This is a genomic window from Leclercia sp. 119287 (assembly GCF_009734485.1).
In the GTDB taxonomy this organism is placed as follows: domain Bacteria; phylum Pseudomonadota; class Gammaproteobacteria; order Enterobacterales; family Enterobacteriaceae; genus Enterobacter; species Enterobacter adecarboxylatus_C.
In genome coordinates this window covers 3,723,683-3,780,546 of sequence record NZ_CP046445.1, presented here as the reverse complement: position 1 = coordinate 3,780,546, position 56,864 = coordinate 3,723,683, and the positions used below count along the sequence as shown (strand labels likewise).

Here is a 56,864-nt window from a genome sequence, read left to right as displayed (position 1 = left end):
TAATCAGGTTGATCCGAATTCCACGCGACAGTTCGCACGCTGCGGCGCGGACAAAGCCCTCCAGCGCGGCATTGACCGTGGTGGCATTCACCCCCTGGGCAATCGGCTCGTGGGCCACAATGCCGCTGATCAGGGTTATCGACCCGCCTTCATTCAGATAGTGCTGCCCGGTCAGCGCCAGCCGCACCTGGCCCAGCAATTTATCCTGTAGCCCCTGGTTGAACTGGCTGTCGGTCATGGTCGCGAGCGGGCCAAAGTGCAGCCCGCCGCTGGCGGAGACAATGGCATCCACCGGGCCGATCTTCTCGAACAGCGCCTGCACGCTGGCCTGCGAGGTGATATCCACCTGATGATCGCCTTTTGTGCGGCCCACGCGAATGACTTCATGACGACGACTCAACTCTTCTGTGACTGCCTGACCGACCGTACCGCTGGCACCAATAATGACGATTTTCATAGCCGACTCCTCGGTGTGTGAGCCTTGATTGTTTAACAAACCGCAGAGCGGATAAACTGGGCTAAAGTTAGATCATTATTAACCAGAGGTTTGTAATATGGATAAGCTTCGCGGCATGGAAACCTTTATCGCGGTGGTGGAGAGCGGCAGCTTTACCGGTGCCGCCGCCCGGCTGGAGATGTCGGCGGTGATGGTCGGGAAGTATATCGCCTGGCTGGAGGCGCAGCTCGGCACCCGGCTGCTGGAGCGCAATACCCGCCGCCAGAGCCTGACCGACGCCGGGCGGGTCTGGTTTGAGGAGGCAAAGCGGGTTATCGAGCAGGTCGCCATCGCCGAACGTTCGGTGGAGCGTCTGCGTACCGCGCCCGCGGGCACGCTGCGGGTGACCGCGCCCACCTCATTCGGCGGGTGCGTGATTGCCCCGCTGACCGCCACCTTTTTGCAGCGTTTCCCGGAGGTGCGCGTCGAGCTGGATCTTACTAACCGGATGGTCGATCTGGTGGAGGAGGGGGTGAATCTGGCTATCCGCATTGGCGATATCCACACCGGGGATCTGGTAGCGAAATACCTCTGTCCTTACCGGATGGTGATCTGCGCCGCGCCGGACTATTTAGCCCGTCACGGCACGCCACAAACGCCGGACGATCTGGTGGAGCATCTTTGTCTCTCCCACACCGTCTGGACCGCGCGCAACGAGTGGCGGCTGCCGGGTGTCGAGGGGGAAGTGCGCTGGAAGCGCGATGCGATCTTGCGCTGTAACGACGGGTATGGGCTGCGGATGGCGGCGATTGCCGGGGCGGGATTGCTGTTACAACCGGAGGTGCTGGTGGCGGACGAGCTGGCGAATGGTCGGCTGATACGTGTTTTGGAAAGTTACACGCCACAACCCCGACCGGTGCATCTTTTATGGCGTCAGGATCTGCGGCCGCTGCCGAAGTTAACCCAGTTTATCGCCCATATTATGCAGGCCGGGGAAGAGTGCGGTCTGTAATGCCCGGCGGCGCAGCGCTTGCCGGGCCTACAAAACCCATGGACCGTAGGCCGGGTAAGGCGTAGCCGCCACCCGGCATCAGGGCGCGCCAATCAGAAGCTGTAACCCACACCCAGGTTCCAGCCGTTGATCCCGTAGTCATCGCCCAGGTCGGCAGTGGTACCTTCGTAACCGACGTGGATCGCCAGATCAGGCGTTGCGTTGAATTGTACGCCCGCGCCGTAGGCGAAAGAGGTCGATTTGTCATCGATGCCGTTGCGCTCGGTATAGTTGTCGCCGCCGTTCACCCAGGTGGTGTGGCCGTCTGCTTTCACGCGAGCAACACCGCCCAGCGCATACAGGGAAACGAATTCATTAAGGCGATACGCCGGGCCTGCCATCAGGGAGTAATATTTCACTTCGATGTGATTTTTAATGGAATCGGAAGCGAGATAATAATGCTCGTCCTGATCGCCGCTCATATAGGTAAATGAACCCACCAGGCTTACCGGGGAATCCCACTCGTAGCGATACTGAACGTTCACGCCGCGGATATTTTTAAAGTCTTCAACATTACTCTGCGCATAACCCACCGAAACGGTGTGATTATCCGCCAGAGCAGCGCCGCTTGCCAGACTCGCCGCAACGCATACCGCCAGGGTAATTTTTTTCATTTTCCGTAATCCTTGTTGTCATTTTTTATGTGTAATGCCATATATCCCCAACCATCAGGCTGGAGATATTCCACTGCAAATTAAGGCGATAAAATTGTTGGTTGTTTTGGCAGGCGATGAAATAGGGAATAATCTTAAAGGCCAGAATAGTCCTGGAATTTGCCTCCCCTATATTGGTAGGGTGTTGCGCTTAGTCGTCATATTTTATTGTCTACTAATCGCCGTATTTAAAATCAATCGCGATTCTGAGCGTTTCAACATCGACCGTTATTTCACAGGCGTGCCAGAACGCGGGCTGTTGTGATGAGATGTTATCAACAAAAAAATTCCTCATCTCAACCAGAAGGTCCAGCAAATCAGCATTGGCCTGTGCGCCTGCAGTAAACCAGTTTGTCTCACCTGAGGTGCTGTCCACATAATCAAACTCACATTTGCAGTGGTTATCTTCGGGCGACAGCTCAGCGCGAGCAATGATTTTTGCGGCGCTATCGGGCGCTGCGGCTACTAAGACCGAGCCAATATCATTATAAATAGCCTGGGATTCGCGCATATTTTCTCGCCCTTACTTCGTCATAGTTGAACACTTAATTACATTTTCCCGTGGGGGCTTTGAGCGGCCCGCACTCATCGAAGCCCAGCACCACATATCCTTTATCCTGCATGCAGGCTTCCACTTTTTCTACCCGGGCAAATATTGCTTTGTGGTCTTCCCCGGATAGCTACTGCCTCTGCCCCATGCTGGACTGTCTACATCGATATTTTTATCGACGCCGCAGGCATAAAGATCGGCTTTACGCTGTACCCGATCGGTATGGCCCATTGTTGCGGGCTTCTGGAACGTCCAGGAGTAGGGAAAGGCGGTGTGGTTGGTAGAGTCCATATCGGCCACCACGCAGCCACTCAGTAAAAAACGATGCCAGGAATAAGACGTCTCATTTGCAATTCCCTGTATTAATCCCTGTCAATTAACCTTAGCCGGATGTTGCTACCATCGGGAACATCTCTTATTTGCAGTGCAATATTGGCTCTTGCTTTCATTGCTACTGCCGATTTTTCTAAGTAAAGGTTATCAGGCTCATACTCGCCACCCGCAACAAACGGAATTTTGGGAACCAGGCGATAACCCGCAGGTATTGAACCATACTTTTTCTGCCATGCGTTTGCCAGTGGGTAGCCCGTTAATACCTCATAGTCTTCAAGTATTTGTTTACACCATTCATTGATATCAGGCGCAAGGTAATCAAAAGAGCCTGTCTCTGGATCGAACGTGTATATGCCATCTTGTTTTATACAAAATTGACCGCCAAAAACATCTTCAGCAAAGAAAATGGCGTTATGAGCAAGATCATCGTAACAATCAATCCATAACCTATTGTCATTCCAGTCAATTACGCCGATCTCTTCCCCATCTGTCTCTAAAGGGAAAACATGCAAGGCTGACTCAAAACCATAAAAGCCGTTTCTGTTGTTTAATAAAGTCGTTAAATCATCAATCAGCGGGTAATTATGAAAGCCTGAGGTTAGTTTATGCCCCTTGCATGATGAAATATCACCACTGCAAACGGATAAGAGTTTTTCCAAATACATAGTCATTTTAGTTCTCATATTTAAAGTCAATGTTAATCCTGAGTGTTTCAACGTTTACCGTTACCTCACAGCCCCGCCAGAAGGGCTTTTCGAGTGATTGAACGTTATCAACAAAAAAATTCCTCAGTTCGACCAAAAGATCTAAAAGTCTTGCACTGGCATCTGCTGTATCAGTGACCCAATGCTGGTGACCCTGTTTATCGACATAGTCATAAGTAAACTCACCGCAGTATCAGGCGCGATCGAGAGCAATCCTGAACCAATGTCATTATAAATATCCTGGGATTGACGCATCATTCCTCCTGAAAGATAAATTAACTCAAATGAGGCAATATTTATGCCCGTAATCTCTATACACCAATCCGGGCTAAAGTTTGATAAAAACCGTTACAAATAATGGTTTTTTAATTTTTAATCAACGTTGCGTGACACAGGTGATTATGCTCCGTGTACTGAAGATGTACTGAGTGGTTGCCGTAATCATACTTTGACCAGCCATTGATCCACCCAAGGAGCATGTCGACTTTGCCTTCGCCAGACAAAGTGGGTTTTCCAGACAATTTTGTAATAAATGCCCTGTCCATCCCTCCTTTAATTCCGGGGATAAAATTGCCTGTAAAGGGTGAATATCCATCTTCATTGCCAAAGTAAAAATGAATATGATTTAAGCAGTCTTTCCGAAACCCCATCTCGATACCAGACTGATAAAATTTATAGTGCTTCGTTTTTCCATCGGGATCGTTATATTCGCCAGCATCAGCTGATATAACCGGGGATTCACCGATAGCATGACACAGGTTGATAACTTCAACAGAATTTTCCCTTTTACCAAGAACATCTATAAAATGAGCCCATTCCACTGTCATTTTGTAACTCCTGTCTGGCGTGTACTTCTCAACAATAATATAACCTGGTTGTTAAAGAACAAATTCATAGAAACCACCTACGAAAGCGGGATTTTTATTCAGGAAAGAAGGTTAAACAGGTCGCGTCTGAGCTGAGCGAGTTCATTGTTTTCATCCATCAAAACCTTTCCGTTTCTGTACAATACGAGATCGTTCAGAGATCCCATGCCGCCATAGAAACTTAGAAAAATGTATTTTATTTCATCACAGTCGACGCGTTTTTCAGGTAATGTCCAGGGTATGAGGGCAATACCAGGACCCTGGCTTTTTTGGAGCACCGCTTCTACAGGTGCTCCAAAAATCATCTTTTATGGCTACAGGGTTTTCCAGATAAATATTTACCTTGACTTACCTTAGTTGCCATCGATCCAGACATCTTTCACCCAGGCGGCTAAATCAGGCCATTGCTCTTCACTAGCACCATCGCCAGTCCAATATTGGACACGACCTTGTTGGTCTAAACAATAATAACTACCGTTATCTTCACATATGGGTAGCCACGATTCAGGCACGCCAAGTTCTTTCGCATCATTTATAGCCGTTAACAATTCGCCATAGAATTTTTTGTCTTCTGTGACAGATAATAGTTCGATTGTTCCATAATAGATATTGCCAACTTCCTTAAGAAGTTTCTTGTAGTCAGGTGAAAAAGAAAAGCCTGTTTCTCCTTCATATTTAGAAATAAGATCATCATCCGGTAAAGGAATATTACTTCTCTCGTTCCCGGACACTACCTTTAACTCTTCAATAACGTCATTCAGGCTATTAGCCATACCGTCACCTGTTAAAATTGTTTGCTCGCTGCGCCCCGGTCCCCAATTTTTCCATCTTGTTATAGAACCAGTAACCCATCATTATTTCCCTTTACCCAGGGATATTTGCTCCCTTTATGGAAGACGGCAGTATAGCAGGATAAAGACTACTACCAATATTTAAGCCCGTAATCGCTTTACATCGATCCGGGCTAAAATTTGAAAAAAATATTATAAATCAGGACGTTCTAATTTTTAATCAACGTTTCGTGACACAGGTGATTATGCTCTGTGTACTGAAGATGTACTGAGTGGTTGCCGTAATCATACTTTGACCAGCCATTGATCCATCCAGGGAGCATGTCGACTTTGCCTTCGCCAGCATCAGCTGATATAACCGGGGTTTCACCGATAGCCTGACACAGGTTGATAACTTCAACAGAATTTACCTTTTTACCAAGAACATCTATAAAATGAGCCCATTTCACTGTCATTTTATCACTCCTGTCAGGCGTGTACTTCTCAACAATAATATAACCTGGTTGTTAAAGAATAAATTCATAGAAACTACTTACGAAAGCGGGATTTTTGTTCAGGAAAGAAGGTTAAACAGGTCGCGTCTGAGCTGAGCGAGTTCATCATTTTCATCCATCAAAACCTTTCCGTTTCTGTACAGTACGAGATCGTTCAGAGAGCCCATGCCACCATAGAAATTTAGAAAAATGTGTTTGGTATCATCAGGATCAAGCTCATATTTTTTAGCCAGTTTAAAAATACTAGCTGACCATTCGGCATAACCACCTAATTCTAATAAAGTAGCCATACGTTGCATTTTATCTACGATTAGAGTCGTTTTCTCGATAGTCACTTTACCGTCTTAATCCCCGTATTTTCAGAGCTTTTAAGTTCATAACATAGATACTGCAGATTTTTCCCCCACAATAAAGTCAATTCTGCGTATCGGAAAGTGTTTTAACAAAGTCATTATAGGCTTCATGAAGATGATAAAAATAAGCATCGGGCTCATTTTTAACAACCTCGAATCGTGCTAACAATTTAGTGAATAGCCCTTCGGGAAGGGGATAAGGTGTGGCTTCGTTTTTATCACAACAAAAATAAAAAAACGACTTTTCAAGTTCCGGGATAGAAAGTCTTTCCGCCTGGCTATAAAGATACTGATACGCGAAATTCCATTCACTAGACAGTAGTAAGAAATCAAGTGCGGCTGATTTTAGTTCATCATTGACCTGGGACTGCTGCAAAAAACTCTGGCAATACTTTAGCGCTGTGGGTTGATCATCCACGAGCAGCATGCCCAGATATTCCAGAGCATCATCATTCGGATCGTTAAATGAATTGGATTCGACATAGCCATTTGATTGGTAACAATCTAATCCTGCCCGTAGTTGGTCAAGTGATTTGTTTGTCATTAAAATTAAAGCCTCCTGTCTTCACTATATATAATCGTTTCGTTCCATCTGGCAATATTTTTTTCAGGGAGCGGCAAAACTTTTCATCATCCCGGTTGCGCCATCGGGACAGATGGAAGTCTCGCCAGTGAATTCAAGGGAAATAACCATATCAGCGATAACCCGAATCAGACAATCTATGTAAATATCAGATCCTTTCTTCGACTACTTTTAATGAAAAACAAAGGTTTTTATATAAATTTAGTGGTTTGTGAAATGAATGGACAATTTAATCGCCCATTCATTGAAGGTAAATTAATCATTATAGGAGAAGTTAATATTTATTTTCCCTTCAGGTATGTCAATGATTATCTCACAGTTTGTCCATGCAGGCTTACCATTAGTCATATTATTTTGCAGGTGAAAATCCCGCATTCTCACTAACAGCAATCTCAGATCGTAACTGGCTAACTTGTCAGGAACAAACCAGTCTTCATGATCGTCTTGATCAATATAATCATATTCATATTCGCAGGATTCGCCATCCAGCGCTAATTTAGCGCGAGTGATAATCTTCTTAGCATTAGCTGGCCCTGCATCAGACAGTAACTGGCCAATTTTATTATGCAGATCGTCTAGTTCTTTCATTTTATCCCTCCAGGTGAGTTGCTGATATCTTTGATAACAGGACGACCTCCATCAATAGAGTAAATTACGTTAAAGCTGTCAGGGCGGTTATTCGTTCCTGTGTATACCGGCTCGATTTTAACTTGTACTTTTTTACCATTTCTCAGTTCATTAGCCCATAGATTTTCCATCTTTTTCCATTCACGTTTGTTAAGGCTGCCATCCATAGGAACTAGATTGAGCTTCTCACCTGGGCCATTAAAGATACTGGCAATTAAATGACCACCCTCATCACCTTCGAGGCCACATTTACCAGCCTTACATTGTTGATAAGTATTACGATCGCTTTTAGACAAGGAGAGTGTGCTTTCAACGCTCACTGTCCTACCTTGCGCATCTGTTTTAAAGGTATGAGCATCACCAAACTTGTAAACTTCATTTGGTTTTGGATTATTTAGCTCTTTGCTCCAGTTACCTTTACTGCCCGCAACGTAGGTAATCTCATCACTGGCCTGGTTAATCAGCTTAGACGCCGCTTCCAGATCGCCTGCTTTAAGCGCCTTTTCCGCACCCTTAATGGCTTTGCCCGCAACATCCCCTGCGCCAGGAATGATGCCAATCGTTGCAGCCAGATAATCAAGCGCACTGTGCGCTTCCGCAAAGCTCTTGATATCACCCACGACCGGGACAAAATCTACGCCAAACAACGCCATATCCTTCAGCGCTTCCCGACGCTCGGTATACATTTTAACCGCGCAGGCTTCGGCGCTCATCCCGGCACAGTTTTCGCGCTTATAGCGTTCATTTTCGGCCTTCACCTGCTCTTCGGCCACCTGCGCGGTGGTTTTACCCTCCTGCAGTGCCGCGACGATGTCGCCAACGGAGTTATTCTCAACCGTTGTTTTACCCGCCTGAGCCCCGGCAACTGTGGAAGCTGAGCTGTCGCCCACCAGCCCACCGGATAAGCCTGCCGCCAGCGTCGCCAGCGCAGAAACCGTCTGCTTCTGCGTTTCATCCAGCTTATCGGCAGATTTGCCGTACATCTCGAGGGCGATCATCCCCACCAGCTCGCCCGTGGCGGCGCCGGCGGCACCCGCCAGCGCGTTTTGCCCCTGGGCGGCGGCCAGCGCGGCGTTGACCACCGCGTGGGCGGCAACTTTGCCCTCGTTGCTCAACCCGCTGCGGTGCCCAATGACATACGCCAGGTACGGTGCAGCACCGCCCGCGAGGGCCGCGCTGAGATCGCTCCCGGCCAGCCCCTGAACCGCCGCCGTCGCCGCCTGAATCGCCCGCTGATACTCCCCGCCGGTGCCAAAGCCGGAGGCATTCATCGCATCGTTGTACGCCGTCTGGTAGATCTGGCCGTTAATGTCTTCCAGCGTCGCGGTTTTGCCCGGGTTGGCTTTCTCCCACGCCGCTTTCGCCTCCTGCAGGTCCTGCGCGTTGACGTTTTTAAGCTTCTCTTTCGCCGCGTTGGTGGCGCGGATGCTGCCCTCGGTGCGGGCAATATCCGCCACCTGATTGCCGATCTCGCCGATCAGCTGCGCCTGCTGGAGTCGCTCCTGCTCTTTTTCCTTATCGAAGATAGGGGAGAGCGTCTGGTTGGCATGCTCCACGTCGCGGCTGAGCTGGTTAATATCCTGCACCTGACGAGTCGGGTCGCGGACGATCAGCGTACCGTCCGATACCGCTGCGTGCGTGGTGCTGCTGTCATGTCCGTCGCGGTTGGCGCCCACCAGCAGGCCGTTAGCCATGTTGCCGGCAAACTGGCTGCCGATGCTGCCCCCGGTGCTCATGCCCACGCTCTGGTGTTCCACTTCGAAATCGGCGCGGTTTTCAATATCGCTGAAGCCAATGGTGCCGGTATCGAGACGGTTTTTATCGGCGGTCGCCGTCGAGCCAATCACCGCTCCGTTGAGCTGGGTATGCTCGCCCACGGTCACGTCGTAGCCGCCTTTGCCCGCGAAGATCCCGGTCTGCTCCACCACCGAGTCGTAGTTGCTGTGCATCTTGTCGCGGCTGAGGTTGATGCTGGCCGAGCCGGTCATGGTGCCGATGCTGAAGCTCCCGCCCGCGCTGGCGTTCTGCTGTTTTGAGTCGTAGCGATCGCTGTCCTGCTCGGAGGTGAGCGTCAGGTTGCGGCCAATGTCCGCTTTCACGGTTTCGCCGCTCACCTGCGCCCCGGTCAGGGTGGCGTCACGTCCGGTCAGGAGATTCACCTGGCGGCCCGCATCCACGGTGGTCTCGCTGTGGGTGGTGCCGTTGCCGCTCTCGTTGCCTTTGCCGCGGTTGACGCTGGCGGAGATGTTGATGCCCGCGCCGCCGGAGCCGTATCCGATGCCAACCCCGACGCTGCCGCCTTTGCTCTCGTTTTTACCGTCCAGCAGCTGGGTGTTTTGCGCCGAGCGCAGGTACAGATCGCGGTTGGCGGCAAGCGTAATATCGTTGCCCGCCTTCAGCTGGCTGCCTTCCACGGTCAGATCCCCATCCGCGCCGCGCGCGCCGCTGCCGGTGGCGATCACGCTGAGATCGCGCCCGGCGTTGAGGGTGCTGCCCTGAGCGGTGTTCTGCTCGCTGTACTGGGTCGATTTCGACGACTGGCTGCCGTAAGAGAGGCTAATGCCCACCGTGTTGGTGTTTGATTCGTCTGCGCCCAGCGCCTGGTCCATCCGTGCGGCCTGGGCGGCCTGCACGCCGGAGAGCGCCGCCTTCACGCCCTGCAATGCCTGCAGGCGGCCGCTGCCGGAGGATTTCGCCTGCTGCGAGGCCTCGACGGCGCTGTTCAACGCGCTGCCAACGGTACCGGAGAGCGCCAGCGTCAGCCCGGAGGTTTTCTGCTCCACCTCGTGAGTCTGCTGGCTGCGGTTGTTCACCGCCGTGATGTCAACGTCTTTACCCGTGAGCGCTATGTCCTGACCGGCCACCAGATCCGAGCCGCTCACCGTCAGGCGATCCCCCGCCCGAAGAGTCAGGTCGCCGTTGACGCTGCCGACGGTGCTGCCCGCCTGGGTGGCGTCCGCGCCGGTGTCGGTGGTTTTGATACTCTGGGTGCCGACGCTAAAGCCGATCCCGCCCGAGCTTAACAGCCCCGATTTTTTCTCCTGCTTCTGGTGCAGCTCGTTATTGCGCTCGGCCTGGGTCTCCACGGTCAGGTTGTTGCCTGCCAGCAGGGAGACATCATTGCTGCCCGCCACGTTGCTGCCGCGCACGGTGAGATCGTTTCCGGCGGTGAGGTTAACGGTGTTGCCGTTCAGCTCGCTGCTCTGCACCGTCTGACGGTCAATCTGGTCGCGGGTGGTGGTGGTGGTTTTCGACAGCCAGCCGTTACCGCCCACCACTTTATGCCGTTCGTCCAGATCCTGAGTGTTTTCGCCTGCCGTCAGGGTCAGGTTATTCCCGGCGCTGACGTTCAGCGCCTCGCCGGCGGAGAGGGCGGCGGCGCGGGCGTTGAGATCGTTCCCGGCCGCCAGGGTGACGTCGCCTTTGCCGGTCACTTCGCTGCCGACGCTGGTTGTCTGCCCCTGTTTCAGGCTGTTGTCGGCGTCCCACACCAGGTTATCGCGGCTGGCGGTTTCCACCGTGTTCAGGGTCATATCCCGCCCGGCCACCAGCTGCGCTTTGCCGTTCTCGCCGCTGGCGATCACCTGCGCCCCGGTCAGGGTCATATCCCGCCCGGACTGCAGGGCCAACTTACCGTCGTCGCCCTGCACGTAAATGCCGGAGACGCTGTCGATGGTGGTGCGGGTGAAGCTGTTCTCGCCGTTAACGCTGTCGGCGCTGGTGGTGGTGCTGATGAGATTGATGTCGCGTCCGGCGCTGGCCAGCACGCTGCCATCGCCCACGATGGCACCGCCAAGGTTGTTGATATCGGTGCGGGCGTTCAGGTTGACGTCCGCCCCCTGAAGGGTGCCGGTCTGGTTGGTGATGTTGTCGGCATCCAGCTGCAGGACTTTACGCCCGGCAATCGTCCCGCGGTTAAACAGGTCGCCGTTAAGCTTGATGGAGACATTGTTCCCGGCAATCAGCGCCCCGGAGCCGTCGATATCCCCCTGTTTTACTTTGGCGTAGACCTGCGGCACCAGCACGTTCTCCATCGAGCCGTCCGGCATCTTCACCCGGGTGTTAACCAGCCAGACGATATCCCCGGTCAGGAGCGCCATCTGCTCTGGCGTCAGCGCCACGCCGATCTTCAGGTCGTACTGCTTGCCGAAGGTGATGCCGCGATCCATCAGCGCCTTGTACTGCTCTTCGTCGTTGTTGTAGCCGTCCAGATAGCGCTGGCCGGTAGTGCCAATCACCTGCTCGCGGATCAGGCGCTGCTCGTAATAGCCATCCCCCAGCCGTTTCTGGGTGTTGTCGCCATTGGCGGTAAAGGCGTCCTGCATATAGTCGCTGCCGAGCCACTGGCGCTCGTTGGTAAAGCGCGGGTCGGTCTCCACCAGGTACGGCACGTCCGCCGATGGGTTCACCTTGAACAGGCTGTTGTCCGGCAGGGTGGTATTCGGGCCGATAATGCGGATCGCGCCGTCGGCCGGGGTCACTTCAAACTGCTGTCCGGCCGGCGGGGTCACCGGCTCGCCCGGCGAAACGGTCTGCTGTGGCGCGGGTTTCACCCCCGCGGCCTGTCCAATGGTGACGTCCGTTCCCTGCAACACCAGCGGGGTGATGCTGAGGTTGCTCCCCTCAACGCTGCCGTTGCCGATCAGCTGGCCCGGTTTCAGGGCGATATCCTGAATGGTGGTTGGCGGGGTATATGCCGTGCGATCGCGCCCCTGTTCATCATCGCCTTTGTGGCGAATACGGTAGTAGTGGGTGACGGTGCCCTCATCGGTGGTGTAACGCTTGCCGGGCACGTCCTCGTTCTTCACGCTGCCCATCTGGTCAATCGCCAGGGTGCCGCCTGCGATAACCTGGCTCTTGTCGTTAAACAGTTTGTCGCCCGTCATCAGCAGGTTGCCGCCGGCGAGGATCTTCGCCGGGTCGCTCTCTTTAATGCGTGTTTCGTCAATCGTGCGGGTGTAGTCGTACTGGTTGAAATTGTCGTTATTGGCGCCGGTATCTTCTGGCGTATTCAGGTTACGCAGCCCGTCTGAGGAGTTGCCATCCACCCAGACGCCTTTCTCAGTCGAGCTCCAGCGGTTGGTGGAACCGGAGTGCTGATAGTCGGTGAGATCTTCTTGCGACACCCGCACCACCTCGGTGGAGAAGTGGTCGTTGATGTTGTTGATCTGCCCGGCGGCAATCGCCATATCTCCGGCGGACTCAATGGTCGAGCTGTGGTTGTTAAGGGTTCCTGCGCGACCGGTGACGGCGCCCTTGTCGTCCAGCGCCCCGCCAATGGTCATGCTGCCGGCGCTGTAGATCAGGCCGTGGTCGGCGTTATTCAGGGTCTGCACGCCGAGGTTCACGCGCTCGCGCCCGGCCAGCGTCGCCGCGGTGCCGTTTTCGGCGAGGTTGTTGAAGGTATCCACATTTACCCCCACCGCATCGCCGTAGATCCGCCCGGTGCCGGTGTTGGTGAGGGTGTTGGCGTTGATGCGGGTGGCGATCCCGTCGATCAGTCCGGTATTGTGCACCGTGCCGGTGGCCGTCAGGGTGGTGCTGCCGGCGTTGATTTCGCCGCTGGCAAGGTTGGTCAGGTTGGCGGTCTGCACGTCGAGGGCGCTGCCCGCCATCAGCTGGCCGCTGTTGGTCAGATCGCCATCGGTGGTGAAGGTCAGGTTGCCGTTGGCGATCGTAGTGCCGGTGTTGTTCACGCTGCCCGTGCTGTGGAGATCCATATCCCCCAGCGACAGTAGCTGGCCGCTGGCATCCAGGAACGCCGCGTCTACGCTCAGGGTTTTACCCGCTTTCAGGGTGCCGCCCGCGTTGACCAGGTTCAGCCCGTTGCCGCTGAGATCCAGCGTGCCGCCGGAGGCCAGCGCCCCGGCGCTGTTGTTCAGCACGCCGCCGTTATCAATATTCAGCGTGTCGTTCGCCAGGATACTGCCGCGCTGGTTATCCAGGGCACCGGTGTTCAGCGCCAGGCTCTGGCCCTCCAGCCCCTGATTTTCACCGAGCGTGTCGCGGTTAATAAAGTTCAGGGCATTGAGGGTCACGCTTTTTCCGCTGCGGATCAGCCCCGAGACGTTATCCAGCACGCCCTGGGCGCTGTCGAGGAGCAGATCGCCCACCGACTGGATCTGCCCGCCATTGTTTTGCAGGTTAGTGGTGTGCAGGGCGGTATCGGCCTCGCCAATCACCCGTCCGCCGCTGCGGTTATCCAGGTTCGTGGCCGCGACATCCGCCGCACCGCTGGCCGCCAGGGTGCCCGCCTGGTTATTAATACGTCCTGCCGAAAGGTTCAGCGCCCCCAGGCTGTTGAGGGTGCCATCGCGGTTATCGAGCGCGCCGGAGGTGACATTCACGCGGTCGCCCTGCAGCACGCCTTTATTATTGATGAGCTGCGTGGTGGTCAGGGAGAGGCTCTCTGACGCCGCCAGCTGCCCGGCGGTATTGTTCAGCGTGTCGCCGCTAAAGGCGAGGCTATCCCCGGAGAAGGTGGTGCCCTGGCTGTTATCCAGCAGGCCGCCGCTCAGGGTCATGGCCCCGACCGATTTCAGCGCGCCGCCGTTATTGCTGAGCGTGTCGAATCCGGCGGTCAACGTGCGGTTCGCGCCGATCTGGCCGCCGCTGTTGTCGATAGCGCCCGCGTTAAGGTTAAAATCGCCGTCGCTCGCCAGGAAGCCGCTCTGGTTGTTCAGCGCGCCGCTCTCAAGACTAAGGGAGCCCTGAGAGAGCAGGGAGCCGGAACGGTTATCAAACGCGCCGCCGTTCAGGGCCAGGGTAGCGCCGTCGGCGACAATCACCCCCTGCTGGTTGTCGAGGCTTCCGGCGCTGATGCGCTGGGTTTTCGCCGCCTCAATGCGCCCTTTGGCGTTATTCACCGCCTGGTGGCTTTGGATCTCGCCGTCGCCCGCAGCGGCAGAGATCAACCCCTGCTGGTTGTTCAGGGCTCCGGCCTCCAGCCGGGTGTTGCCCGCCACCGCCACGATCTGCCCGGCGGTGTTGTCGATTTTGTCAGCCTTGAGCCGCACGCCGTTCGCCGCGCCAATCTGTCCCTGCTGGTTATCTATATTGCCCGGCAGGTCTACCGCCAGTTCGCCGCTGCCGCTGTGGGCGATTTTGCCTTGCTGGTTACTGAGGTCGTGGGCGCTGAGGTTCATCGTCTCCGCGCTCAGCGTCCCCCCGGCGTTGTTGAGCATCTTACCGCTGCGGACGGTCAGTTCACTGGCGCTGACCTTCGCGCTGGCGGTGCTCACATCCCCCGCGCCGCCGTCGAGCAGAACGCGTTTAGCCTGGGTCTGGCTGCCGCTGACGTCCACCCCCTGGCCGCGGGCGCTGAGATTACCGCCCGCCAGGGTTTGCCCGTGGGCGCTCAGCTGGCCGCTGGTGCTGATTTCCAGATCCCCCGCGTCGGCGAGCTTGCCGTCGCTCTTCACCCCGGCGGCCAGCACGCTCTGCTGGCTCCCGGTAAGGCTGGCCGCGTTGACCCGGACGTCCCGGGCGGCGGTGATCACCCCGCTGTTGTTAAGCTCGCTGGCGGTTTGCAGGTGGGCGCTGTCGCCCGCGCGCAGGGTGCCGCTGTTCTCGATACGCCCGTCGGCAGAGAGGGTCACGCTGCCCGCCTGAGCGCCGATGGCCCCGGCGTTACGCACCCCGACGCCGGTCTCGGTGCCGACCATGCGGATTTTGCCTGCATACATGCCGCCGAGGCTGGCCACGTCCACCGCCAGCTGCGGGCGAGTGGCGGGATCGTCGCTGCCTTTTTCGATCGCCTCGTGGGCGGCATCCACCTTGTTGCGCCCGGTGGTGACCTTCAGATCGTTAGCCCACAGCCCGGCGTTAACCTTCACCGAGCGGGCAATAATGTCGGTGTAATCCGCGCCGGAGGTGTCCATCCCCGCGCCCTCGACCACCACTTCGCCGCGCTCGACGTTAAAGCCGGTCAGCGCGCCGTCTTTCATCTGCGGCTGGCCGGTGGTGAGGGTGGCGCGGTTGGCGTTAATAAAGCCGCAGCCGCTACAGGTGATGCCCGACGGGTTGGCGATCACCACCTGGGCTTTTTTCCCCGCCACCTCGATCATGCCGTTCAGCTTGCTCGGGTCGCGGGAGCTCACCTCGTTGAGGATCACTTTGGCTTCGCCTTTCGCCAGCCACGGGTTGCCCGCCACCATGCCGCCGATATTGGTCTGCACGTTTTTGTGCGAGTTGTTGAGGATCGCCCCTTTGTTGTCCACGTCAAACTGGGTGTAGTTGTTACGTGACACCCCGGCTGCGGACGGGGTCTGGATATTGACCTGCGGCGTGCCGTTGGCGCTGTTGATGACCGTGGGCTGCTGGTTTTTTGGCGCACCAGCGTCCGCCACGATAGTGGCCTGCGCCGTCTGCACGGCCCCCATCGCCAGCCACAGGCTCAGGCTGATGGCGCTCACCTTGCCGATAAGCTGGCCGTGGGTATGGCCGATGCCGGAAGAACGGGACGAACCGGCGCGGCCGGAGCGGGCGATATCCGCCACCACCATCAGCATGCCGCGCGCTTTGTTAAAGACAATTCGGTACAGGTTCTTATTCATGGTTCGTTCCTTTAAACGCTTCCGGCAGGCTTACGGTGAGCGGGTGATTCTGTTGCCACTCTCGGGCGTGTTGACGGCTGACGTGGCTGCCGTGGAACAGCATCACGCGCTTGCCACGCTGCGCGCCGCGGTGATAAAGCGCGCGGCAGACGTGGTCGGGGAAGATATCGCGGCGCATCAGGTTGTACATCGCGGGGGTATGGCCGAAGGGGGCGATCCAGTCGCAGAACCAGATCCGATCCCCGCTGTCCCAGTCCTCTTCTTTCATCTCGATGGCCGGGCGGGTGAGGTAGCGGGCTTCCGCCTCCTCGTTCAGCCAGGCCCAGCTGAGGAAAAAGATCGGCCGGTCGTTTTCGCTCACCAGCACGTACTGCTGGCGCTTAATGATGGGCAGCAGCAGGGTGGGGAGGGCGTGTAGCGGGGCATCCCGGTGCATCGGGGAGTGCATCCACAGCCAGACGGTGGCCCCCAGCACTTCGGCCTCGCTCTCCTGCCCGCCGAGGATCAGCGGCGCTTTGATATCCAGATGTCCGACGCGCATCACCAGCTCCAGTTCAGGTTAAAGCCGAGCGTGAGATCGCTGGTTTCAAAGCCGTCCGGCTTCGAGAACGGCGTTCCGGCGAACAGGTCGTAGCCGGTGTTAAAGGCGTTGCCGCGCAGGCCCGCCACGCCGCCCGCCAGGTGTTTACCCACCTGCAGATCCGAGCTGTAGCCGCCCACTTCGCCGTAGTCGGCACCCAGATAGAACTCCTGATTTGGCAGCGGCGTGCGCCAGGCCAGATCGTTACGCACGTACCAGCCGTGGCTGGCGCTCAGGGTGCGCTCGCCGTCAAAGCCGCGCACCGTCCAGCGGTTGCCGATGGCGAACTGATCCTGCGGCGTCAGCGGCGTGTTGCTGATCTGGCGCAGGTACTGCAAGTTGTAGCGGAAGTTCTGCGTGCCGATGGCAAACGGCAGGTCGAGCTGGGCGCTGAGCTGGGTAATTTTGCTCAGGGCAGTAGCATCGCCCCAGTACTCTTCCGGCGCAGGCTGGGCACCAAACCAGCGCGTGCCGCGCTGATAGCTGATGCCTGCATCCAGCGTCGCCTGGCCGATGTAGTGGCGGTGATCCAGCCCGATGCGCCAGCCCGCGGTCTGACGGCGCTGGACGCCCACTTCCGTATCGTCGATAAAGTTGCGGGTCTCCCGCGCCAGCACGTCGTAGCTGAAGGTGGTTTTTTGCGAGCCGCTGCGGTGCAGCACGCGGCTTAGCTGAATGTCGAGGTTTTTGCTTTTACCGCTGTAGCGATAATCCTCGTTCAGGCCGGCGACGGTCTGGTGGTAGTCGTAGTCGCTGCCGGTGATGCCCAGCATCCAGTAGCCAAAGGGCACCGAGTAGTGGGCGGTGTAGTTTTTGCTGCCTTTGCCGCCCTTGTCGTTCAGATCGTGGCTGGCAGAGACATACAGCAGGTCGCTCAGGGAGAAGGGGTTATCCAGCGACAGGGTCACGCCGCCCTGGTAGCGCCCGGTGGTTTCGGTCCCGGCATCGTCCAGCGACAGGCCGATACGCCACATTTTGCTCTGTTTGCGGGCGATCACCACATCGCTCTCGCCCGGGTTTTCCCCCGGCAACAGCTCCATGCTGGCCTCCACCGTCGGCAGACGTTGCAGGTTTTCCAGCCCCTGTTCAATATCGCGCAGATCCAGCAGGTTCCCCTCGTGGGCCGGGAAGGCACTGTAGAGCTGGATATAGTCGTCGCTCTCTTCGGTCAGCTTCACGTGGCGGATGGTGCCCGGTACGATGGCGAGTTTCAGCGTCCCGCTCTTCAGATCCTGAGACGGGGCCAGCACGCGGGTGGTGATCCAGCCGTGGTCGACGATGCGGTTCTGCATTGTACTCATCAGCAGGTTAATCCCTTTGCCGCCCAGACAGCGCCCCTGGGCCTGGTCCGCAATACGCTGAAGCGGTAGCCAGTGGGGCAGGGCCTCCTCGCCGCTCAGCTCGACGCGGTTAATCGGGAAGCAGGGGGATTCCGTCGGAAAAGCAATTTTGCCAAAGCCGGATGAGGGCTCAGAAAGACGCACATCGGGAACGGGCGGGGTTAATTGCTGCTCCAGTGCTCGCTGGCGCTGCTGCTGAATAATAAATTGATTATCCGGCTCTGCCGCCTGGGCAGGGAACATTAAGGACAGGCCAGCGGCTGACGTTATTATCAGGGCGATATTGTGTGGGGCTTTCATCGGCAGATCCGTGCTGTGTAAGCAAAATGAATACAATGTGAATTTGTGTAAAATTGTTTAAGTATTGCGAGGGGAAGGAAAGAGGGATTAATCCTAAAGCCCGGAATTATCCGAGTTTTGGGCTCCTTAATTCTGGTAGGTTAGTATCGGGAAAGAATATATCGGGGCGTTTCACGTGGATGTCGGGAAATATCCACGCGAAACTTAAGTGAAATTACACGCTATTTCTGAATGCGGTCGACGCGAACGACTGGCGGGTTCATCTTTTTATCCAGACTGCCGTTAATGCTGATCATATTGTCAGGCTTGACTTCACGCCCATCAAATACAGCCTGAGGAATAATGGTATCGATTGTGCCGGTTTTATCGCGGAATTTAAATTTATCGCCGCCGGAGCCATCAATTAAATTCCCGCGCAGGGAGATGGTCGCGCCATCGTGCATCTCTTTGGCCTGCTCCACGGTCATGGTTCGGGCATCCTCGGTGCCGCGGTAACCCTCATCCAGCGAATGCGGCGGTGGCGGGGCAGCATCTTTCTTCAGTCCACCATTATCATCGGCATATGCCGCTGAGATTAAAAGACAACACAATAAGGGTGCGACGGTTAATTTCATACTGCCTCCTTGGTTTAACCTGCTTGACAGATTAAGCCTGGTTGCTATTTTTTATTTTGCAAACAGGAACAGTCTTAATCAAATTTATCTATAAAAATCATCTGGCTGTATAATCTTAATAAACGAAGCGGTGAGGTGATATATGGCGAAAGTAAAAGAAAATTCCCCTCCTTTACCCGGCGTGAAACAAAGCCATGCCGCACTGCAGTTTGAATACGACGCCCACCGCTTCGGTTTCGTTCTGTTATTGCTGATTATTGCCGCTGCGCTGTTGGGGCTTTTTTCGGGCGGTTATTTTAGCGAAGCGACAAAAACCAACGCCGCCAAAAGCGTGCAGGTGGAATACCAGCGTTTTGGCCGTCTGCAATCTCCCCTGGAGCTGAAAATTACCCTGCCGGGGCAAAGTAATGCCCCTGTAACAGTGCGTATTGGCGGGGAATATATGGCGCGAACGCAAACCGATAATATCTGGCCGCAGCCTGACGAAATGCACAGCGAGGGCGGGGAGCTGGTGCTGGTTTATCAGGAGGCGAAACCACGTCAGGATTTTACCGTCTGGCTCTATAGCACGCCGGATCAACCCGGTAAAACCGTCACCACTGTCACGTTAAATAATCAGCCGGGTCTCTCTTTCTGGCAATTTATCTATCCGTAGGGGACCAGTATGGAAATGATACTCAGGGCGGCGGCGATTTATCTGATTTTGCTGGTGGTCTTTAAAATCGCCGGAAGGCGGGCGCTGCTGCAAATGACCAGCTTTGATTTGATCCTGTTATTGATTATTAGTGAGGCCACCCAGCAGGCGCTGCTGGGGGAAGATTTTTCGGTAACCGGGGCCATGCTCACCATTATTACGCTGGTGGTGATTGATATGCTTTTCGGCGTGGCAAAAAAATATATCTCCGGCGCGGAATCGATGCTTGATGGCTCTCCGGTTATTCTGGTTGTGCACGGTGAATTACAGAACGAAAAATTAAAAAAGGTGGATGTCTCCTGCGATGACATTCTGGTGTCGGCCCGACAAAACCACGGAATATATCATCTGGAAAAAATTAAATACGCAATCCTTGAACGCAATGGGCATATTTCGATTATTCCCGAAGAGAGTGAATCATGAAAGAAAATATCTGGAACCAGGCCAAAACCACCAAGGAACTTACCAGTCAGGTGTCGACGGTGTTAATCGATTTAGGCTGGCTGCTCACCACGGCCGAGTCCTGTACCGGCGGCAATGTGGCCTCTGCGCTCTGTGCAGAAAAGGATACCGCCTCGTTCTTTGGCACCGGCGTGGTGACCTTCAACAATGAAGCCAAGCACAAGGTGCTGGGGGTCAGTAATGCCACCCTGGAAAAGTACACCGCCGTCAGTAGCCAGACGGTGGGCGAGATGGCCGAGGGGGCGTTGAAGCTGGCCGATGCGGATGTCAGCATCGCCATCAGCGGCTACGCCGGGCCGGACGGCGGCGAGGATGGCACCCCGGCGGGTACCGTCTGGTTTGGCTGGTGCTTCCGCGGCGAGGTGACCACCGCCGTGCAGCACTTCACCGGCGAGTGTGAAGACGTGATTGAGAAAGCGGTTCGCTACGCGCTTTCTGAACTGTTGCGGCAGATCCCGCACTGGAAAAAGCAGCTGCATTAAGGAGAGGCTATGAGTGTGGTGTTAATTACCGGCGCAACGGCTGGGGTAGGCAAGGCCACGGCGCTGCGTTTTGCAGCGGCAGGCTACGACGTGGGCCTGATCGCCCGGGATAACCACAGCCTGGAGGCCACGCGGGCGGAGGTGGCGAACTATGGCGTCAACTGCCATGCGGTAAGTCTGGATGTGGCCGATGCCGCGGCATTAAGCGGGGCAGCGCAGACGCTGGCCGACCGGCTGGGCGCTATCGACGTATGGATAAACAACGCCATGTGTACCACCCTGGCCCCGTTTTACAGCATCACTGACGATGAATTTCGCCGGGTGACGGAGGTGACCTATCTGGGCTGCGTCAACGGCACCCGGGCCGCGCTGGAGCAGATGATACCCCGCGACAGCGGGGTGATTATCCAGGTCGGTTCCGCGCTGGCCTACCGCTCCATTCCACTGCAATCGGCCTACTGCGGCGCCAAGGCGGCGATCCGCGGCTTTACCGACGCGCTGCGAACCGAGCTGATGCATGAGCGCAGCGGCGTGCATCTGGCGATGGTGCAGATGCCGGGACTCAACACCCCGCAGTTTGACTGGGCGCGGAATAAGTTCGCTTACAGCATGCGCCCGGTGGCGCCGGTATTTCAGCCGGAGGTCGCCGCCGAGGCCATCTTTGGCGTGGCGCAGAGACCGGTGCGCGAGCTGTGGGTGGGGCGCAGCACCATCGGAGCGATTGTTGGCCAGTTCCTGTTCCCCGGTTTTCTCGACCGGATGATGGTGAAAAAAGCCTGGGAAGGGCAGATGGACGAGGCGCTCAACCCACCTGACCGGCGGGACAACCTGACCGAACCGGTCGGCGGCGAACACCGGATACACGGGCGTTTTTCCCCGGAGGCTAAACCCCGCGCTGCGGCGATGACATCCGGCGTGCCGGGCAAAGCCCTGCTCGGCACCGTCGCGCTGGCGGGGCTGCTGCTGATTGGAAAATGCCTCGGGCGCCGGAAGTAGTTCGTAGGCCGGGTAAGGCGTAGCCGCCACCCGGCTTTTTTACTGCGCACCGGGCCTTATGCGGCACCGCCCGGCGGCGCTGCGCTTGCCGGGCCTACGGATCGTGTATGCTGCGGGTGTGGTAGGCCGGGTAAGGCGTAGCCGCCACCCGGCTTTTTTATCCCGCAACGGGCCTTATGCGGCAACGCCCGGCGGCGCTGTGCTTGCCGGGCCTACGGATGGTGCATGCTGCGGGTGTGGTAGGCCGGGTAAGGCGTAGCGGCCACCCGGCTTTTTATTGCGCACCGGGCCTTATGCGGCAACGCCCGGCGGCGCTGTGCTGGCCGGGCCTACGGCTCGTGCATGGTGCGGGTGTGGTAGGCCGGGTAAAGCGTAGCCGCCACCCGGCTTTTTATTGCGCACCGGGCCTTATGCGGCAACGCCTGGCGGCGCTGTGTTTGCCGGGCCTACGGATGGTGCATGGTGCGGGTGTGGTAGGCCGGGTAAGGCGTAGCCGCCACCCGGCTTTTTATTGCGAACCGGGCCTTATGCGGCAACGCCCGGCGGCGCTGTGCTTGCCGGGCCTACGGATTGTGCATGGTGCGGGTGTGTTAGGCCGGGTAAGGCGTAGCCGCCACCCGGCTTTTTATTGCGCACCGTGCCTTATGCGGCAACGCCCGGCGGCGCTGTGCTTGCCGGGCCTACGGCTCGTGCATGCTGCGGGTGTGGCAGGCCGGGTAAGGCGTAGCCGCCACCCGGCTTTTTATCGCGCACCGGGCCTTATGCGACTACGCCCGGCGGCGCTGTGCTTGCCGGGCCTATGGATTGTGCATGCTGCGGGGGTTGAAGGCCGGGTAAGGCGTAGCCGCCACCCGGCTTTTTATCGCGCACCGGGCCTTATGCGACAACGCCCGGCGGCGCTGTGCTTGCCGGGCCTACGGATGGTGCATGCTGCGGGTGTGGTAGGCCGGGTAAGGCGTAGCCGCCACCCGGCGATGTTGCAGCTTAGTGGTAACCCTCGGTATCCGTCACCTTGCCGCGGAACACGTAATAGCTCCAGGCGGTGTAAACCAGAATCAGCGGGATGATCAGCAGCGTGCCCACCAGCATAAACAGCTGGCTGGAAGGCGGGGCGGCCGCGTCCCAGATGGTGATGCGTGGCGGGATAATGTTGGGCCACAGGCTGATACCCAGCCCGCTAAAACCAAGGAAAATCAGCCCGAGGGTGAGAAGGAAAGGCCGGGCGTGGCTGTGCGGGTTGCGGGTGAGCCGCCAGATCCAGATCCCAAATACCGCCACCAGCAGCGGCACCGGCATGAAGTAAAAGAAGTTAGGCAACGAGAACCAGCGTTCGGAAACATACTGCCAGCCGAGGGGCGTCCAGATGCTGACCACCGCCACGACCCCCAGCAGCGCCAGCAGCACATGGCGGGTCAGTTCCCGCATATGACGCTGTAACGCCCCTTCACTTTTCATGATAAGCCAGGTGGTGCCCAGCAGGGTATAAGCCACCATCAGCCCCAGACCGCAGAAGAGGTTGAAGGGCGTCAGCCAGTCCAGCGCGGAACCGGCAAAGCGACGGCCCTCCACGTCGAAACCGTTAATCATCGCTCCCACCACAATGCCCTGGCTGAAGGTCGCCAGCAGCGAACCGCCGGCGAAGGAGTAGTCCCAGAAGGCGCGGTGGGACGGCGTGGCTTTGAAGCGAAACTCAAAGGCCACGCCGCGGAAGATCAGGCCGATCAGCATGGCGGTCAGCGGGATCGTCAGGGCGTCGATAATGACCGCATAGGCCAGCGGGAAGGCGCCGAACAGCCCCGCGCCTCCCAGCACCAGCCAGGTTTCGTTCCCGTCCCACACCGGGGCGACGCTGTTGACCATCACGTCCCGCGCCTGCGGGTCACGCTCAAAGTAGAAGAGCATCCCGATACCTAAATCGAACCCATCCATAATGATGTACATCAGGGTGGCGAAGACGATGATGGCAAACCAGATCACTGAGATATCGACGCCCATTATGGTTTCTCCTCTTCCGGTACCGGTTCAGCCGCTGAGAGCGGACGCGCGGGCCTGCCGTCGGTATTCAACGAGAGATTGTCGGTCGGCTGCGGTCCCTTCTTAATCAACCGCACCAGATAGACATACCCCACGCCAAACACCGAGCAGTAGACAACGATAAACGCCAGCAGGCTGATGCTCATCTGCAGGGTGCTGTGCAGCGACACCGCGTCAATGGTGCGCAGATAGCCATATACCACCCACGGCTGGCGGCCCACCTCGGTAGTGATCCAGCCCGCGAGGATCGCCACCAGACCGGCGGGGCCCATGCTCAGGGCGAACCAGTGGAACGGACGGGAGTGGTACAGGCGGTGTCGGTGGCGCAGCCACAGGCTGATAACGCCCATCAGGATCATCAGCAGCCCGAGGCCCACCATCACGCGGAACGACCAGAAGACGATCAGCGAGTTGGGTCGCTCATCTTTCGGAAAATCTTTCAGCGCCGGAACCTGCTTATCCAGGCTGTGGGTAAGGATCAGGCTACCGAGCGCCGGGATCTCCAGCCCGTATTTGGTGCGTTCCTCTTCCATATCCGGTACGCCAAACAGCAGCAGCGGCGTGGCTTCACCGGGTGGATTTTCCCAGTGGCCTTCAATGGCGGCAATTTTCGCCGGCTGATGTTCCAGGGTGTTCAGGCCGTGCATATCCCCGACAAAGGCCTGAATCGGTGCGACCAGCAGCGCCATCCACAGCGCCATCGAGAACATTTTGCGCACCGCCGGACTGTCGTTGCCGCGCAGCAGATGCCAGGCTCCCGATGCGCCCACAAACAGGGCGCTACTCAGGAAGGCGGCGATGGACATATGGATCAGGCGGTAGGGGAAGGAGGGGTTAAAGATAATGGCGAACCAGTCCTCGGGGATCACCTGGCCGTTCTCGATGCTGAAGCCCTGCGGGGTGTGCATCCAGCTGTTGGAAGCGAGGATCCAGAAGGTGGACATCAGGGTGCCGAGCGCCACCATGCAGGTGGCAAAAAAGTGCAGGCCGGGCCCGACCTTGTTCCAGCCAAACAGCATCACGCCGAGGAAACCCGCTTCGAGGAAGAAGGCGGTTAACACTTCATAGGTGAGCAGCGGGCCGGTGATGCTCCCGGCAAACTGGGAAAAGCCGCTCCAGTTGGTGCCGAACTGGTAGGCCATCACCAGACCGGAGACCACGCCCATGCCGAAGTTAACGGCGAAGATTTTTAACCAGAAGTGATACAGCGAGCGCCAGACGTCATTCTTCGTCTTCAGCCACATGCCCTCGAGCACCACCAGATAGCTGGCGAGGCCGATGGTTAAGGCCGGGAAGATAATGTGAAACGACACTGTGAAGGCGAACTGAAGCCTGGCGAGATGGAATGCATCGAGTTCGAACATCGTACTCTACCCCTGTCAGCGAAATGCCCCGTAAGAAACGGGGCATCGTGGTACAGCATTTACTTCGGCGCGGGGTTACGGTTTTTTCTTACCGGCCCCCAGCTCCGCGCCAGTCAACGGATTGGCATTCGGATCCGACTCGGTGCGCGATGCCATCGCTTTCAACAGAGCGGCCTGCTCTTTCGAAAGCGAGACCTGAGCACTCCCGTCGCCACCGTCAACGGCAGGTTGCGGATCGGCAACGTACTCGAAGTTTTCGTCGCTGTTCCAGCTGCCGCGAAGATCGTCACCCGCAGACATATTGTAGTAGGTGGTTGAATATTGTTCGATAGGCGGCAGTTTCCCCGGTGGGAAATTATTGCGAATCGACTGCAGCGCCTTCTCAAACGAGAGCTGGTGCGCGGCTTCACGGGTCATCAGGAACGCGAGGGCATCTTTTACCCCGACATCGTCAGTGACGTTGATCAGGCGTTCATAGATGATCTTGGCGCGCGCTTCCGCTGCGATATTCGAGCGCAGGTCAGCGGTGGGTTCGCCAATGGTGTCGATATAGGCCGCGGTCCAGGGCACGCCGCCGGAGTTGGTCAGCGGTGGCCCACCCCCGTACAGCAGGGAGGTGATATGGCTGTCGTTACCGTTGGCCGTCAGGGAGCGATAGAGCTCCGCTTCCTGTTCGGTGCCTTCTGCCAGCTCGCCTTTGGCACCTTTATTCAGCATACCGACCAGCGTCCCGATGATTTCAAGGTGGCTCAGCTCTTCGGTAGCGATATCCATCAGCATCTCTCTGCGGCCTGCATCGTCATCGCCCAGACCCTGGGTGAAGTAACGGCAGGCGGCAGCCAGCTCGCCCTGAGGGCCGCCGAACTGCTCAAGCAGCAGGTTCGCGAGGCCGGGATTTGGCTCAGCGACGCGAACGGTGTATTGCAACTGTTTTACGTGTCGAAACATAGGCTCACTCCTGGGTTATTTTTTCGCTTCAACGCCTTCGGCGTCAGAGCGCAGGAGGAATTGTTCCGTGGTATCCGGGATATGCTGGATAAGCCAGTCGGCCATGCGCTGCTCTTCCGCGAGGATAGATTCGATGGCAGGGATCGAAGCCACGTCTCCGGCTTTTTTCGCCGCGGCCAGCAGGGAGGTATAGCAGGCAATTTCGAACTGCTCGAAAACGTAGCCGCTAATCGAGCCTTTCACGATCTCATCCGACGCGGCCATGCCACCCATCGATTGGCCGAACGCCATCATTTTGCTCATGGAGTCTTTTAAAACCGAGCGGGAAATATCGTTACGATCGAGGATCTCTTCCAGCAGGGTAATCTGGTGCTTGGTTTCAGAAATATGCTGTTCAATTCGGGCGCGTACATCAGGGTAATTATCGATGCGGCTGGCCATTGATTCGAGCATTGATTCGGCTTGCTTTTCCATGGCGTGAGCATCGCGTAGCCAGTCATGGTAGTGTTCTACGTGATTCATATTTTCTTCCTCGGGTTCGGTTAATTCAGGCTTACTTTTCCGCTTTCTGATTAATATTACCGACGGCCAAATCGGTGAGTTTAAGATCGGTGGATTTCTCTTCTTCCAGCGTCTCGGCTAATAATTTCACCGCCTGGGTATAGCCTAATTGCTCGGCCAGGGTGGCGAGCGTGCCATAGCTCGCAATTTCGTAGTGCTCGACTTTTTGCGCCGCCGCGATCAAGGCTGCATCGCGTACTTCATTTTTTTCTGTGCTTTCAAGGACTTCATTGGCTTCTTCAATTAAGCCTTCCATTGCCACGCACTTCATTCTTTTCAGTTTAATATTGGGCGTTTTCTCCACGATCTGATCGATACGCTCAATCTGGCCGTGGGTCTCTTCCAGGTGCGCTTTAAACGCAGCGCTCAGATCCGGGCTGGAGGCTTCGCGGGACAACTTTGCCAGCGCACGGGTTAGCTGTTTTTCTGCACTGTAGGTGTCAGATAGCAAGTGAATAAACACATCTTCTATGCTTTTCATATTCATACGCTTTTCTCCAGTGACATAAAAATTCTGCGAGCCCGCGGACCCGCAGAGTACCGATTAAAGTGAATAACAGGCTTTAATAATGAGATGAATTAAGAGTTGTCAGATTTACGTCCGCCGCCATGGCTATGCTGACCCCCCTTTTTGCCTGCTTCAGAAGCGCGCTGCGGATCATTTTTGAAATTACCGCCGCTTTGCTGTCCACCTTTTTTCCCTGCTTCAGAAGCCTTTTCACGATCCTGTGCGAAATTACCTGAACCACCACGTTGCTCTGCCATATTATGTTTCCTCATATACATCGTTTATGTCAGTAAGATACGTTTTCATTCGTATCCGTTGTCGTTCAGAATTAAATTTAGCCGCTATTTTTGAAGAGTCAAACGAGAATTTTGGAATAATTTCCAGTCCATCTGATGAGTTGGAGGAAATATCGGTTCGCTTGTTTTTAGAATATTTTCCTTCAAGGTGATGTTATCAAACGACCTTCCGGGATAACGGCTTAACGCGTTTTTCTCTGTCTCGTTGAAACGCGCGATGCCAGGCGTGGCGGGGCTCTTTACTGAAGTTTACAATCAGGGTAAGCGATGCATAGCGCATAAAAAATAAAAATACGTGGGATAAGTCTTAATTGATTTCCTATATTATTCGCAGCGCGGAAGAGTGACTAAAAAATAATCTAGCGGAGCGGTTGAGTATATTATGCATGGATTACAGTGATTCATGGGAAATGCTACTTCATAAAGAGTAAACGAAGGGCAGGATTAAATACCCTGATAAAGTATGATGGTGAATCGGGTACGTTGGTCAATACTGAGCCGGAGCGGTGACGCGGTGTCATCCTGCTAGCTGCAACGGTGAGCCATATGATTGATTTCATTTCGGGTATCCTGATCCACACTCCCTTCTGGGTCTATCTCATCCTGCTGTTTCTGATAAGCCGGGGCATCAAGGCGCGCAGGCCCGCGACCGTGGCGCTGGAGAAGCTGGCCATCATCCCGGCTATTTTTCTGCTCTGGGATATCTACGATCTGCTGGTTTTCCGCAAGCTGACGCTGGCGACCGGCTCCCTGTGGCTGGTGGGATTACTCAGCGGCGCGGCGATGGGCTACATCCTGATCAAACGCACGGCGGTGGCCCGCGCCGCCGCGCCGCGCAGCATCTATCGTGAGGCGGACTATTCGGCCCTGCCTTTTATGATGCTCGCCTTTGCGGTGAAGTATGTGCTGGGGGTGATGAGCGCCATCGCGCCTGATGTGCTGCTGCGCCCCGGAGTGAGTGCGTTCGCCATCATCACCGGCGGGCTGTTCGCCGGGGTATTTGTCGGCAAGTTTGTGCGCTATGTGCGGGTGTATCTGGCGGCGGAGATGCGGGAAGTGGGGTGAGAGGGATCCCCTCTCCCTGGAGGAAGAGGGCTGGGATGAACGTGCCGCGTAGTGGGATACTCCGTTAGCCGACGTTAACGAGTTCAACTTTCTTTGTTGGCCCAACGAGGTCCATCTCTTTTTCCCGCTGGCCCACTTGTGCAAGTTTGTTGCCGTCAATAGTTGCCCAGAAGTCTGCGGCGCGTTTGGCAGCAGCAGTCGCTTTAACAGAATCGATTTTTTTGTTTTGCTTGATCATAACGTCTCCCGGTTGGTTTTTAACCATTTCATCAGAGTTTACAGCGGTCGCGTTTGCCTGACAAACAGTCGATTTTTATCTCAGTGGATACCCATCACTTTGCGTCGAATCGTTGTCTGAATATCAGCGACTGCAGAGGACATTTTGTTGGGGGCGTAAAACACTTGTGAGAATCCATACGATCGATAGCGTGGTTTCATCTCCTCCAGGGGGTCATGTATCACCACATCATCAAGTTCCATCATGCTGCAAAATGTTGTCGAATAGATCAGAGCAATAATAAAGACGTTACCTGTAAGCGCACTCTTTTTGTGAGCTCTCAGATTTTCCAGCATGCAAATGGCGAACTCCTTCCTGCGAGCATCATATTTGCAAATTATTGCTGCATGCAGGACAGCATAATCATATCCCTTCGTACTTTTTAGGCTGATATCTAAGATACCGTTATCGTTGGCATTTCCACGATAATGCTCTATTGCCCAGCGCCAGTTAAGAACCGCGTTATCGTTCTCATTCCAAAGGTAAGTTTTGTCTTCCTCGCTTAACGAACCTACGATGATGCTATCCCAACCGAAGCTCTGAATGATTTTTTGAGTAGTATGAAGGCAGTGTTCATGTATTTCCTGGAGCGATAAATTGCTCATGTCATCAGCCATCCTTAGCTGTCATCTTCCCCTCACGCTATCGTGAGGGGAAACATTCACATTAGTTAATCCACTCCCGCATCGGTTGTCAGCCAGCGTGGCGCCTTCAGGCGCTCGGCAAAATAGCCGGTTAACTCTGCCAGTAGATCGCTCATGGTGCGGGCGGTATCCGGTGCCAGCGTATTGCTGATTAACAACCGGGCGATCGCTTCACAATAACCGCACAGCGCATCGGATTCCGGTGCGAACTCCGGCTGATGCAGGGGCAGGGAATCAACGGTGAGATATGCCTCAAGATCCCGGGGAATGGGCTCATGCAGCGTCGGTTTCAGCAGCGCCAGGCAGGCAGCGAGGCGGCCGCACAGGGCGATTTTCATTGTCGGATCCTCTTCGTACAGCATCGCTTCGCAGAAGCGTTCGCAGTTATCGGCCAGTTCAGTGAAGTCGGTGTTGTGGTCGAAGGGGGCAGTAATGAGCGGGTTGATAGTAGCCATATTTATGTTCCATTAAGTGGTTTATTTACCGCCACCCGGAAATGCCAATTTCGCGGGTGGCAGAACTGAACGGAGTTGGCATTACCGGCCTTAATGGATACCGGCGCGTCTAACGACGCCCCCGTCCAGCCCACCATAGAAGTGTTGCCAGACGCGCGGTGCGTTACAGCCCCGCGTCACCATTAAGTTTAACCGGGATGCCAATCCCGACGCCAGATGTTGCTGACGTACCGACACCCTACGCCGCAAATAGCCACTGTTAAAGCAGGGAGATAAGGCAGATTTCATTCCTGCGAGGCGTCTTCAGGAAAAGATGTGAATGCGATGAATTGTTGCAGGATGCGCTTAAGAACGTACGCATTTACCGACCATCATATGACGTCAAAAATTGACGTCATTTTTTATTTTTGCCAGAATGACGTTACGACATGACGTCAAGAGGATTAGGGATGATAAAGGTCAAGGACCTCAACTCCCGGCACCGTAAAACATTGGACGATATTATGACGGTGCCGCCAAAATCAGGGATTAAATGGGATGATGTTATCAGTCTCGTTAAATATCTGGGCGGTAAGATCAAAAATGGTCAAGGATCTCGTCGCCGCTTTGTTTTATTGGGGTCGTTATACTTAACCCATCAACCGCATCCCGGAAATGTAATGGATAAAGGGGCTGTAAATGGGTTACGCGAGTGGTTAGAGAATTCTGTAGGAGTGGAATATGAATAAGGCCAGTAACATCATGATGATTCAGGGGCAACCGGCCATCATTACCTTTGAAGCTGAAATCGGTGCGTTTCGCGGTAAGTTCCTGAATGTCGCTGGTTACTGTGATTTTGTCGCGGACAGTATCGCCGGTCTGCATAAAGAGGGAGAAATCTCTTTGGCAGAATATTTACAGGATTGTCGTGAAGAAGGTATTCAGCCGTTTCGTGAAGAACAACAGGAACGGCTGACTGTTCGGGTATCTGGTCGCCTGGGTGCCCGCCTGACGGCAGTTGCTAAACAGCATTCAATCTCTAAAAACCAGTTAATCGTTGAAGTGTTAGAGCGGGAACTGGCGTTGGTCTAACCGCGGCCGAAAAAACGAGTATTCCATTGCGGGCCAATACAGGGCCCGCATTCATAAGTTTATGCTGTCTTAGAATTACGCTACAGACTGCTGCGCTTTCTTCCTCTCAACCATCTCCGCCGCAGTAATGATCTGCTGATGTTCTGCCTGCATGCGCTCGTCGTGCTGAATTTCCCAGATATCCACGTTCAGCTGCAAGTTCAGCCAAAACTCAATGGTGGTATCAAAAGCCCGGGCTAGCCGTACGGCCATGTCCGTGGTCAGTTTTCGGTTGTTATTGACCAGCGCGCTGACGCTGTTTCTGTGCACGTTAAGCATCTCGGCCAGATCGGCAATTTTTAAATGCAGCGGCTCAAGAAACTCGTGAAGCAGAATATCGCCGGGTGTGGTCGGTTTACGGGTGATGTTTGTGAATGCCATTTTATGACCTGCCTTGTTTAGCGGATGTCCCCATACGCATCGCTCATCGGTGAGCATTGTAGGTATGAGGATCAAGATAAATCCCTTTCGCCTTACCGCCTGACCAGATGAAAATCAGTCGGTATTGCCTGTTCACGCGTATCGAATAACAACCCAGAAGCGGCGAGCTCAACGCTTCAAGCTTGTTGCCGGGTGGGCTACGCAGATCCCGATACGAGGTCGCTGCGTTGATGATGTCGAGTTTTCGCATCAGAGCTGACGCTATCTCTGCCGGGATTTTTCCATGTGGACGTCCATATAGAAAAAAGTCCTCAAGCCAGGTATCGCGAAAGTCAGAGATGCTCCTTAACGTAAGTGGTGTGGTCATTCTCCATCCTGGTGAACGTAGGTCAGTTTAATGCACTTATGCACTGTGCGCAAGTGCGTTTGTTTACATGTTCTGTAATGGCAAATTAACCTGGAGTTTTAGCGTGGGGAAGCGTAGCGCTGGGGAGAATGTAAGGTTTGCGAGGCGTCTTCAGAAAAGGGGAAGTGCGTAGGCCGGGTAAGGCGTAGCCGCCACCCGGCGATGTTGCAGCGTTAAAGCGTAAACGCCCCTTCCATGGTGATGACGCAACTGCCGCCCACCCGAACAACGGGTTTTCCTGACGAGGCGTCATACCCCGAATAAAGTACACTGGCCCGCTCCATATCAACGCCCTGGCTCACCTGCAGGGACAGAGTGGTTTTATCCCGATGCAGCGCCAGCAGGGCGGTCACCGCGGCGGTGGCGCTGCCGGTGGCCGGATCTTCCGTCATGCGCGGGGTCAACATCCGCGCCTGGAGATCGCCCACCTCACCGGCATCTTTATCAAGGGTATAGGCATACACAGAGACCGCGCCATCCAGCGGCAACACCGCGCGGAACCCCTGCAAATTCGGCACGCAGCGGCGAAGCGCGTCCCGGGAAACGAGTTCCACCACCAGAAACGGCAGGCCAACCGAGGCGACGACAGGGTTATGCACCTCGGTGCGGATATCCTCTGCGGTCAGGGACAGACAGGCGGCGACCTGTTCCGGGCTGACTTCGGAGCGACAGGATAAGGCTTCCGGCGTCACGAGCTCCGCGCCAGTCACCGTGCCGTTGTCTTTTAACAGCCTGACGGGAACCAGACCCGCAATCTCCTCGAACAGCAGCGTCTCAGGCAGAGGCGTGTCATTCATCGCCGCATAGGTTGCCAGCACGTAAGCGGTGCCGACGTTGGGATGGCCCGCGAACGGGATCTCACGTGAAGGGGTAAAAATTCGCACCCGCGCGGTATGGGCAGCATCGTCCGGCGGAAGCACAAAGGTCGTTTCACTGTAGCCAAACTCAACGGCAATCCGCTGCATCTGCTCGGTGCTCAGATCTTCTGCATCTAAAACCACGGCGACGGGATTGCCCAGAAAGGGGGTATCAGTAAAAACATCAGCCACAACATAATGTCTTTTCATTTACTGTCCTGAATGAAGTGATTAAAAGCAATCCATGGATGGTACTTCCTTAGCGTGCAAATTAACAAAGACACTCACGGAAAAATGAAAAACGTCAGGGCAGATAGACTAAGGCGCATTGACGAACCTTCCACAGGAGAGCGCCGGATGTTCACCCATATGCGAATTGCCAGACCCGTTACCGACCCCGAACGATCGTTTCAGATGTACAGCCAGGGACTGGGCCTGCAAAAGATTGCTGACTTCCAGGATCATCAGGGATTCAGCGGGATTATGGCAGGCAAGGAAGCGTTGCCCTGGCACCTCGAGTTTACGGTGTGTCACCATCATCCCGTCCAGCCCTCCCATACCGAAGAGGACCTGTTCGTTCTCTATTATCCCGATAAAGCGGAGTGGGAGCAGGCCTGCGGCCGGATGAACGACGCAGGTTTTACTGGCGTGGATTCCTTTAACCCCTACTGGGACGTTAACGGACGGACGTTCGTGGATCACGATGGCTACCGGGTCGTTTTGCAGAACCGGGCATGGTGATTTGACGCAGGGCTTATCACCTTCAGAACGGGCTGGCATGGCGGGCGACGATCGGCTCCCCGCTGACGGGATGGGAAAAATGCAGCTCGCTGGCGTGCAGCATCAGCCGCGGCGTCCGTTCGGTGCCGGGCGGCAGGAGCCCGCCATACAGATCGCAGCCCAGGATCGGGTGGCCCAGCTGCTGGCAGTGAATGCGCAGCTGGTGGGTGCGCCCGGTCTCCGGGGTAAGCGCAACCCGCGTCACCGGCACCGTCTCTTCGTGATAAAAACGCTCCACCACACGATAGCGGGAGCGGGCAGGTTTGCCGTTGATGGCGCAAATCGACATCAGCGGGAACAGCGCCGGATCTTTCGCAATGGGCGCATCTATCACCCCTTCGTCATCGGCCAGATGACCGCAGAGCAGGGCGGTGTAAATCTTGGTCACGCTGCGCTGGCTGAACTGCTGGCAGAGGGCGGCATTGATCGCCTTGTTGCGGGCAATCACCATCAGCCCGGAGGTACCGAAATCCAGGCGATGCACCAGGGTGCAGCCGGGGAAAGTCTGCACCAGCCGGTAGTGCACGGAATCGAGATTTTGCGGATTCTTCCCCGACAGGCTCAGTAGCCCGCTGGGTTTATTGATCAGCACCAGATGATCGTCCTGCCATAGCGTCTCTATCGGGTCGTGGCACGGCGGGGCAATAAAGGTATCGATAATGGCAGACATCAGGCTGACCGGCGGATAAAAGAGGCGAGGATAATAACCAATTTGCCGCGGGCTGGCGAATCGGCTCTATTTGCCGGGTAGCGCTACGCTTACCCGGCCTACAACACCCTCGTAGGCCCGTGCAAGCGCAGCGCCGCCGGGCATTATGTTGCCTGCGCAGGTTCTTCTTTCGTTTCCGGCGTTCTGCTGCTGGAGTAGATAAAGAACAACGCGATCCCCAGACAGACGATAGCGCCGAGACGGCTCATCGAAAACGGAATCGCCGCATTGCCCAGCCAGCCGAAATTGTCGATCAGCATGCTCATGGTCAGCTGACCAAAAATCACCGCCACGGTAGCGACCGCCGTACCGATACGCTGCACGGCCAGCACCATGATCACGATGTACGGCACGCCGAACATCGCCCCCAGCAGCTGCCATTTGGGCACGTCCAGCAGGGTGACGGCCTGTTTCGGTTCAAAGAAGAAGATCAGCAGGGCGGTGATCAGCGCGCCGACGGAAAAGGTCAGGAACGCACTTTTGAAGACGCCCACTTTGCTGCCCAGTTGGCCGTTGATGGCAGCCTGAATGCTCAGCGTCGCACCCCCGATAACTGCCAGAATAATCATGATAAATGTCATACTGTTACCCCTGTGCAACCAGAACCAGCGCGGCGATGATGAACCCCAGCGCGATGATGCGTTTACTGTCAATTTTGCGATGCGGCGTGCCCAGCAGGCCGTAGTGGTCGATGATCAGGCTTTTAAAGACCTGGCCCGCCAGGATGCCAATCATGGTCATGGCGATGCCGATTGCCGGCGTGGCGATGGTCAGAATGATGACGTAGACCGGGCCGAGCACCCCGCCCAGCAGCTGCCATGAGGGCTGGGCGAAAAACGACGGACTGTTGCGCGGGCTGAAAAACAGCATCAGCAAAAACGTCAGGGCGGCACCGACGCCAAACACGCTGAACGTTGCCCACAGATCGCCTACCTCACCGCCGAGCGGCCCCAGCAGTCCTGCCTCGACGGACAGCCCCATGCCGCCCGCGATCGTGAATAAAATCAATATCAGTTGCATACCACGCCGTCTCTCCGTTGTTGAGGCCGGGAAGCGTACGCCTGTTTATCCGTGAGAAAAATGCCATAATGCAATAAACACCTGTGCAGGAAATGCATCAATGTACGACGTCGCAAACATCAATATTCGCTGGCTGCAGATCTTTATTGCGGTCTATGAAACACAGAATTTTTCGGTGGTGGCGCGTCGGGAGGGGATTTCGGCGTCGCAGGTTTCCCGCGTTATTCATCAGCTGGAAGACGCGCTCGGCCAGCAGCTGTTCTACCGCAATACGCGGGCGATTATCCCGACCGAGAGCGGCCATCTGTTTATTCGTTTTGCCCGCCAGATGCTCGGCAATCTTGACGAGGCGCGCCGGGAGCTGGACGAACGCAAGCGGGAGCCTTCTGGCATTATACGCATCAACACCCCGGTCTTTTTCGGCCAGCGGCACATCGCCCCCGGCCTTCCCGGCCTGACGGAACGCTATCCCCGGCTCAGCATCGAGCTGACGTTGACCGATGATTATATCGATCCTCACCGGGATGCCGCCGACGTGATCTTTCGCATCGGCGCGCTGACCGACTCCTCTTTTCACGCCCGGGTGCTGGGCCAGCAGTTTTATCACCTCGCCGCCGCTCCGGCGTACCTGCGCAAATACGGCACGCCGAAAACGCCGGACGACATTATGGGGCATAAATGCCTGGTCTACCGCGGCTCGTCCGGCCCCAACCGCTGGCTGCTGCGTCGGCCCGGCGAGGCGTGGATCCACTATCCCGTTACGCCGCTGATGTCCTCCAATAACGCCGAAACCCTGCTTATTGCGGCGCTGGGCGGGATGGGGGTTGTGCTGTTTCCGGACTGGCTGATTGGCGACCGGTTCCACAGCGGTGAGCTGGTGAAGCTGCTGCCGGACCACGAGACCTCCATTAATACCGAGCCCCTCAACATTGCGGCGATCTACCCCCATACGCGCCACCCGCCGCTGAACGTGCGGGCGGTCATTGATTACTACGTGGAAGCGTTTGGTTCGCCGCTTTACTGGCAGTCTGTGGCGAAGGGGGCATAACAGGAATCAAGCATGTCTGAACAGAATTTATCCAGAATGGGTGCGGCGAATGTCACGCTGATCGGCGATGAAGTGGAGCGTCGGGTCATCGAGAAATATCCCGTCAGTGAGGTGGAGTTTGCGTTTTATCATTCCGCTGCGCCGCGACTCCGCCATGCGGGTATCGCTTCTCCCGCGCTGCTGTTCGCTGATGCCTCCCGGCGTAAAATAAGGCTGGAATATATTCCCCACCCGGTGGATCAGGACGCTGTAGCAGGCGATGAGGTGCTGTCGATGCTGGCCCGCCTGCATGGTCATCCGCCGGATCCTTCATGGACTTATCATCCCCACGGCTGGTCAGCCGCCGCGCTTGAGGCCTCCCTCGCGCTGTTGGCCTTACCGGAAAGCGCAGCACAGCAGATGCGCCGTTTTCATCAGCACAGCGAGGCGCTGTTTCGGCATCCGGGTTTAATTTCCGGCGACAGTAATGCGGGTAACTGGGGCCGAAGAGATAACGGCGATTGGGTGCTTTTTGACTGGGAACGGTTTGGCACGGGAAGTCCGGCTATCGACCTCGCCCCCCTGATTAAGGGGATGGGCACCCTTCAGGCATTCAATACGCTGGCCGATCGTTATAGTCTTATTGCCTGTTATTCCGACGCGCGTGACTTAGCCAAAGAGATCGCCATAGCGAAAGCCTGGATTGTGACGGAGGTGGTTTTACTGCTGCATGCGCGGCAGAAAAGCGATTTTCAGGCCTACCTCAGCTGGTACAGAGAGCATCTTCCTGGCTGGTTAGCGCGCACCGTCAACATACTCTGAATACCTGCATGGGGAATAGTAATGCGTCAACTGTCTGTCCTGCTCTGTCTGCTGTTACTCACCGGCTGCGTCGTCAGTTCGCCGCAGAAAGCGCAATTTAATGCGGAGTATCCGAACCGCCAGGATATTCGCAGCCACACGGTGTACCGCTTTATGACGAAACCGCTTCAGCCGGGTGGGGGAAAATACTACGGCGCAAACGATCTGGCCGAGACTCTGTATGTCAGAGCCGACAACGCGGCGATGGTGGAGTTACGCTTCAACTATCCTGGCAGATCGCTGCAGGTGAAATCGCTGGATGCGCAAAACAGAACGCTGCGGGAGGAGACCTACGCGCTGCTGGATGAGTCGGCGGCAAAACCGTCCGATGCCGAAAGCCGGTACTTCTTCCTGAGCAAAGAGGGCGTGCTGTTAACGAAGTTTAAAAATTGCACCCCGGATATGAGCGTCGGTTGCCGCTGGCAGGATCGGACGCTGTTTATTACCCGCAGCGGCGATATGGCGGTGCAGTTAGCCAGCGGAACGGCGGGCATGGCGTTTCTGGTGATCCCGTTTTATGGCTCGGAGAAATATCTGGAGATTTTCCCGAAGGTTTCGGGTACGTAGCGCTTGTGCGACAACGCCGGGTGGCGGCTACGCCTTGCCCGGCCTACAAAACTCATCAATTGTTATTATTGTTTTTACTCATGGAGCTAATAAGACTGTAACTACGTTCATTATCTTCCAGGGTTACGCACATGTTTGTGTCATGGTGGTTAATTGTTCCTGTCGTTACAGGGGTCGCGATACTCTTCATTATGGTTTCCCGTCTCTCTAATGAAGTGGATAAACTTGAAACGGCGTTAGAAGAGAGCCGGGGACAGCTGAAGTCCCTCGGCCATAACGCTGAGGCGTTCAAACAGGCGAATCGACGCGTGTCTGAAAATTTGCTGCGGGCAAAAAGTTAAACACGGCAGACGGTTCAACCCCCTTAAATAAATCATCTTCTATACTCTGATACGTTTAGTGGAATATGCCGCTGTTCTTCATACTGCGCTGTTTTTTTAGCGTGTACGAGAATGAAAATAGCTGCAACTGCCCATGAAAACGCCGTTTGAGTGACTTGTTTATTTTATAAGGGGACTTCCTGGTATGTTGCACTCTCAACCCTCCCGCGTCGGCAGCATATTGCTGTTGCTGGCCGCGGTCATTGGCTTCGCGGTGGCGTTATATGCCTGGCTGACACCGCTTACAGGCGTCACCGGAACCATTGGTGCGCTGGGCGTGGCCATCGCCTGCGTATTTCTGGCAATACTGAGCTTTATTTTGCGTGCCGCATCCCGTCGCGGCGGGCGCATTTTCCTGATTATTGTCACCCTCGTGTTCTTGTTTGGGATTGGTTTTGCAGCCGCGCTGCTGCACCAGTACATCATTACGGCAGCTATGGTGGTCGGCCTGATTGGTCTGATTATGCTGAGCAGCAATTCCGTTAGTCACAATCCCCGCGTCAGAGTCTGAGGAGCCACCCGTGCATAACGATAAACACTATTCCGTCTTTAAGGTCAGCATGACTGCGCTGGCGCTGCTGGTTACTCCACTCTCGCTGCAGGCGCAGGATAAAGCCGCTGAAGCCTCTCAGGGGACCCAGGAAGAGCTTAATGTGGACGCGGCCGATCAGCAGGCGCCGGGCACCACAAAAACCACTGACGAGGCATCAACCGGTCAGGAAGGCGGAGAGAAAGCCGCGTCGGTCAAGCAACCTGCGTCCCCGATGGTGCCCTCTGCGGCCACCTGGGACAGTTTCCATGGGCAACTTAACGCGCAGAAATACAGTCCGCTGACGCAGATTACGGCGGATAACGTCGGTAAATTAACAAAAGTCTGGGAGTTCCATACCGGCGACGTCTCGGATGGCAAAGGCGACACCCCGGCTACCGTCTGGTCCGCCACGCCCATCTTCGCGAATGAGACGCTCTACATCGGTACCCCTTTCGATCGCCTGATTGCGCTGGATCCGGGCACGGGTAAAGAGAAGTGGCACTATGACACCAAATCGTCACGCAAGGCGCTGACCCAGCCGGTGCTGAAAAACCGCGGCGTCTCTTACTGGCAGGCAAAAAATCCGGTCGCCGGAGAGGCGTGTCAGAAGATGGTTTATATGGGCACCGTTGACGGCAAGCTCTTCGCGCTGGATGCCGATTCCGGCAAGCCGTGCAGCGGCTTTGCGGACAATGGCGTGCTGGACATCAATCAGTGGAACACGGTTAATGCCAAGTACCCGCTATCTATCCTGCAGCCGCCGACCGTCGTGGGCGACCATCTGATTGTGGGCTGGGCCGGTAAAGACTGGGCCTATGCCGAAGCGCCTCCGGGCAGCGTATTTTCCATCAATGCCCGCACCGGCGAGCGCGAATGGACCTTTGATGTGATCCCGGCTGAGATCCGCCAACGTACCGGGACGGCCAACGTCTGGACGCACATGTCCGCCGATGAGGCCAACGGCCTGGTCTATCTCCCGGTTTCATCTCCGTCCCCCAACTACTGGGGTGGCAACCGCGTCGATCCTATTCCACTCGGCACCTCTACCACCGCGCTGGACATCAACACCGGTAAAGTCGTCTGGTCTCGTCAGTGGGTGCACCACGACGTGTGGGATTACGATATCAACTCTGCGCCGACGCTGATGGATATCACCGTAAACGGTAAGCAGATCCCGGCGCTGATTCAGGCCACCAAGCAGGGCTTTTTGTTTGTGGTTAACCGTCTGACGGGCGAAGACGTCTGGCCTATCGAAGAGCGTCCGGTACCGCAGGGCGATGGTTCGGTGCAGGGCGAAGTTCTCTCGCCAACGCAACCTTTCCCGACGAAACCTGCGCCGCTGCTCGATCAGTCGAAAAAACCAGAGATCTGGAAGCTGGCGGATGTCGTCGGTGCCGGGCAGTGTACTCGCCTGTGGGACAATCTCACCTATGACGGCATGTACACGCCGCCTGTCACCAAAGGCGAAGGCACACTGACCTATCCGGACAGCGCCGGCGGCGTGCAGTGGGGCGGGGTGGCGTTCGATCCGCACAAGCAGATTGCCATCGTTAACACCTCTCATATCGTGCAGTACGTGAAGCTCTACAGCCGTGAAGATTACGATAAAGCGGATAAAAGCGCCGGGAATGAGAGCGGTTTTGCGCCTCAGGAAGGGGCACCTTACGGTCTGCGCCTGATGGTGGCGAATAACTGGCTGGGTATGCCGTGCTGGAAGCCGCCGTTTGGTGAAATCGTGGCGCTGGATATGCATACCGGTGATGTGAAGTGGCGTCGCCCTGTTGGCGCATCGCAGCAGTATGGCTTCTTTATGCCGGAAAGCTGGGGTTCACCGACCATTGGCGGCCCGGCGGTGACGGCGGGGGGCGTGATCTTTATCGGTGCCTCGATGGATGCCAAAGTGCGCGCCTACTCGGTGGAGAGCGGTGAAGAGCTATGGGCCGATCAGGTTGAAGCCCCTGCGGTAGCGAACCCGTCGGTCTATGAGTACAAAGGCCGTCAGTATGTGGCGTTCGTCGCAGGCGGGAATACTATCCTGAAGGATCAGGTGGGCGATCAGGTGGTGGTGTACGCATTGCCTGAATAATGCCGTTCACATACCCCAAGGGCTGAATTATCCCCGGTAATTTTATTGCCTTTAAAGCAATGGAATAACTCACTGATAATAAATGGCCTACAGCGGCGCCCTGGTTCGGCTGAACCTCGCCAAAGCGTTTTCGGAAGGCCGGGGCGAAGCGCAGGGACGCGCCGGGAGGGCATAGCCTGCAGGGATGCAGGCTGGTGAACAGCTTACCGGGGATCCTACGCCCCGGTGGGCGAGGGCATCGACCGTGCAACCCCGAAACTCATCAAAGGTTAACGACCCGATTTGCCGCGTCGCTTTGGCTCTGAACGCTTCACCGCAGAATATCAGCGCTTCGGTACCATATTTGGCAGGTGAACAACGATAGATACTATGAAAGGATAAATATGAAGGTTAGCCTTTATATCCTGGACGCTCAGGGACGCTACTTCACCGGATGGCGTCCTTTTTTTGATTCATAGAATATGCATGAACCTGATAGCGGATTAAGCAAGACTCAATGCTTTCCTCGACATGGAGGCGCGGATGAAAATCTACTGGACGTTAAAAAGCATTCCTGAACTTTCACATCTTACGTTTCTGGAGCGCGGCAAGCGCTGGCGAAGCGCGTATAAACTCATTTTTCGTCACTGGCAAACATGGTGTGGACTGCTGATCTGTGGTCTGTGCGTGGGGGCAGGCTCTTCTTATTATGGTACGCCGGGCCTGATAATATCAGGCGGGTTGGGCGGCTTCATATACGGGAATATCGCGGTTTATGTTGCTCGCCGCTATTATCGGGATAAGTTTATCCGCTAATAAGTATGACCCGGCATTCTATCTCCTGCGGCAAACCCATTAATTCTTTCCTCTCTACATATCATTCAACATTTTCAGCAATCCATCTAATAAGATGTTCTGCAAAACCTTCAGCGGCCGGTGAGTTAAAAAATTTTGAAGACTGGTATAAACAAACCTGGCGAACCACATCGGGTGCAACGATACGGCGCATAACCAAACCGAATGGTTTAGCCAGTAGCTTAACGTAAGCAGGGGACAGGGTTACGGCCATGCCAGAAGAGGCTATGCCGAGGGCAGTAGAAATATTATCTACCACATCGACAGGGCTTATCCTTTCGGCACTGGGTAAAGCTCTTCCCATTTTAGCGACATTCTGTTCATGATCTCGTCCTGCGGCGACCAGCGGGTACCTTTTCAGGTTTTCCCAGCTCACCTCCTCAAACTGCGCCAGCGCATGATCCGGCGTGCACCACAATACCCACGGACTTTCAAATAAGACGGTGGAAGTAATCTCTTCGCCGCAGCATGAATTAGGGCCTACCGACATATCAGCGTCACCCTCAATAACGATATCGACAAGACGTTCCACCGGACAATCAATAATCCGAACGGCCACCTCTGGCTGAAGCGCTCTGTACTCTTTGATGATTTTCGGCAGCATCGCGCCGGCAATAATCATCGGTGCCGCGATGCGAACCACGCCCGTCGCGCGGGCATTAATCGCTGTGGCAATGGTTTCGGCCTGTCTGGCACGTTTAAGCACCGCCCCGGCAGAATTAAGAAATTCCTTTCCCGTGACAGACAACGAAACGCGACGGGTGCTGCGATCGAAAAGGCGAAAACCCAGCACGGACTCAAGCTCTTGTACAAGCTGGCTGACCGCAGAGGGAGTCAGCCCCAGACGCTCCCCGGCGTCCGTGAAACTATGGGTTTCAGCGACGGTAAGAAATGTTTCCAGCTGACGCAGGGTAAAGCGTAAAAACGGCATGGTGTCAGTTCCAATTAACGATGTTTTCTAACAAATAAACCAGATTAATTAAATTGTATACAACAAGTCATTAACATATTAATGGTTTCAAATAAATAAAAACCTCTACCCACACCCTATAGCAGAGGAGCTACCCTGCAATGACTTTGGAAAAATCAGGTCCTTTTGTGAGCCCCGCCCACGGGGAAACAGAGTTCAGTTCTGTAGGCTCTATGCAAACTGATAATGAACTTATTAAAAAAGTGTCCGGCAGACTGGTCTGGTTTCTGTTCCTGCTTTATGTGTTTGCCTTTCTCGATCGCATCAATATCGGTTTTGCGGGCCTTACTATGTCGCAGGATCTTGGCTTGACTGCGACGATGTTTGGCCTCGCAACAACCTTCTTTTATATCGCCTATATTGCCTTCAGTATTCCCAGCAATATTGCCCTCGGACGCTTTGGTGCCCGACGCTGGCTATCAATGATTATGATCGTTTGGGGGCTTGCTTCTACAGCGACGCTGTTTGCTCACGATGCGCAAAGTCTTTACGTATTACGCACGCTCGTGGGGATCGCTGAAGCAGGTTTTATTCCTGGGATATTGCTTTATCTGACCTTCTGGTTCCCTCAGGCCTGCCGCGGACGAACCAATGCTTTATTCATGATCGCCACCCCCGTTACTACAGCAGTCGGTTCAGTAATATCGGGGTACATCCTTGAAATGAATGGTCTCTTAGGGCTGAAAGGGTGGCAATGGCTGTTTCTTCTTGAAGGCCTCCCTTCAGTCGTTCTTGGTATCGCCGTCCTGTTTTATCTCGATGATAATCCGATGAAAGCAAAGTGGCTGACCCGTGAGGAAAAAGCACGGCTTACCGCAATGCTTGCTGCTGAGCAAAGTCAGACGGACGTACCGGAAAAACGAAAGGGAAGTTTGATAAGCGAACTTTGTCAGCCGGTAATAATAAAATTTGCTCTGGCCTATTTGTGCCTCGTTAATACCCTTAGCCTGATTGGAATATGGATCCCTCAAATTGTAAAAAGCTTCAATGCTGCCAGCAGCAACGTCACTATTGGTTTACTCGCTGCCATTCCTCAGATATGCACCATCATCGGCATGATTTGGTGGAGCGCGCGCTCCGATCGCCGACGTGAACGAAAATGGCATATTGCGATCCCCATGCTGTTCGCCGCGGTTGGGTGGTTGCTAACGGCCTATGCTGAAAACCCCATTATTCGTCTTGCCGGTATTGCAATGGCCTCTACCGGTGGCTTCTGCGCCATGGCTATATTCTGGACCGCGCCAGATAAAGTCCTTTCGAGTCGTAGTAAACCTGTGGGCATAGCCCTGATAAATGCGGTTGGCAATATCGGATCGGCCCTGAGCGCTTTTGTCGTAGGTTATCTGAGAGATACGACCAACAGTTTTTCCTCTGGCCTGCTTTACGCGGTGGTCGTTCTGGTGCTGGGGACGCTGTTTATCGCTGCCATTCCAATGAAGTCCACCACAGACAAAAACCCTGCCTGTACATCTTAAAAGGAGAGTCATCATGACCATGACCTTGACCCATTCTAACCCTGAATCCTTTAGTGACATTCCCGCTGGCTACAGCCCGGAGGAGTGGGCGGCAAGGGTCGATCTTGCAGCTTGTTATCGTATCTTCGCTCACCTTGGATGGAACGAACTGATTTACAACCACATCACCTTACGCCTGCCGGGGCCTGAAAAACATTTTCTTATTAACCCCTTTGGTCTGATGTATTCAGAAGTGACTGCATCGTCGCTGGTCAAAATTGACAACAAAGGCAATATCATCGGACACAGCGACTGGCCCATAAATCCAGCCGGCTTTACCATTCACGGCGCCATACATGACAGTATCCCGGATGCCCACTGCGTTATGCACACCCATACCACCGCAGGCATGGCTGTGGCATGTTCCGCAGGAGGGCTTTCAATGAGCAATTTTTACTCCGCGCAGCTCTATGAAAAAGTGGCATACCATGATTTTGAAGGCATTACGGTACATGCCGACGAAGGGCCCCGCTTGCTGAGAAGTATTGGCGACCGTCCCTGTATTATCTTGCGAAACCACGGTCTGCTGGCCTGGGGACACAATTTACCTCAGGCTTTCGCTAATTTATGGCTTTTGAATCGGGCATGTGAAATCCAGGTCGCCACAATGTCGATGGGGCCGGTACTGGAAATACCTGAAGCTATCCAGCGCAAATGCACCCAGGATTCGCTACAGTTCGACCCTCGATTTGGCGCAGGACAGGATGTTTTCAAAGCGCTTACGCGACTGATTGAGCACGCAGATCCATCCTGGCGCACATAGCTGATACCGTGGAGCGTTGGACGGTGTTGTTTCAGGCCGGGTGAGGCGCAGCCGCCACCCGGCAATACTTCCCGTTCACACCAGCCCTCTCCCAAAAGGAGAGGGTAAATACTATCTTTCCCTCAGCGCCTCTTTCGCCCGGTTGAACGGCTTAATCATATAATCCATCACCGATTTCTCGCCGGTCTTGATATCCACCGTGGCAATCATCCCCGGCACGATGGAGAAGTGCCTGCCCGCTTTGTTGACCAGGTAATCCTGGCTGGTGCGGATAAACACCCGGTAGTAGAACACTTCCGGTTTGGCCTCATCCTGGATGGTGTCCGGCGAAATGGTCTCCACCACGCCGTCCAGCCCGCCGTAAATGGCGTAGTCGTAGGCGGTGATCTTCACCAGCGCCTTCTGACCGGGGTGGATAAAGGCGATATCGCGCGGCGACAGGCGAGTCTCAATCAGCAGGTGGTCGTCCACCGGCACAATCTCCATCATCTCGCCGTTCGGCGGGATCACGCCGCCGATGGTGGTCACCTTGATGTTCTTCACGATGCCGCGCACCGGAGAGGTTACCGTCAGGCGGGTGACCGAGTCTTCACGCCCCTTCAGCACCGCCGAAACCATATCCACTTCGGCATTGGATTTGGACAGCGCCTCCCGGGCCTGGACGTAATACTGCGAGCGCAGGTCGGTGAGTTTCAGCTCCAGGTCGCTCTTCTGACGCTGCAGGCGCAGAGCTTCGACGTGGCTGGCGGCGCCGGTTTTCACCAGTCGCTGGGTGATGGCGAGTTCCGCGTTAACCAGCTCCAGCGCCTGGCGCAGCTCGCGGCGCGAGTCTTCCAGCTGCTGGCGGCGGGAGTTGTAGAGCCGGGTTTCGGCGGCGATCAGGTCGGTCCATTTCGCCAGCTCGGGTGGGAAAGTAAGCGGCAGATCGTTCACCTCCGCATGCAGACGGGCGCTGGAGGCCAGCGACGCCCGGTAGCGGGCGGCGCTTTCACCGACGTTGGATTCGGAGCGGGTCGGGTCGAGGCGCGCCAGCACCTGGCCGGCCTGCACCTGATCCCCCTCGTGAACCTTCAGCTCGGCGAGGATCCCGCCGTCGAGGGACTGTAACACCTGCTCGCGGGAGCTGGGGATCACCTTCCCGGTGCCGGTGGAGACCTCATCGAGAATGCTGTACCACGCCCACACCCCGGCGACGACAAACAGCAGCAGGCTGAAGATCACAATGCTTCTGGCCCCGGTATAGCCGCTCTCGGAGCCGAGGGCGTTATCCAGGTCGTCCATCGCGGCGGCATCATGCTGATTGATTTTCATTTTTCCACTCCCGGCCATTCGCCTGCTGTTGCTGCTGCATCCGGCTGTTGCTCAGCGCCTGGGCTTTCGGCGCATCCATCACCAGCATTCCCTCTTTCAGCACCACCACGCGCTCCACCAGCTCCAGCATCGGCACCCGGTGGGTGGCGACGATCAGGGTCCGGTTGCCCAGCCACTGGCTCAGGCGCTGGATAAACTCGCGTTCGGTATGCTCATCCAGCGAGGCGGTAGGTTCGTCCAGCAGGACGACGTTGGGATCGCGCAGGAACATACGTGCCAGCAAAATCGACTGGCGCTGGCCGCCGGAGAGCCCAACGCCGTTCTCCATGATCGGATGGTCCAGTCCCTTCGCCAGCTTCTGCACAAAGGTGGCCGCCCCGCACATCTCCAGCACGGCAAAAATCTCTTCGTCGGTGGCGCGCGGCATCCCGAGGGTGATGTTTTCGCGCAGGGTGCCGTAAAACAGCCGCGCGTTCTGGCTCATCAGGCCGACGTTGCGGCGCACGTCCGCCATGTCGAGATGGGGCAGGCTGAGGTTGTCGAGCCGCAGCTCGCCGCCGACCAGATCCATACCGCCCACCATCGCCTGCAGCAGGGTCGATTTGCCCGCGCCGTTACGGCCCAGGATCGCCACGTGCTCGCCGGGTTTGATCTCCAGCCGGTTGATGCGCAGGGCCGGGTTTTGCGCGTCGCCCGCGTAGGCGAACTGCGCCTGATCGAACAGGTAGTGGCCGCGCAGCACGTCCTGGCGGATCGGCGTCTCTTCACGCTGGTTCTCGGTCGGCAGCTGCATGATGTTGTCCAGCCCCTCTTTGGCGGCCTTGACCTGCTGCCAGCGGGCCAGCACACCGCACAGGGTTGCCATCGGGGCGATCATCCGCGAGGCCAGCATCGAGGCGGCCACCACCGCACCGGTGGTCATCTCGCCTTCGATCACCATCGGGGCGCCCACCACAATCACCGCGGTGTAGACCAGGCTCTGAATGGTCATCCCCCAGCTGATGAGGCCCTGGGTCAGCTCGCGGGTCTTCAGGCCCGACTCGGCGGTGATCTGAACGTAGCTGTTCCACTGTTGCAGGAAGCGGTTCTCCGCCTGCATCAGCTTAATGTCCTCCAGGCCCTGCACGCTCTCCACCAGCACGGCGTTGCGCAGGGTCGATTCATGAGCCGCCTGCTTTGCCAGCGCCGCCAGCTTTTTCTGCAGCAGCAGGCCCGGGAGCACCATCAGCACTGCCGCCACCGGGGCGATCCACGCCAGCGACGGGGCGATGATCGCCAGTACCCCCACAAAGAGGAAGAAGAAGGGCAGGTCGACAATGGTGGAGATGGTCGAGGAGGTCACCATCTCGCGGATCTGCTCCAGCTCGCGCAGCTGGGAGATAAAGCTGCCGGTAGAGCGGGGCACCGCGCTGTTGCGCAGGCGCAGGGCATGGCCGAACACCCGGTCCGACACGCGCAGGTCAGCGCGTTTTCCCAGCAGGTCCATAATGTGGCTGCGGGCGAGACGCAGGATAAAGCCGAACAGGGTGGCGATGAGCACCCCAATGGTCAGCACGTACAGGGTAGGGTAGGACTGAGCCGGGATCACCCGGTCATAGACCTGCATCGAGAACAAAATCCCCGCCAGCGACAGCAGGTTGATGAACAGCGCCGCCAGCATCACGTAGGTGTAGGGGCGCAGGTCGCGCATCACCAGGCGGTAGAGCCAGTCCGGGCGGTACTTTGAGATATAGGCATCCACGCGGCTGTCTTTCAACGCCGCCAGCGGGCGCAGGGCCACCACCTGATGAATGGCCGGCAGCAGCTTCGCCAGCGAGATGCGGTTGGTCTGCGCCTTGCCGTCAAAGAAGCAGACGTCGAGCATGTCTTCGCCGTCGAAATGTTCAATCACCCCGATCTTGCCGTCGTTCAGCTCCACCACCACCGGCAGACGCCAGCTGTTGATGGACTCTTCGCCGTTGCTCAGCAGCCGAAAGGAGAGCCCTGCCTCGCGGGCCAGCCCGGTGAGGGCCGGGGTTTTGCTTTTCCCCTGCAGCCAGGGGGCACCGGCCACCAGCGCGCCCGGGGAGCAGGCCACCCGGTAGCGGGTGGCGACATAGCCAAACGCCTGCGCCCAGTGCTCCAGCGCCTCCTGCGTCAGTGGCTCCTCGTGAAGGATATCGTCTCGCGTCATGGCTGGATCTCCACTGACTGAATGGTGTGGTTTTCAAGGTCGAAGGCGTTGCGCATCCGCCCGGTGTTATACAGGCAGTTGATCTGCAGCTGATGCAGCTGTCCGGCGGTTTGCCACTGGGTAAAGCGAGTCTGGAAGACCTCCTGCTCGGCGTTCAGCACGTCCAGCAGCGGGCGGGAGCCGAGATCCAGATACTGCTGCTGATAGAGTTCGCGGGTGCGCTGGCTGAGGGTCTCCTGGCGGGACTGAATTTGCAGGGTGCTCATCAGGCTCATCACCTGGCTTTTGGACTCCAGCAGTTTCTGCCGCACATCCAGCCGGGTGCGCTGCACGTTGGACTGGGCCGCCTCCACCGCGTGGCTGGCGGCGTTGCGCCGGGCGCTCAGGCCGCCGCCCTGGTAGATGGGCATCTCGACGTTGACCGACACGTTGTACTGGGTTTTATCCAGGGTGTCGTGACCGGGGTAGCGATTGTTTATGTAGTGGCGAACCTCCGGCTCCAGCGAGACGGTGGGGGTCATCTGGGCGTTGGCGTAGTCGAGATTCGCCTGGGCCACGTTGGCCTGTGCCCAGGAAGAAAGCACCGCGGGCACCAGCCGGTCATCCGGCTCCTTGATGTCGCAGCTTTGGGCCAGTTTAGCCGGGAAGGCGTTGCTGACCGCGTTGAGGTTGCTCCAGCCGAGGTTGCTCATCAGCGTGGCGCGGGCGCTGTCGAGATTCGCCTGATACTGCATCAGCTGCGAGCGCGCCCCTTCGATACGGGCGTCGGTCTGCACCACGTCGGAGAGCGAGGTGGCCCCTTCGTCATTGCGCTGGCGCGTCAGCGTGCCGATGCTGCTCAGCGCCTCAAGCTGCTCTTCGGCGGTCTCCACCATCTGCTGCCACATCTGCACCTGCACCAGCGCGGTGGCGGTATCCCGGGCGATGGTATCAATGCTCAGCAGCACGTTGGCCTGCTGCTGTACCACGCCCGCGTCTTCGGCCCGCACCTGGCTGGCGACCTTGCCGAAGTCATAGAGCATCTGGGAGAGGGAGAGCACCACGGAGGGGGTAAAACCGGTGTCGCTGGAGTTATTGCTGTAGCCGTTGTTGATGCCGGCGCTGATCTGCGGGTAGTACTTCGATTTGGCGACGTCGACCTGCTGGATCTGTTCGTAGAGTTTGCCCACCGCTTCGCGAATGGTGGGGTGCCAGTTAACGGCGCGTGTCACCGCATCGCCCAGGGTTAAGGTGCCGGGCGCGGCCTGGCTTGTCGGCAGGGCGACCCGTCCATTCAGAGAGGGCAGCTCTTGGTTTTCGCTTAATTGCCCAAAATTAATGACCGCAGGCGAGTCGGCCGCCAGGGCGTGCCCGGACAACAGGCAGCACCCCAGCCACCAGCAAGGTACTTTGTTCATGGCATTATCCCTAAAAAACTGAACAACTTTATAATGTTAAGCCCGGGCGACGTGCGCCCGGGTCTTGTTATTAGCGCTATCCGGTGATGATGTGTTGTTGGTTAACCAGCTCCTCGTAGGTTGTCTGAACGTTATCCAATGTTACCAGTGTAGTATTGGTGTAAATATTTGCCGCTCCGTCTCGGTCGACGGAGATCACGGTATTGCCATTGCTGTTAGTGACATGCAGATAGTTACCCAGCGTTGCGCTGCTGCCGTTCCAGCCCACCAGCAGATCGCTGATGTCGATCTTGTCTCCCTGCGCCAGGGAGAAGTTGGTCCAGTGGTCGTTGCTGCCGTTGCCCGCCGTACCGTTGCCCGCCGTGTTGTTCAGCACCTCGTAAATCAGCGTGTCGCCATAGGCGCTACCGGTGAAGGTATCGCTATGCTCGGAGCTGACAAACTTCGGTGCCATGTCGATGGTCAGAGTCGCGGTATCGGTGGTGCCGTTATCGCCGGTCAGTTTGTAGTTAAAGGTCTCCTTCGTGGTCATCGAGGCCAGCGAGACGCCGCTGTTCAGGGTGTAGGTGTAATGCCCATCCACCCCGATGTTCAGCACGCCGTAATGCCCCTGAATGTTGGCGGTGGCCGTGGCGGTGGTGTACGGATCCAGGGTGGTGACGGTGCCGGTATAGCTGGTGATGCTCAGACGGCTGTCCACCGAATGGAGCTGATCCAGCACGCCGCCCGAATCCGAGCCGTCAAAGATATTGCCGGTGACGGTGTGGCCCGCGGTGGTCAGCTCACTGTTCAGGAACACGGTGGTACCGGTGACGTATGGCGTGATGGAGATCGCGCCTAACCCCAGCGGGCCCATAGACCCGGTAAAGTTCAGGGTGTAGGTCCCGGCATTCAGATCCAGATCCGGCAGGTTAATGGTGGCTGTGCCCCCCAGCAGCAGGCCGCCGTTGAAGGAACCGGTTCTGGTCACCCCTGCCCCGGTAATGGTCCAGTTCACGCTCAGGCCGCCCAGCGACAGCAGCGAGGCGACGTTGAAGTGGAGCACGACGTCGTGCAGGGCGGTGTTGGCCGCCACCTCAAACGTGCCGCTGCCCCGGCCTGAAGTAGAGGCCAGCAGGGCGGCGTTCCAGGTTGCGTTACCCACCGTATCATCACGATAGGCTGCAACCTGCGAGGTGGTTTCGAAGACCAGCGCATCGCTGACGTCACTGACCGCATCCAGCGCCACCGGCGTTGGGGTGATGTTCAGCGAGGCCGTGTCCTTATCGCCATTCGGTGCCGTCACGGTATAGACGAAGGTGTCCGGCGTGCTGATCAGGTCTGCGCCCACCCCGTTGCGCAGGGTATAGGTGTATTTCCCCTGTGCGTCGATCTCCAGGTCGCCGTACTGCCCTTCGATACGCGTGGTGCCGGTGGCGTTCACGTTAATACCGTTCACCTGGGTGACGAGCGTGCCGGCCGGCACCACGTCACTCTGCAACACGTCGCCGGTCGTGGCGGCGGCGATGCTGGAAACGGCATAAACATGATCTTCCAGGATGTTGATACTGTAGCCGGTCAGCACCGTGATCCCCGCCGCGGTGTTCATCAGGAACAGGTATTCACCCGCCGGCAGGGTCAGCGTCAGCGGTGCCGAGGTGCCGCCCAGCAGCGGCGCCCGCAGCCAGCCCGCCTCGGTGCGCATCCGTTCGTAGCTCTGGGTCGCCGGGTTGAACTTGTAGATATACAGGTCAAACACCGAGGCCAGCGCTACCCCACCAACGCTTCCCTGGATGGTCATGGTGCGGGTGGTGCCCTCCTCCACGCTGTACTTCATGGTTTCGCTGCGATCGTCCAGCAGGTTGAGGTTCAGCACGTTACCCAGGTTGACGCCCACCACGGTAAAGCCGCTCTGGCTCGATGGACCGTAGTCGATGGCCTGTACCTGCGTGTTGAAGGTCAGCGAGGCGGTGTCGTCCACCGCCGTGACGCTGTTTCGCACCGTGTTTTCACCGAGGGTGATGATCAGTCGGGCGTCGTCCGTGGCCCCTTTCCCGGCGATGTTGTAGGTGAAGGTATCGGTCCGGCCCAGCACCGTGGCGCGGGTGTCGGTCAGGGTGTAGGTATAGCTCCCGTCAGCGTGCAGGGTCAGGGTGCCGTACAGCCCGTTGATGGTGGTGCCCGCCGCGCCCGCCGCCACGTTGGTGGTGACGCCGTTAGCGTTGGTGACGCTGGTGACTACCGTGCCGTTCGGGGCGCTGTCGCTGCCGCTTACCGGATCGGTATCGGTGATGACGTTGCCGTTTTGCACCAGGGTACCGGTCAGGGTGCCCGCGGTGGTTTGCGTGACGTCCACATCAAGGCTGGTGTACGACCCGGTCGCCAGCAGGTTGGTGTTGTAGCTCAGGACGCGATACTGCCCGCCCGGCAGGCCGGTCAGGTTCAGGGTCACGCCGCTGGCGCCGAGGGTCAGCAGGTTAGCGAACTGCGGCAGGCCGGTATCTACCTCAGTGGTCCAGGTGGTGCCGTTCCAGCGTTGAACAACGATCTCCAGGGTGTTGAGCAGGGAGAGCACAATACCGGTGGCGCTGGCGTTGATCTCCATATCCGCGCTGCCGCCGGTAGGTACGGTGAAGGTCACCTGGGCGGAGTTATCCCCCAGCAGCGACAGCACGTTGCCGACGCCGCCTACCAGCTGGACGCCATAGTCGCTGTACTGGGCGGTGCTGACGGTGGCGTTAGTGGTCAGATCCAGCCCCACCACGTTGTCGCTGGCCGACAGCGGCAGGTTTGGCGCAATCACCGTCCCGGTGGCGGAGGTGTTACCCGCCGCATCGGTGGCAGAGAGGGTGATCCGCTCCCCTTCGGACTGCTTGTCGAGGAAGGTGTAGCTCCAGTTGCCCTGGGCGTTGGCGGTGGTGGTCACCACGCTGTTATCGCTCAGGAGCAGGGTGATGGTGCTGCCCGCTTCTGCGGTCCCGCTCAGCACGCTGCCGTCGGCGTTAAAGGTCCCCTGCGGCGTGCCCGGGGCGACGGTATCCACCACAATCGAGCTCAGCGGCGTGGCCGGGCTGGTGCCGACCGCGTTGCCCGCGGTGGCGGTAAAGGCGTGATTGCCATTACCCAGCGGCACGGTTGGGGTATACGTCCAGATCCCCGCGCTGTTGGTGGTCACCGTGGCTAACAGCACGTTGTTGTCATACAGGGTGATGGTGGAGAGCGGCTGCGCGGTCCCGGTCAGGGTTGGAGTGGTGTCGTCCGTGACTTGCCCGTTCAGCAGGTTGCCGATGATGCTGCCCGCGTTGTCGTTGACGCTGGTGATGACCGGTGGGTTCGGCACCAGCGAGTACGGCATTCTCAGATCCACCGACAGACCTGCGTTTCCGGCCCGGTCGGTGGCAAAGACGTGCAGCAGCTCGGCGTTAACCTGCGGCGTGGAGAGCGCAATGCTGAACCTCCCGCTGGCGTCGGCGATGCCGGTACCCAGCACCGTCACGTTGTCGGTGCCGAGAATGGTCACGGTGCTGCCCGCCTCGGCGGTACCGTTAACCCGGCCGCCGCTCTCGAGCACGGTGAAGGCGCCAGGCGCCCCCGGGGCGACGGTATCCACGGTGACCGACGCGATCGGTGAGGCCGCGCTGAGGTTGCCCGCCGCATCGGTGGCGGTAGCGGTGAAGTTATGCACCCCGTCGGTAAGAACGGTGGTGGTCTGCGGCAGGGTCCACTGACCCTGGGCGTTGGCCGTCACCTGGCCCACGAGGGTGGTGCCGTCGTAGATGCGCACCACGGCGTTGGCTTCGGCGGTGCCGTTGAGGGTCAGACGGTTGTCGTTGGTCGGATTGCCGCCGATCACCGGGCCCTGGATCGTGCCGACGTCATCCACCACCGAGGTGATGACCGGCGCGCCCGGAGCGGTGGCATCGAGGTTAAGGTTAAAGGCCGCGGTCGACAGACTGACGTTGCCCACCGCGTCGGTGGCGGTCACCGTCAGGGCGTGCTGGCCGTCGGCCAACGGCGTGGTTGGGGTAAAGCTCCAGGCGCTGTTGGCGTCGGCTACCACGCTGCCCAGCAGCAGATTGCCGTCATAGATGTTCACCGTCGAGCCCGCTTCCGCCGTGCCGTTGAGGGTCGGTCTGGCGTCGTTGGTCAGCTGGCCGCTGGTGAGCGACACCACTGTGCCGACATCATCCACCACCGAGACCAGCACCGGTACCGCTGGCGGCAGGGTATCCACCGTCAGGGTGAAGGTGGCGGACGGATCGCTGATGTTGCCTGCCGCATCCGTCGCCACCGCGGTGAAGTTGTGGGTGGCGTTGGTGAGCGGCGTGGTCAGCGGAATCGACCAGTTGCCGCTGCTGTCGGCGGTGGCGGTGCCCAGCAGCGTCTCGCCTTCAAAGATCTGCACCCGGGCATTCGGTTCGCTGGTGCCGGTGAGCACCGGCAGGGTGTCATCGGTGCGCTGACCGCTGGTCAGGGCGCCGGTGAGGGTGCCAGCGTCGTCCTGGGCCAGGGTGATGACCGGGGCGAGCGGTTTGAGGCTATCGACAATCACCGTGAAGCCCGCCGAGACCTCGCTGAGGTTGCCTGCCGCATCGCTGGCGCTGGCGGTGAAGATGTGGCTGCCGTTGCTCAGCGCGTTTTCCGGCGTGAAGCTCCACTCGCCAGCGGCGCTGGCCTGCACGCTGCCGAGGAAGACGCCATTGTCATAGACGGTGACCGTGGCGTTGGCGGCAGCGCTGCCCGACAGGGTTGGGGTGGTGTCGTCGGTGACCTGGCCGGAGACGGTGAGCGGGGTCTGGATCGGGCCCACGTTGTCGGCGGCCGCGAGGATGGTCGGTACGGCTGGTGCCTGGGTATCCACCGTCAGGGTAAAGGCCCCGCTGACAGGGCCGGTATTTCCGGCGAGATCGGTGGCGGTCAGGGTCACGCTGCGCAGCCCGTCCTCAAGGGCGGTTTCCGGCGTGAAGGTCCAGCTGCCCGTGGCGTTGACCACGGCGGTGCCGATCTCCTGTCCGTCAACGAGGATGCGAACCGTGGAGCCTGCTTCGCCGGTGCCGTTAAAGGTTGGACGGTTGTCGTCGGTGACGCCACCGTTGTTCACCGCACCGGTGAGGGTCCCGACATCATCCACCACGCCTGTCAGTACCGGAGCCAGCGGGGCGACGGTATCAACATTCAGCGAGAAGGCCGGGGAGGTGCCCGAGACGTTACCTGCGGCATCGGTGGCGCTGACGCGCAGTTCGTGCGGCCCCTGGGCCAGATCGCCGGTCGGGGTAAAGCGCCAGTTACCGCTGTCGTCCACCCGCGCGGTGCCGATCTCCTGGCCGTTATCCAGGATATGCACGGTGCTGCCCGCCACGCCGGTGCCGGTCAGTGCCGGACGGGCATCGTTGGTGAGCTGGCCGCTGGTCAGCGGGCCGGTATTGCCCGCCACGTCGTCATTAACGCTGACCAGCACCGGGGTGGCCGGTGGGGTCATGTCGACGGTCAGGGTGTACGCCCCGGAGGTCTGGCTGAGGTTGCCTGCGGTGTCGGTGGCGATGGCGGTAAAGCTGTGTTCGCCCTCTGCCAGTACCACCGTTGGGGTGAAGCTCCAGATCCCGCTGGCGTTGGCCAGCACGGTGCCGAGCAGTCTGCTGCCTTCATAGATGGCGACGCTGCTGCCTGCTTCCGCGCTGCCCGTCAGGGTCGGGGTGTTGTCGTTGGTGACGCCGCCGCTGACCACGTTGCCGGTGACCGGGTCGACGTCATCGTTGGCCCCGGTGATAACCGGCGCAGCGGCCACGGTATCCACCACCAGCGAGAACGGATCCGAGCGCAGGCTTTCGTTGCCGGCCGGATCGGTGGCGCTGAGGGTCAGGGTGTAAGTGCCGTCATCCAGCGCCTGAGGCAGGGTAAAGCTCCAGGCCCCGGTGGCGCTTACCGTGACGTTCCCCAGCAGGGTATCGCCGGAATACACATTAATCACATCCCCCGGCGTTGCCGTGCCGTTCAGGACCGGCTGGCTGTCATTGGTTGGTCTGCCGCTGACCACGGCCCCGGTGACGGTACCCACGTCATCCACCAGGGTGCCAAATACAGGCGCAGCCGGTGGCGTGAGATCGATATTTACCGTCGCCTCTGGCGACTGGCCGCTGGTCTGGCCGTCGACGGTGGCGGTCACGCTGAAGCTGTGGCTGCCTTCCCCGAGGGCGGAGACCGGGAACGACCAGGCGCCGGTGGTGGCATCGGCGGTGACGTTGCCCAGCGCCGTGGTGCTGCCGTCCAGATAAATCGTGACCATGCTGCCCGGGATCGCCGTACCGGTCAGGGTTGGGGTGGCATCGTTGGAGCTGCCGCCTTTGACGTTGACGCTGCCGCCGGTGCCGTTGTCATCAAGGATGGCAACGATAACCGGCACGTCCGGCAGCGCAGGCGTCGCCGGAACCTCAAAGGTGCCCGGGAGGCTGGTGTTGCCCGCCACGTCGCTGGCGGTCAGGCTGAGGGTCACCTCGCTGCTTTGCGGCGGGGTCAGGGCCACGGAGAACTGCCCCTGGGCGTTGGTGACGCCGGTGCCGAGCACCACGTTGTCCGGGCCACGTACTGTGATGATGGAGCCCGCTTCTGCGGTGCCAATCAGCGGCGTACCGCCGGAGACGATGTCGGTCACCGCTGGCGTACCCGGCGCCTGGGTATCAACGATCAGGTTCACCGGCGCGCTTTGGCTGGTATTGCCCGCGGCATCGTTCGCCACCAGGGTGACGGTGTGCGGGCTATCGGACAGCGGCGTACTGCCCGGGATCGGCAGCGTCCACTGTCCCTGGGCGTTGGTCTGTACCTGACCCAGAGACTGGCCGTCGACCAGGACGGTGATGGTGCTCAGCGGCTCGCCGGAGCCGCTGAGGGTCGGGGTGCTGCTGTTGGCGTAGAGCTGGCCCCCGGCCAGGGTACTGTTGGAGATATCCAGCAGCTGCGGGATCGCTGGCGGCACGGTATCGATGGTGAAGGCAAAGTTACTGCCCGCCTCGCTGACGTTCCCGGCGGCATCCATCGCCGCCACGGTCAGGGTGGTCGCGCCATCCCTCAGTACCGGCGTGGTGATGGTCCAGCTGCCGTTGCTGACGAGGCCGCGGCCCACTTCGATGCCATTGCTGTAGAGGATCACGGTGGTGCCGTTCTCCCCGGTGCCGGTGACGGTCGGGGTGGTATCGTTGGTGCTGCCGCCCGCCGCGATGTTGCCGGTGACCGGCCCGACGTTGTCAGTCACGCTACTGATAACCGGGATCGCCGGCACGAGGCTGTCGACGGTCACGGTCATGGCGTCCGACACGTCCGAGACGTTGCCGGCCCGGTCGGTGGCGGTGAGGGTAAAGCTGTGCGACCCCTCCGCCAGCGGCGTCTCTGAACGCCACGTCCAGTTGCCGTTGATGTCCACTACCGCTTCGCCCACCAGCACGTTGCCGGTGATGGTCTGGTCGTAGATGCTGATGGTGTCATCCGGCGTGCCTGTGCCCGTCAGTACCGGACGGGTGTCGTTGGTGGCACCGTTGTTGCCCACCGGGCCGGTAATGTCGCTGACGTTATCGGTCACCACCGGCAGCCCCGGCGCGTC

Annotated in this window: 53 protein-coding genes (2 of these 53 running past the window's edge); 18 read left to right on the top strand and 35 right to left on the bottom strand. The window is 57.4% G+C overall.

Translation table 11 applies throughout. The features are described from left to right. On the bottom strand, positions 1–457 hold the 5' portion of the coding sequence (locus GNG27_RS18115) for a short chain dehydrogenase (RefSeq protein WP_156264473.1). Its footprint begins 146 nt before the window's first position; 457 of the gene's 603 nt are visible here — the first part of the coding sequence; it begins with the start codon at positions 455–457; the stop codon falls past the left edge of the window. 97 nt (positions 458–554) lie between these two features. Between GNG27_RS18115 and GNG27_RS18110 the strand changes: the two genes are divergently transcribed. Continuing rightward, positions 555–1,448: a LysR family transcriptional regulator gene (locus GNG27_RS18110; protein ID WP_156264472.1), complete on the top strand. Its 894-nt coding sequence runs from the start codon at positions 555–557 to the stop codon at positions 1,446–1,448. 92 nt (positions 1,449–1,540) lie between these two features. Here GNG27_RS18110 and GNG27_RS18105 read toward each other — a convergent pair whose 3' ends face one another. From GNG27_RS18105 to GNG27_RS18040, 14 genes are all read right to left on the bottom strand, one after another. Beyond that, the gene (locus GNG27_RS18105) at positions 1,541–2,101 is read right to left on the bottom strand and encodes an Ail/Lom family outer membrane beta-barrel protein (RefSeq protein WP_156264471.1); all 561 of its coding nucleotides are present in this window, start codon (positions 2,099–2,101) and stop codon (positions 1,541–1,543) included. A 214-nt stretch (positions 2,102–2,315) separates the two neighbouring features. Beyond that, complete coding sequence (locus tag GNG27_RS18100) at positions 2,316–2,651, bottom strand: hypothetical protein (protein ID WP_156264470.1); 336 nt, start codon at positions 2,649–2,651, stop codon at positions 2,316–2,318. Between the two features lie 129 nt (positions 2,652–2,780). Next, on the bottom strand, positions 2,781–2,981 hold the full coding sequence (locus GNG27_RS18095) for a hypothetical protein (RefSeq protein ID WP_231600410.1): 201 nt from the start codon (positions 2,979–2,981) through the stop codon (positions 2,781–2,783). Positions 2,982–3,052: 71 nt separating this feature from the next. Next, positions 3,053–3,718, bottom strand: a complete 666-nt coding sequence (locus GNG27_RS18090) for an SMI1/KNR4 family protein (RefSeq protein ID WP_197090543.1) — start codon at positions 3,716–3,718, stop codon at positions 3,053–3,055. A 374-nt stretch (positions 3,719–4,092) separates the two neighbouring features. Then, entirely contained in the window at positions 4,093–4,554 is a 462-nt protein-coding gene (locus GNG27_RS18085) for a hypothetical protein (RefSeq protein ID WP_156264469.1), read from the bottom strand. Between the two features lie 392 nt (positions 4,555–4,946). Beyond that, a complete protein-coding gene (locus GNG27_RS18080) occupies positions 4,947–5,366 on the bottom strand; it encodes an SMI1/KNR4 family protein (RefSeq protein WP_156264468.1) in 420 nt (139 codons plus the stop codon). A gap of 227 nt (positions 5,367–5,593) precedes the next feature. Beyond that, complete coding sequence (locus tag GNG27_RS18075; RefSeq protein WP_156264467.1) at positions 5,594–5,839, bottom strand: hypothetical protein; 246 nt, start codon at positions 5,837–5,839, stop codon at positions 5,594–5,596. A gap of 98 nt (positions 5,840–5,937) precedes the next feature. Further along, entirely contained in the window at positions 5,938–6,213 is a 276-nt protein-coding gene (locus GNG27_RS18070) for a hypothetical protein (protein WP_156264466.1), read from the bottom strand. 79 nt (positions 6,214–6,292) lie between these two features. After that, the gene (locus tag GNG27_RS18065) at positions 6,293–6,775 is read right to left on the bottom strand and encodes a hypothetical protein (RefSeq protein WP_142486824.1); all 483 of its coding nucleotides are present in this window, start codon (positions 6,773–6,775) and stop codon (positions 6,293–6,295) included. Between the two features lie 294 nt (positions 6,776–7,069). After that, on the bottom strand, positions 7,070–7,402 hold the full coding sequence (locus GNG27_RS18060; RefSeq protein ID WP_142486823.1) for a hypothetical protein: 333 nt from the start codon (positions 7,400–7,402) through the stop codon (positions 7,070–7,072). Then, on the bottom strand, positions 7,399–15,996 hold the full coding sequence (locus tag GNG27_RS18055; RefSeq protein WP_156264465.1) for a hemagglutinin repeat-containing protein: 8,598 nt from the start codon (positions 15,994–15,996) through the stop codon (positions 7,399–7,401). The genes GNG27_RS18060 and GNG27_RS18055 overlap by 4 nt, the downstream gene beginning before the upstream one ends. Beyond that, positions 15,989–16,537, bottom strand: coding sequence for a toxin-activating lysine-acyltransferase (locus tag GNG27_RS18050; RefSeq protein ID WP_156264464.1), 549 nt, complete (start codon positions 16,535–16,537; stop codon positions 15,989–15,991). Before GNG27_RS18050 ends, GNG27_RS18055 begins: the two co-directional genes overlap by 8 nt. Next, positions 16,537–18,159 (bottom strand): ShlB/FhaC/HecB family hemolysin secretion/activation protein, encoded by a 1,623-nt coding sequence (locus GNG27_RS18045; RefSeq protein WP_231600467.1) that lies wholly within the window; start codon positions 18,157–18,159, stop codon positions 16,537–16,539. Before GNG27_RS18045 ends, GNG27_RS18050 begins: the two co-directional genes overlap by 1 nt. Before the next feature lie 278 nt (positions 18,160–18,437). Then, complete coding sequence (locus GNG27_RS18040) at positions 18,438–18,830, bottom strand: YdeI family stress tolerance OB fold protein (RefSeq protein ID WP_142486819.1); 393 nt, start codon at positions 18,828–18,830, stop codon at positions 18,438–18,440. Positions 18,831–18,972: 142 nt separating this feature from the next. Between GNG27_RS18040 and GNG27_RS18035 the strand changes: the two genes are divergently transcribed. The 4 genes from GNG27_RS18035 to GNG27_RS18020 are packed head-to-tail and all read left to right on the top strand — an operon-like array spanning position 18,973 to position 21,464. Continuing rightward, positions 18,973–19,485, top strand: coding sequence for a hypothetical protein (locus GNG27_RS18035; protein ID WP_142486818.1), 513 nt, complete (start codon positions 18,973–18,975; stop codon positions 19,483–19,485). A 9-nt stretch (positions 19,486–19,494) separates the two neighbouring features. After that, positions 19,495–19,947 carry a DUF421 domain-containing protein gene (locus GNG27_RS18030; RefSeq protein WP_156264462.1) on the top strand — a complete coding sequence of 151 codons (453 nt, stop codon included), beginning with the start codon at positions 19,495–19,497 and terminating at the stop codon, positions 19,945–19,947. Next, positions 19,944–20,468, top strand: coding sequence for a 2-oxo-tetronate isomerase (locus GNG27_RS18025; protein ID WP_142486816.1), 525 nt, complete (start codon positions 19,944–19,946; stop codon positions 20,466–20,468). Before GNG27_RS18030 ends, GNG27_RS18025 begins: the two co-directional genes overlap by 4 nt. 9 nt (positions 20,469–20,477) lie before the next feature. Further along, positions 20,478–21,464, top strand: a complete 987-nt coding sequence (locus GNG27_RS18020) for an SDR family oxidoreductase (protein WP_156264461.1) — start codon at positions 20,478–20,480, stop codon at positions 21,462–21,464. Between the two features lie 984 nt (positions 21,465–22,448). Here the strand turns inward: GNG27_RS18020 and cydB are convergent. The 6 genes from cydB to GNG27_RS17990 all read right to left on the bottom strand — a co-directional run bounded on the left by cydB (position 22,449) and on the right by GNG27_RS17990 (position 27,136). Continuing rightward, positions 22,449–23,459, bottom strand: coding sequence for a cytochrome d ubiquinol oxidase subunit II (gene cydB, locus GNG27_RS18015; protein ID WP_156264460.1), 1,011 nt, complete (start codon positions 23,457–23,459; stop codon positions 22,449–22,451). Further along, the gene (locus tag GNG27_RS18010; RefSeq protein WP_142486813.1) at positions 23,459–24,862 is read right to left on the bottom strand and encodes a cytochrome ubiquinol oxidase subunit I; all 1,404 of its coding nucleotides are present in this window, start codon (positions 24,860–24,862) and stop codon (positions 23,459–23,461) included. The genes cydB and GNG27_RS18010 overlap by 1 nt, the downstream gene beginning before the upstream one ends. 75 nt (positions 24,863–24,937) lie before the next feature. Further along, entirely contained in the window at positions 24,938–25,810 is an 873-nt protein-coding gene (locus tag GNG27_RS18005) for a manganese catalase family protein (protein ID WP_156264459.1), read from the bottom strand. A gap of 15 nt (positions 25,811–25,825) precedes the next feature. Next, positions 25,826–26,332, bottom strand: a complete 507-nt coding sequence (locus GNG27_RS18000; RefSeq protein ID WP_142486811.1) for a ferritin-like domain-containing protein — start codon at positions 26,330–26,332, stop codon at positions 25,826–25,828. A 31-nt stretch (positions 26,333–26,363) separates the two neighbouring features. Continuing rightward, the gene (locus tag GNG27_RS17995) at positions 26,364–26,858 is read right to left on the bottom strand and encodes a ferritin-like domain-containing protein (RefSeq protein ID WP_106994953.1); all 495 of its coding nucleotides are present in this window, start codon (positions 26,856–26,858) and stop codon (positions 26,364–26,366) included. Between the two features lie 92 nt (positions 26,859–26,950). Beyond that, a complete protein-coding gene (locus tag GNG27_RS17990; RefSeq protein ID WP_103180815.1) occupies positions 26,951–27,136 on the bottom strand; it encodes a general stress protein in 186 nt (61 codons plus the stop codon). Between the two features lie 585 nt (positions 27,137–27,721). Between GNG27_RS17990 and GNG27_RS17985 the strand changes: the two genes are divergently transcribed. Further along, positions 27,722–28,240, top strand: a complete 519-nt coding sequence (locus GNG27_RS17985; protein WP_156264458.1) for a hypothetical protein — start codon at positions 27,722–27,724, stop codon at positions 28,238–28,240. A gap of 64 nt (positions 28,241–28,304) precedes the next feature. On the opposite strand, the gene GNG27_RS23550 is transcribed toward GNG27_RS17985, so the two are convergent. From GNG27_RS23550 to GNG27_RS17975, 3 genes are all read right to left on the bottom strand, one after another. Further along, positions 28,305–28,478, bottom strand: coding sequence for a hypothetical protein (locus GNG27_RS23550; protein WP_197090542.1), 174 nt, complete (start codon positions 28,476–28,478; stop codon positions 28,305–28,307). A gap of 80 nt (positions 28,479–28,558) precedes the next feature. Beyond that, a complete protein-coding gene (locus GNG27_RS17980; RefSeq protein WP_156264457.1) occupies positions 28,559–29,122 on the bottom strand; it encodes a hypothetical protein in 564 nt (187 codons plus the stop codon). Between the two features lie 65 nt (positions 29,123–29,187). Beyond that, positions 29,188–29,616 (bottom strand): hypothetical protein, encoded by a 429-nt coding sequence (locus GNG27_RS17975; RefSeq protein ID WP_156264456.1) that lies wholly within the window; start codon positions 29,614–29,616, stop codon positions 29,188–29,190. Between the two features lie 449 nt (positions 29,617–30,065). Between GNG27_RS17975 and GNG27_RS17970 the strand changes: the two genes are divergently transcribed. Together GNG27_RS17970 and GNG27_RS17965 are read left to right on the top strand one after the other, a co-directional pair. After that, on the top strand, positions 30,066–30,344 hold the full coding sequence (locus tag GNG27_RS17970) for a type II toxin-antitoxin system HicA family toxin (RefSeq protein WP_142486808.1): 279 nt from the start codon (positions 30,066–30,068) through the stop codon (positions 30,342–30,344). Continuing rightward, positions 30,337–30,687: a type II toxin-antitoxin system HicB family antitoxin gene (locus GNG27_RS17965; RefSeq protein ID WP_156264455.1), complete on the top strand. Its 351-nt coding sequence runs from the start codon at positions 30,337–30,339 to the stop codon at positions 30,685–30,687. The genes GNG27_RS17970 and GNG27_RS17965 overlap by 8 nt, the downstream gene beginning before the upstream one ends. Before the next feature lie 75 nt (positions 30,688–30,762). Here GNG27_RS17965 and GNG27_RS17960 read toward each other — a convergent pair whose 3' ends face one another. From GNG27_RS17960 to GNG27_RS17950, 3 genes are all read right to left on the bottom strand, one after another. Continuing rightward, a complete protein-coding gene (locus tag GNG27_RS17960) occupies positions 30,763–31,107 on the bottom strand; it encodes a HigA family addiction module antitoxin (protein WP_156264454.1) in 345 nt (114 codons plus the stop codon). Positions 31,108–31,150: 43 nt separating this feature from the next. Beyond that, complete coding sequence (locus GNG27_RS17955) at positions 31,151–31,474, bottom strand: type II toxin-antitoxin system RelE/ParE family toxin (protein ID WP_156264453.1); 324 nt, start codon at positions 31,472–31,474, stop codon at positions 31,151–31,153. A gap of 212 nt (positions 31,475–31,686) precedes the next feature. Next, entirely contained in the window at positions 31,687–32,580 is an 894-nt protein-coding gene (locus GNG27_RS17950; protein ID WP_156264452.1) for a PhzF family phenazine biosynthesis protein, read from the bottom strand. A 147-nt stretch (positions 32,581–32,727) separates the two neighbouring features. On the opposite strand from GNG27_RS17950, the gene GNG27_RS17945 reads away from it, so the two are divergent. Further along, a complete protein-coding gene (locus tag GNG27_RS17945; protein WP_156264451.1) occupies positions 32,728–33,111 on the top strand; it encodes a VOC family protein in 384 nt (127 codons plus the stop codon). A 22-nt stretch (positions 33,112–33,133) separates the two neighbouring features. On the opposite strand, the gene GNG27_RS17940 is transcribed toward GNG27_RS17945, so the two are convergent. The 3 genes from GNG27_RS17940 to GNG27_RS17930 form a co-directional block, all read right to left on the bottom strand. Next, complete coding sequence (locus GNG27_RS17940) at positions 33,134–33,820, bottom strand: RluA family pseudouridine synthase (protein ID WP_156264450.1); 687 nt, start codon at positions 33,818–33,820, stop codon at positions 33,134–33,136. A gap of 143 nt (positions 33,821–33,963) precedes the next feature. Next, positions 33,964–34,440, bottom strand: coding sequence for a DMT family transporter (locus GNG27_RS17935; protein WP_142486801.1), 477 nt, complete (start codon positions 34,438–34,440; stop codon positions 33,964–33,966). Between the two features lie 4 nt (positions 34,441–34,444). Further along, positions 34,445–34,879 (bottom strand): DMT family transporter, encoded by a 435-nt coding sequence (locus tag GNG27_RS17930; protein WP_142486800.1) that lies wholly within the window; start codon positions 34,877–34,879, stop codon positions 34,445–34,447. A 100-nt stretch (positions 34,880–34,979) separates the two neighbouring features. On the opposite strand from GNG27_RS17930, the gene GNG27_RS17925 reads away from it, so the two are divergent. From GNG27_RS17925 to GNG27_RS17895, 7 genes are all read left to right on the top strand, one after another. Continuing rightward, positions 34,980–35,927 (top strand): LysR family transcriptional regulator, encoded by a 948-nt coding sequence (locus GNG27_RS17925; RefSeq protein ID WP_156264449.1) that lies wholly within the window; start codon positions 34,980–34,982, stop codon positions 35,925–35,927. Positions 35,928–35,939: 12 nt separating this feature from the next. Further along, positions 35,940–36,728 carry a phosphotransferase gene (locus GNG27_RS17920; protein WP_156264448.1) on the top strand — a complete coding sequence of 263 codons (789 nt, stop codon included), beginning with the start codon at positions 35,940–35,942 and terminating at the stop codon, positions 36,726–36,728. A gap of 21 nt (positions 36,729–36,749) precedes the next feature. Then, the gene (locus tag GNG27_RS17915) at positions 36,750–37,334 is read left to right on the top strand and encodes a hypothetical protein (protein ID WP_185902383.1); all 585 of its coding nucleotides are present in this window, start codon (positions 36,750–36,752) and stop codon (positions 37,332–37,334) included. 131 nt (positions 37,335–37,465) lie between these two features. Next, entirely contained in the window at positions 37,466–37,675 is a 210-nt protein-coding gene (locus GNG27_RS17910; RefSeq protein ID WP_142486797.1) for a hypothetical protein, read from the top strand. A 184-nt stretch (positions 37,676–37,859) separates the two neighbouring features. Then, entirely contained in the window at positions 37,860–38,225 is a 366-nt protein-coding gene (locus GNG27_RS17905) for a hypothetical protein (protein ID WP_156264447.1), read from the top strand. Between the two features lie 10 nt (positions 38,226–38,235). Then, positions 38,236–40,332, top strand: a complete 2,097-nt coding sequence (locus GNG27_RS17900) for a pyrroloquinoline quinone-dependent dehydrogenase (protein ID WP_156264446.1) — start codon at positions 38,236–38,238, stop codon at positions 40,330–40,332. A gap of 522 nt (positions 40,333–40,854) precedes the next feature. Continuing rightward, positions 40,855–41,127, top strand: a complete 273-nt coding sequence (locus GNG27_RS17895; RefSeq protein ID WP_156264445.1) for a hypothetical protein — start codon at positions 40,855–40,857, stop codon at positions 41,125–41,127. Positions 41,128–41,188: 61 nt separating this feature from the next. Here the strand turns inward: GNG27_RS17895 and GNG27_RS17890 are convergent, their stop codons facing one another. Continuing rightward, positions 41,189–42,097 (bottom strand): LysR family transcriptional regulator, encoded by a 909-nt coding sequence (locus GNG27_RS17890; protein WP_156264444.1) that lies wholly within the window; start codon positions 42,095–42,097, stop codon positions 41,189–41,191. A gap of 212 nt (positions 42,098–42,309) precedes the next feature. On the opposite strand from GNG27_RS17890, the gene GNG27_RS17885 reads away from it, so the two are divergent. Both GNG27_RS17885 and GNG27_RS17880 read left to right on the top strand, forming a co-directional pair. Beyond that, on the top strand, positions 42,310–43,611 hold the full coding sequence (locus GNG27_RS17885; RefSeq protein WP_231600466.1) for an MFS transporter: 1,302 nt from the start codon (positions 42,310–42,312) through the stop codon (positions 43,609–43,611). A gap of 13 nt (positions 43,612–43,624) precedes the next feature. Continuing rightward, complete coding sequence (locus tag GNG27_RS17880; RefSeq protein ID WP_197090541.1) at positions 43,625–44,413, top strand: class II aldolase/adducin family protein; 789 nt, start codon at positions 43,625–43,627, stop codon at positions 44,411–44,413. Positions 44,414–44,524: 111 nt separating this feature from the next. Here GNG27_RS17880 and GNG27_RS17875 read toward each other — a convergent pair whose 3' ends face one another. The 4 genes from GNG27_RS17875 to GNG27_RS17860 all read right to left on the bottom strand — a co-directional run. Beyond that, a complete protein-coding gene (locus GNG27_RS17875) occupies positions 44,525–45,694 on the bottom strand; it encodes an HlyD family efflux transporter periplasmic adaptor subunit (protein ID WP_142490014.1) in 1,170 nt (389 codons plus the stop codon). A 10-nt stretch (positions 45,695–45,704) separates the two neighbouring features. Next, positions 45,705–47,897, bottom strand: a complete 2,193-nt coding sequence (locus GNG27_RS17870) for a type I secretion system permease/ATPase (protein WP_142486793.1) — start codon at positions 47,895–47,897, stop codon at positions 45,705–45,707. Then, positions 47,894–49,294, bottom strand: coding sequence for a TolC family outer membrane protein (locus tag GNG27_RS17865; RefSeq protein WP_142486792.1), 1,401 nt, complete (start codon positions 49,292–49,294; stop codon positions 47,894–47,896). Before GNG27_RS17865 ends, GNG27_RS17870 begins: the two co-directional genes overlap by 4 nt. Positions 49,295–49,370: 76 nt before the next feature. Further along, a protein-coding gene (locus GNG27_RS17860) for a BapA/Bap/LapF family large adhesin (protein ID WP_156264442.1) crosses the window boundary here: on the bottom strand, positions 49,371–56,864 show its 3' portion. Its footprint extends 4,734 nt past the window's final position; the window shows 7,494 of its 12,228 coding nt (coding positions 4,735–12,228); its start codon lies off the right edge, out of view — the gene reads right to left on this strand; the stop codon is at positions 49,371–49,373.

Excerpts from the sequence above, each read along its gene's own strand:
- GNG27_RS18100 (WP_156264470.1), bottom strand. The coding sequence starts at position 2,651 with ATGCGCGAATCCCAGGCTATTTATAATGATATTGGCTCGGTCTTAGTA.
- GNG27_RS17890 (WP_156264444.1), bottom strand. The coding sequence starts at position 42,097 with ATGCCGTTTTTACGCTTTACCCTGCGTCAGCTGGAAACATTTCTTACC.
- GNG27_RS18080 (WP_156264468.1), bottom strand. The coding sequence starts at position 5,366 with ATGGCTAATAGCCTGAATGACGTTATTGAAGAGTTAAAGGTAGTGTCC.
- GNG27_RS17915 (WP_185902383.1), top strand. The coding sequence starts at position 36,750 with ATGCGTCAACTGTCTGTCCTGCTCTGTCTGCTGTTACTCACCGGCTGC.
- GNG27_RS17945 (WP_156264451.1), top strand. The coding sequence starts at position 32,728 with ATGTTCACCCATATGCGAATTGCCAGACCCGTTACCGACCCCGAACGA.
- GNG27_RS18065 (WP_142486824.1), bottom strand. The coding sequence starts at position 6,775 with ATGACAAACAAATCACTTGACCAACTACGGGCAGGATTAGATTGTTAC.
- GNG27_RS17880 (WP_197090541.1), top strand. The coding sequence starts at position 43,625 with ATGACCATGACCTTGACCCATTCTAACCCTGAATCCTTTAGTGACATT.
- GNG27_RS18020 (WP_156264461.1), top strand. The coding sequence starts at position 20,478 with ATGAGTGTGGTGTTAATTACCGGCGCAACGGCTGGGGTAGGCAAGGCC.
- GNG27_RS17960 (WP_156264454.1), bottom strand. The coding sequence starts at position 31,107 with ATGGCATTCACAAACATCACCCGTAAACCGACCACACCCGGCGATATT.
- GNG27_RS17950 (WP_156264452.1), bottom strand. The coding sequence starts at position 32,580 with ATGAAAAGACATTATGTTGTGGCTGATGTTTTTACTGATACCCCCTTT.
- GNG27_RS18110 (WP_156264472.1), top strand. The coding sequence starts at position 555 with ATGGATAAGCTTCGCGGCATGGAAACCTTTATCGCGGTGGTGGAGAGC.
- GNG27_RS17920 (WP_156264448.1), top strand. The coding sequence starts at position 35,940 with ATGTCTGAACAGAATTTATCCAGAATGGGTGCGGCGAATGTCACGCTG.
- GNG27_RS17870 (WP_142486793.1), bottom strand. The coding sequence starts at position 47,897 with ATGACGCGAGACGATATCCTTCACGAGGAGCCACTGACGCAGGAGGCG.
- GNG27_RS18095 (WP_231600410.1), bottom strand. The coding sequence starts at position 2,981 with ATGGACTCTACCAACCACACCGCCTTTCCCTACTCCTGGACGTTCCAG.
- GNG27_RS17975 (WP_156264456.1), bottom strand. The coding sequence starts at position 29,616 with ATGGCTACTATCAACCCGCTCATTACTGCCCCCTTCGACCACAACACC.
- GNG27_RS18010 (WP_142486813.1), bottom strand. The coding sequence starts at position 24,862 with ATGTTCGAACTCGATGCATTCCATCTCGCCAGGCTTCAGTTCGCCTTC.
- GNG27_RS17925 (WP_156264449.1), top strand. The coding sequence starts at position 34,980 with ATGTACGACGTCGCAAACATCAATATTCGCTGGCTGCAGATCTTTATT.
- GNG27_RS17895 (WP_156264445.1), top strand. The coding sequence starts at position 40,855 with ATGAAAATCTACTGGACGTTAAAAAGCATTCCTGAACTTTCACATCTT.
- GNG27_RS17965 (WP_156264455.1), top strand. The coding sequence starts at position 30,337 with ATGAATAAGGCCAGTAACATCATGATGATTCAGGGGCAACCGGCCATC.
- GNG27_RS18075 (WP_156264467.1), bottom strand. The coding sequence starts at position 5,839 with ATGACAGTGAAATGGGCTCATTTTATAGATGTTCTTGGTAAAAAGGTA.
- GNG27_RS17980 (WP_156264457.1), bottom strand. The coding sequence starts at position 29,122 with ATGAGCAATTTATCGCTCCAGGAAATACATGAACACTGCCTTCATACT.
- GNG27_RS17995 (WP_106994953.1), bottom strand. The coding sequence starts at position 26,858 with ATGAATATGAAAAGCATAGAAGATGTGTTTATTCACTTGCTATCTGAC.
- GNG27_RS17955 (WP_156264453.1), bottom strand. The coding sequence starts at position 31,474 with ATGACCACACCACTTACGTTAAGGAGCATCTCTGACTTTCGCGATACC.
- cydB (WP_156264460.1), bottom strand. The coding sequence starts at position 23,459 with ATGGGCGTCGATATCTCAGTGATCTGGTTTGCCATCATCGTCTTCGCC.
- GNG27_RS18025 (WP_142486816.1), top strand. The coding sequence starts at position 19,944 with ATGAAAGAAAATATCTGGAACCAGGCCAAAACCACCAAGGAACTTACC.
- GNG27_RS18105 (WP_156264471.1), bottom strand. The coding sequence starts at position 2,101 with ATGAAAAAAATTACCCTGGCGGTATGCGTTGCGGCGAGTCTGGCAAGC.
- GNG27_RS17910 (WP_142486797.1), top strand. The coding sequence starts at position 37,466 with ATGTTTGTGTCATGGTGGTTAATTGTTCCTGTCGTTACAGGGGTCGCG.
- GNG27_RS18055 (WP_156264465.1), bottom strand. The coding sequence starts at position 15,996 with ATGAATAAGAACCTGTACCGAATTGTCTTTAACAAAGCGCGCGGCATG.
- GNG27_RS18000 (WP_142486811.1), bottom strand. The coding sequence starts at position 26,332 with ATGAATCACGTAGAACACTACCATGACTGGCTACGCGATGCTCACGCC.
- GNG27_RS17935 (WP_142486801.1), bottom strand. The coding sequence starts at position 34,440 with ATGACATTTATCATGATTATTCTGGCAGTTATCGGGGGTGCGACGCTG.
- GNG27_RS17940 (WP_156264450.1), bottom strand. The coding sequence starts at position 33,820 with ATGTCTGCCATTATCGATACCTTTATTGCCCCGCCGTGCCACGACCCG.
- GNG27_RS17865 (WP_142486792.1), bottom strand. The coding sequence starts at position 49,294 with ATGAACAAAGTACCTTGCTGGTGGCTGGGGTGCTGCCTGTTGTCCGGG.
- GNG27_RS18005 (WP_156264459.1), bottom strand. The coding sequence starts at position 25,810 with ATGTTTCGACACGTAAAACAGTTGCAATACACCGTTCGCGTCGCTGAG.
- GNG27_RS17985 (WP_156264458.1), top strand. The coding sequence starts at position 27,722 with ATGATTGATTTCATTTCGGGTATCCTGATCCACACTCCCTTCTGGGTC.
- GNG27_RS18085 (WP_156264469.1), bottom strand. The coding sequence starts at position 4,554 with ATGACAGTGGAATGGGCTCATTTTATAGATGTTCTTGGTAAAAGGGAA.
- GNG27_RS23550 (WP_197090542.1), bottom strand. The coding sequence starts at position 28,478 with ATGATCAAGCAAAACAAAAAAATCGATTCTGTTAAAGCGACTGCTGCT.
- GNG27_RS18050 (WP_156264464.1), bottom strand. The coding sequence starts at position 16,537 with ATGCGCGTCGGACATCTGGATATCAAAGCGCCGCTGATCCTCGGCGGG.
- GNG27_RS18045 (WP_231600467.1), bottom strand. The coding sequence starts at position 18,159 with ATGTTCCCTGCCCAGGCGGCAGAGCCGGATAATCAATTTATTATTCAG.
- GNG27_RS17905 (WP_156264447.1), top strand. The coding sequence starts at position 37,860 with ATGTTGCACTCTCAACCCTCCCGCGTCGGCAGCATATTGCTGTTGCTG.
- GNG27_RS18040 (WP_142486819.1), bottom strand. The coding sequence starts at position 18,830 with ATGAAATTAACCGTCGCACCCTTATTGTGTTGTCTTTTAATCTCAGCG.
- GNG27_RS17875 (WP_142490014.1), bottom strand. The coding sequence starts at position 45,694 with ATGGACGACCTGGATAACGCCCTCGGCTCCGAGAGCGGCTATACCGGG.
- GNG27_RS17930 (WP_142486800.1), bottom strand. The coding sequence starts at position 34,879 with ATGCAACTGATATTGATTTTATTCACGATCGCGGGCGGCATGGGGCTG.
- GNG27_RS17990 (WP_103180815.1), bottom strand. The coding sequence starts at position 27,136 with ATGGCAGAGCAACGTGGTGGTTCAGGTAATTTCGCACAGGATCGTGAA.
- GNG27_RS17885 (WP_231600466.1), top strand. The coding sequence starts at position 42,310 with ATGCAAACTGATAATGAACTTATTAAAAAAGTGTCCGGCAGACTGGTC.
- GNG27_RS17970 (WP_142486808.1), top strand. The coding sequence starts at position 30,066 with ATGATAAAGGTCAAGGACCTCAACTCCCGGCACCGTAAAACATTGGAC.
- GNG27_RS18035 (WP_142486818.1), top strand. The coding sequence starts at position 18,973 with ATGGCGAAAGTAAAAGAAAATTCCCCTCCTTTACCCGGCGTGAAACAA.
- GNG27_RS18060 (WP_142486823.1), bottom strand. The coding sequence starts at position 7,402 with ATGAAAGAACTAGACGATCTGCATAATAAAATTGGCCAGTTACTGTCT.
- GNG27_RS18030 (WP_156264462.1), top strand. The coding sequence starts at position 19,495 with ATGGAAATGATACTCAGGGCGGCGGCGATTTATCTGATTTTGCTGGTG.